The 54,251-nt window shown below is 43.4% G+C and carries 44 protein-coding genes, 2 tRNA genes and 2 pseudogenes; 27 read left to right on the forward strand and 21 right to left on the reverse strand.

The annotated features are described in order from the left end of the window. A pseudogene (locus F6J94_RS02975) lies at positions 1-195 on the reverse strand (hypothetical protein); the annotation flags it as partial. Between the two features lie 31 nt (positions 196-226). On the opposite strand from F6J94_RS02975, the gene F6J94_RS02980 reads away from it, so the two are divergent. Beyond that, positions 227-358: a hypothetical protein gene (locus tag F6J94_RS02980; protein WP_293020135.1), complete on the forward strand. Its 132-nt coding sequence runs from the start codon at positions 227-229 to the stop codon at positions 356-358. Between the two features lie 9 nt (positions 359-367). On the opposite strand, the gene F6J94_RS02985 is transcribed toward F6J94_RS02980, so the two are convergent. Next, entirely contained in the window at positions 368-973 is a 606-nt protein-coding gene (locus F6J94_RS02985; RefSeq protein WP_293036733.1) for a hypothetical protein, read from the reverse strand. A 411-nt stretch (positions 974-1,384) separates the two neighbouring features. On the opposite strand from F6J94_RS02985, the gene psb28 reads away from it, so the two are divergent. Further along, on the forward strand, positions 1,385-1,771 hold the full coding sequence (gene psb28 / locus F6J94_RS02990) for a photosystem II reaction center protein Psb28 (protein ID WP_293036735.1): 387 nt from the start codon (positions 1,385-1,387) through the stop codon (positions 1,769-1,771). Positions 1,772-1,873: 102 nt separating this feature from the next. Next, complete coding sequence (locus F6J94_RS02995; protein WP_293036737.1) at positions 1,874-2,788, forward strand: TIGR01777 family oxidoreductase; 915 nt, start codon at positions 1,874-1,876, stop codon at positions 2,786-2,788. A gap of 75 nt (positions 2,789-2,863) precedes the next feature. Here F6J94_RS02995 and murA read toward each other — a convergent pair whose 3' ends face one another. Continuing rightward, complete coding sequence (gene murA / locus F6J94_RS03000; protein ID WP_293036739.1) at positions 2,864-4,261, reverse strand: UDP-N-acetylglucosamine 1-carboxyvinyltransferase; 1,398 nt, start codon at positions 4,259-4,261, stop codon at positions 2,864-2,866. A 320-nt stretch (positions 4,262-4,581) separates the two neighbouring features. Here murA and F6J94_RS03005 point away from each other — a divergent pair. The 8 genes from F6J94_RS03005 (at position 4,582) to F6J94_RS03040 (ending at position 11,540) form a co-directional block, all read left to right on the forward strand. Then, positions 4,582-4,665, forward strand: a tRNA-Leu gene (locus tag F6J94_RS03005). A gap of 17 nt (positions 4,666-4,682) precedes the next feature. Further along, on the forward strand, positions 4,683-5,462 hold the full coding sequence (locus F6J94_RS03010; protein ID WP_293036741.1) for an RNA methyltransferase: 780 nt from the start codon (positions 4,683-4,685) through the stop codon (positions 5,460-5,462). A 255-nt stretch (positions 5,463-5,717) separates the two neighbouring features. Further along, positions 5,718-5,870 carry a hypothetical protein gene (locus tag F6J94_RS03015; protein WP_293036743.1) on the forward strand — a complete coding sequence of 51 codons (153 nt, stop codon included), beginning with the start codon at positions 5,718-5,720 and terminating at the stop codon, positions 5,868-5,870. A gap of 23 nt (positions 5,871-5,893) precedes the next feature. Then, positions 5,894-7,324: a dihydrolipoyl dehydrogenase gene (gene lpdA / locus F6J94_RS03020; protein ID WP_293036745.1), complete on the forward strand. Its 1,431-nt coding sequence runs from the start codon at positions 5,894-5,896 to the stop codon at positions 7,322-7,324. A gap of 100 nt (positions 7,325-7,424) precedes the next feature. Further along, positions 7,425-8,315, forward strand: coding sequence for an indole-3-glycerol phosphate synthase TrpC (gene trpC, locus F6J94_RS03025; RefSeq protein WP_366510656.1), 891 nt, complete (start codon positions 7,425-7,427; stop codon positions 8,313-8,315). A gap of 66 nt (positions 8,316-8,381) precedes the next feature. Further along, positions 8,382-8,666, forward strand: coding sequence for a DUF5340 domain-containing protein (locus F6J94_RS03030; RefSeq protein ID WP_293020122.1), 285 nt, complete (start codon positions 8,382-8,384; stop codon positions 8,664-8,666). 404 nt (positions 8,667-9,070) lie between these two features. After that, on the forward strand, positions 9,071-10,225 hold the full coding sequence (locus F6J94_RS03035) for an alanine--glyoxylate aminotransferase family protein (protein WP_293036750.1): 1,155 nt from the start codon (positions 9,071-9,073) through the stop codon (positions 10,223-10,225). 535 nt (positions 10,226-10,760) lie between these two features. Then, complete coding sequence (locus F6J94_RS03040) at positions 10,761-11,540, forward strand: WecB/TagA/CpsF family glycosyltransferase (protein ID WP_293036752.1); 780 nt, start codon at positions 10,761-10,763, stop codon at positions 11,538-11,540. Between the two features lie 98 nt (positions 11,541-11,638). Here F6J94_RS03040 and F6J94_RS03045 read toward each other — a convergent pair whose 3' ends face one another. Beyond that, entirely contained in the window at positions 11,639-11,830 is a 192-nt protein-coding gene (locus F6J94_RS03045; protein WP_293020117.1) for a hypothetical protein, read from the reverse strand. Between the two features lie 58 nt (positions 11,831-11,888). Here F6J94_RS03045 and ftsE point away from each other — a divergent pair, with 58 nt between their 5' ends. Next, positions 11,889-12,560: a cell division ATP-binding protein FtsE gene (ftsE, locus tag F6J94_RS03050; RefSeq protein ID WP_293036754.1), complete on the forward strand. Its 672-nt coding sequence runs from the start codon at positions 11,889-11,891 to the stop codon at positions 12,558-12,560. Between the two features lie 20 nt (positions 12,561-12,580). Here the strand turns inward: ftsE and F6J94_RS03055 are convergent, their stop codons facing one another. The 4 genes from F6J94_RS03055 to F6J94_RS03070 all read right to left on the reverse strand — a co-directional run bounded on the left by F6J94_RS03055 (position 12,581) and on the right by F6J94_RS03070 (position 22,006). After that, entirely contained in the window at positions 12,581-17,833 is a 5,253-nt protein-coding gene (locus F6J94_RS03055) for a PAS domain S-box protein (protein WP_293036756.1), read from the reverse strand. 238 nt (positions 17,834-18,071) lie between these two features. Next, complete coding sequence (locus F6J94_RS03060) at positions 18,072-19,625, reverse strand: B12-binding domain-containing radical SAM protein (RefSeq protein WP_293036758.1); 1,554 nt, start codon at positions 19,623-19,625, stop codon at positions 18,072-18,074. Between the two features lie 416 nt (positions 19,626-20,041). Next, positions 20,042-20,875 (reverse strand): hypothetical protein, encoded by an 834-nt coding sequence (locus tag F6J94_RS03065; protein ID WP_293036760.1) that lies wholly within the window; start codon positions 20,873-20,875, stop codon positions 20,042-20,044. Between the two features lie 318 nt (positions 20,876-21,193). Then, positions 21,194-22,006: a hypothetical protein gene (locus tag F6J94_RS03070; RefSeq protein WP_293036762.1), complete on the reverse strand. Its 813-nt coding sequence runs from the start codon at positions 22,004-22,006 to the stop codon at positions 21,194-21,196. A gap of 467 nt (positions 22,007-22,473) precedes the next feature. Between F6J94_RS03070 and F6J94_RS03075 the strand changes: the two genes are divergently transcribed. The 5 genes and pseudogenes from F6J94_RS03075 to F6J94_RS03095 all read left to right on the forward strand — a co-directional run bounded on the left by F6J94_RS03075 (position 22,474) and on the right by F6J94_RS03095 (position 27,349). Further along, the gene (locus F6J94_RS03075; protein ID WP_293036764.1) at positions 22,474-23,967 is read left to right on the forward strand and encodes an FHA domain-containing protein; all 1,494 of its coding nucleotides are present in this window, start codon (positions 22,474-22,476) and stop codon (positions 23,965-23,967) included. Between the two features lie 298 nt (positions 23,968-24,265). Then, positions 24,266-25,081 (forward strand): annotated as a pseudogene (locus F6J94_RS03080) (SDR family oxidoreductase). Between the two features lie 605 nt (positions 25,082-25,686). Further along, complete coding sequence (locus F6J94_RS03085; protein ID WP_293036767.1) at positions 25,687-25,932, forward strand: hypothetical protein; 246 nt, start codon at positions 25,687-25,689, stop codon at positions 25,930-25,932. A 68-nt stretch (positions 25,933-26,000) separates the two neighbouring features. Further along, positions 26,001-26,339: a hypothetical protein gene (locus tag F6J94_RS03090; RefSeq protein ID WP_293036770.1), complete on the forward strand. Its 339-nt coding sequence runs from the start codon at positions 26,001-26,003 to the stop codon at positions 26,337-26,339. 533 nt (positions 26,340-26,872) lie between these two features. After that, entirely contained in the window at positions 26,873-27,349 is a 477-nt protein-coding gene (locus tag F6J94_RS03095; protein WP_293017570.1) for a hypothetical protein, read from the forward strand. Positions 27,350-27,666: 317 nt separating this feature from the next. Here F6J94_RS03095 and gltX read toward each other — a convergent pair whose 3' ends face one another. The 4 genes from gltX to F6J94_RS03115 all read right to left on the reverse strand — a co-directional run bounded on the left by gltX (position 27,667) and on the right by F6J94_RS03115 (position 31,641). After that, positions 27,667-29,115, reverse strand: coding sequence for a glutamate--tRNA ligase (gene gltX, locus F6J94_RS03100; RefSeq protein ID WP_293036773.1), 1,449 nt, complete (start codon positions 29,113-29,115; stop codon positions 27,667-27,669). Between the two features lie 131 nt (positions 29,116-29,246). Then, positions 29,247-29,320, reverse strand: a tRNA-Asp gene (locus tag F6J94_RS03105). Between the two features lie 288 nt (positions 29,321-29,608). Beyond that, positions 29,609-29,872, reverse strand: coding sequence for a hypothetical protein (locus F6J94_RS03110; protein ID WP_070393170.1), 264 nt, complete (start codon positions 29,870-29,872; stop codon positions 29,609-29,611). Between the two features lie 203 nt (positions 29,873-30,075). Further along, positions 30,076-31,641: a TM0106 family RecB-like putative nuclease gene (locus F6J94_RS03115; protein WP_367142150.1), complete on the reverse strand. Its 1,566-nt coding sequence runs from the start codon at positions 31,639-31,641 to the stop codon at positions 30,076-30,078. A 784-nt stretch (positions 31,642-32,425) separates the two neighbouring features. Here F6J94_RS03115 and psaK point away from each other — a divergent pair. Further along, positions 32,426-32,695 (forward strand): photosystem I reaction center subunit PsaK, encoded by a 270-nt coding sequence (gene psaK, locus F6J94_RS03120; protein ID WP_293036778.1) that lies wholly within the window; start codon positions 32,426-32,428, stop codon positions 32,693-32,695. 128 nt (positions 32,696-32,823) lie between these two features. Here psaK and F6J94_RS03125 read toward each other — a convergent pair whose 3' ends face one another. Then, positions 32,824-34,116 (reverse strand): FGGY-family carbohydrate kinase, encoded by a 1,293-nt coding sequence (locus tag F6J94_RS03125; protein WP_293036781.1) that lies wholly within the window; start codon positions 34,114-34,116, stop codon positions 32,824-32,826. A gap of 300 nt (positions 34,117-34,416) precedes the next feature. Then, entirely contained in the window at positions 34,417-37,401 is a 2,985-nt protein-coding gene (uvrA, locus tag F6J94_RS03130; protein ID WP_293036783.1) for an excinuclease ABC subunit UvrA, read from the reverse strand. A 431-nt stretch (positions 37,402-37,832) separates the two neighbouring features. On the opposite strand from uvrA, the gene F6J94_RS03135 reads away from it, so the two are divergent. Together F6J94_RS03135 and F6J94_RS03140 are read left to right on the forward strand one after the other, a co-directional pair. Beyond that, positions 37,833-38,864 (forward strand): TrkA family potassium uptake protein, encoded by a 1,032-nt coding sequence (locus F6J94_RS03135; RefSeq protein ID WP_293036784.1) that lies wholly within the window; start codon positions 37,833-37,835, stop codon positions 38,862-38,864. Between the two features lie 445 nt (positions 38,865-39,309). Then, positions 39,310-40,122, forward strand: coding sequence for a spondin domain-containing protein (locus tag F6J94_RS03140; protein ID WP_293036786.1), 813 nt, complete (start codon positions 39,310-39,312; stop codon positions 40,120-40,122). A 1,105-nt stretch (positions 40,123-41,227) separates the two neighbouring features. Here F6J94_RS03140 and F6J94_RS03145 read toward each other — a convergent pair. The 3 genes from F6J94_RS03145 to F6J94_RS03155 form a co-directional block, all read right to left on the reverse strand. Then, positions 41,228-41,818: a hypothetical protein gene (locus F6J94_RS03145; protein WP_293036788.1), complete on the reverse strand. Its 591-nt coding sequence runs from the start codon at positions 41,816-41,818 to the stop codon at positions 41,228-41,230. A gap of 297 nt (positions 41,819-42,115) precedes the next feature. Next, the gene (locus tag F6J94_RS03150) at positions 42,116-43,387 is read right to left on the reverse strand and encodes a hypothetical protein (protein ID WP_293036790.1); all 1,272 of its coding nucleotides are present in this window, start codon (positions 43,385-43,387) and stop codon (positions 42,116-42,118) included. Positions 43,388-43,418: 31 nt separating this feature from the next. Continuing rightward, a complete protein-coding gene (locus tag F6J94_RS03155) occupies positions 43,419-45,482 on the reverse strand; it encodes a pentapeptide repeat-containing protein (RefSeq protein WP_293036792.1) in 2,064 nt (687 codons plus the stop codon). 455 nt (positions 45,483-45,937) lie between these two features. On the opposite strand from F6J94_RS03155, the gene F6J94_RS03160 reads away from it, so the two are divergent. The 3 genes from F6J94_RS03160 (at position 45,938) to F6J94_RS03170 (ending at position 47,064) form a co-directional block, all read left to right on the forward strand. Then, positions 45,938-46,069, forward strand: coding sequence for a hypothetical protein (locus F6J94_RS03160; RefSeq protein WP_293036793.1), 132 nt, complete (start codon positions 45,938-45,940; stop codon positions 46,067-46,069). A 469-nt stretch (positions 46,070-46,538) separates the two neighbouring features. Continuing rightward, positions 46,539-46,811 (forward strand): type II toxin-antitoxin system Phd/YefM family antitoxin, encoded by a 273-nt coding sequence (locus tag F6J94_RS03165; protein WP_293036794.1) that lies wholly within the window; start codon positions 46,539-46,541, stop codon positions 46,809-46,811. Further along, a complete protein-coding gene (locus tag F6J94_RS03170; protein ID WP_293036796.1) occupies positions 46,792-47,064 on the forward strand; it encodes a Txe/YoeB family addiction module toxin in 273 nt (90 codons plus the stop codon). Before F6J94_RS03165 ends, F6J94_RS03170 begins: the two co-directional genes overlap by 20 nt. 481 nt (positions 47,065-47,545) lie before the next feature. Here the strand turns inward: F6J94_RS03170 and F6J94_RS03175 are convergent, their stop codons facing one another. After that, a complete protein-coding gene (locus F6J94_RS03175) occupies positions 47,546-47,755 on the reverse strand; it encodes a hypothetical protein (RefSeq protein ID WP_293020603.1) in 210 nt (69 codons plus the stop codon). A gap of 280 nt (positions 47,756-48,035) precedes the next feature. Here F6J94_RS03175 and F6J94_RS03180 point away from each other — a divergent pair, with 280 nt between their 5' ends. From F6J94_RS03180 to F6J94_RS03190, 3 genes are all read left to right on the forward strand, one after another. Next, positions 48,036-48,188 carry a hypothetical protein gene (locus F6J94_RS03180; RefSeq protein ID WP_293036798.1) on the forward strand — a complete coding sequence of 51 codons (153 nt, stop codon included), beginning with the start codon at positions 48,036-48,038 and terminating at the stop codon, positions 48,186-48,188. Between the two features lie 157 nt (positions 48,189-48,345). Beyond that, the gene (locus F6J94_RS03185; RefSeq protein WP_293036813.1) at positions 48,346-49,077 is read left to right on the forward strand and encodes a Uma2 family endonuclease; all 732 of its coding nucleotides are present in this window, start codon (positions 48,346-48,348) and stop codon (positions 49,075-49,077) included. Between the two features lie 19 nt (positions 49,078-49,096). Beyond that, positions 49,097-49,240, forward strand: coding sequence for a hypothetical protein (locus F6J94_RS03190; RefSeq protein WP_293036800.1), 144 nt, complete (start codon positions 49,097-49,099; stop codon positions 49,238-49,240). On the opposite strand, the gene F6J94_RS03195 is transcribed toward F6J94_RS03190, so the two are convergent. Together F6J94_RS03195 and F6J94_RS03200 are read right to left on the reverse strand one after the other, a co-directional pair. Beyond that, a complete protein-coding gene (locus F6J94_RS03195; protein ID WP_293036802.1) occupies positions 49,210-51,015 on the reverse strand; it encodes an ABC transporter ATP-binding protein in 1,806 nt (601 codons plus the stop codon). The genes F6J94_RS03190 and F6J94_RS03195 overlap by 31 nt on opposite strands. 667 nt (positions 51,016-51,682) lie before the next feature. Beyond that, positions 51,683-52,753: an ABC transporter permease gene (locus F6J94_RS03200; protein WP_293036804.1), complete on the reverse strand. Its 1,071-nt coding sequence runs from the start codon at positions 52,751-52,753 to the stop codon at positions 51,683-51,685. A gap of 253 nt (positions 52,754-53,006) precedes the next feature. On the opposite strand from F6J94_RS03200, the gene F6J94_RS03205 reads away from it, so the two are divergent. Next, positions 53,007-53,162: a hypothetical protein gene (locus F6J94_RS03205; protein ID WP_293036806.1), complete on the forward strand. Its 156-nt coding sequence runs from the start codon at positions 53,007-53,009 to the stop codon at positions 53,160-53,162. Here F6J94_RS03205 and F6J94_RS03210 read toward each other — a convergent pair. Beyond that, a complete protein-coding gene (locus F6J94_RS03210) occupies positions 53,120-53,995 on the reverse strand; it encodes an Npun_R2479 family HD domain-containing metalloprotein (RefSeq protein WP_293036808.1) in 876 nt (291 codons plus the stop codon). The two genes, F6J94_RS03205 and F6J94_RS03210, sit on opposite strands and share 43 nt — an antisense overlap. Between the last annotated feature and the right edge of the window lie 256 nt (positions 53,996-54,251).

Raw genomic sequence — 54,251 nt, forward strand, 5'->3', positions numbered from 1 at the left:
TATAAAGGGAGTAGGGAGTAGGGAGTAGGGAGTAGGGAGTAGGGAGTAGGGAGTAGGGAGTAGGGGAAAGAGTGTGGGGAGTGTGGGTAGAGAGGATACTGAAGAAGTAATTTTCGATAATTGGGTATAGTTAAAGACATTGTATTGATGCAGTCGATCATCGATATCTGATGATATTATCGCCTCCTTAATCAAAACTCGTTGATCATACTTTTAAATAAAAGTAATGGTTGAGAGCAAGGATAAATTTAAACTAAAAATTGCGATCAGCGCGTTTTTCATACTTATATTCCTATTCTCTATTCCCGATTCCCGATTCCCGATTCCCGACTCCCTAATTAAAAACCACTATAATTAATTAACCGTTTCAATTCATAATCCCCACTAAAATTTCCAGCAACTCGGTTAGCTCTTCTGGGACGAGGTAGCGCTTGGGGTCTTGTTGTATAGAACGTTCTTGGCGATTAAAAGTACCGAAACGCCAGTCTTCTCCGGTGGTAACAATGCCATACAAAATTCTCTGGTCAGACTGGAGCCACTGATCAAGGGCAACCAACTCCACCGCCAGTTGAGTGAAGCCCCGTACCAGATCAGATTGTTTGGCTTCTATCACAATCACGTTATGGTTAGCAATATAATAATCTAAGGTTCCCCGCAGGTGTTCGCTAACGGCGATGGAATATTCAATGTAAATGCGGTGATTAGTTAGATCGACTACTTCAAACAGAATTGGTGCGATCAGGGCTTCCCGACGGGCAGTTTCGTTGATCAGCTCAATGCGCTTGCGGTTACGCTCGATTTGGTGCAGCAGGGGTTCAATAGCAGCAGTGAAGGGTTGACGAGGTAGATCGATATGCGATCGCACAAAGGTACAGTCAAATTCAGCCAAGATATCTTCTAGGGTAAAGGGAAGGTCAAAATATTGGCTAAAGCTGTAAGGTTGTCCAGTTTTAAGAATGCGGCGGCGGTTCATTTGTGGTTAGTCTTCCTTGGTTTTGAGGAAATTCGGAGCAGGGACTTAATAGCAATAGTAAAGAAAGCTACTTTTTTATGTTATGATAAATTACCAAAATTGCTCATAAACTTTTTATCAAAAATATACCTATATTTTATCCTTAAATATCCTCAATTAACTGGAAATAATAGCAAAAATAATTGCTTAGCAAAAGTGTTGTAAATCATAGGAAGTAAATCCAAAAAATACCAATTAAAGTAGGCTGAGCAAAGTCATCTAATCTAGTTCCCTACTCTCTACTCCCCACTCCCTACTCCCCACTCCCCACTCCCTACTCCCTACTCCCTACTCCCTGTTACCTATAAAAATAATTTTGTCAACCCCTCCCAAGGCGATATACTAAAATTTAACGATGTTTTTATATTTCAAATGAACTCCTCAACACCATCCATCCAATTCTTTGACGGTATTTATGAACAGCTGAGTGACGTCAGCCTCAGAAAAAACCGAAGCTCAGGAGCCCGCATCGTCTTAATGACCTTTGAAAGCTTAAAGGCTATTGAACAATTCAACAGTTATAGAAACCGATTTTCTCAATCAATGGTCTTAACAGACGAAGAAGGGGTCATTAATATGACTCCATCCTCAATAAAATTTCGCTTCGGTGGTCCAGAAGGAGATGAGCTAGCAGGAGTGGAGTGTAAAGTTGAAATTGATCAAGACGACCATTGGGAACGCTTCATGCGCTTCATGAATCGGTACGCTGAAGCCAACGGCATGGCTTACGGTGAAAGCAAACCACCAACTGAAGGATAATTACCCATCCTACACATTTCCCCCGGTCTTTGGGTTCCGTCCCAGGTTAACCTAAGCCATAAGTGTGCTATCAGACACGATATCAAGTATCAAGGATGAAGTATGAAAGTCGCAATTACTGGAGCAACAGGATTTGTCGGTAGCCGCTTAGTCGAGCGTCTACAAGAAGAAGGACATCAACCCTTAATCTTAACCCGTGACTCAGCTAAAGCTAAGGCGAAATTTCCCAATATAGAAACTATTACCTACACTCCCACCGAATCAGGGGATTGGCAAAATGCGATCGCAGGCTGTGATGGTGTAGTCAATTTAGCCGGAGCCCCCATTGCTGAAGAGCGCTGGACAGCAGCCCGTAAGCAAGAAATCCTCAATAGCCGCCAATTAGGTACCCAAAAAATAGTGGAAGCGATCGCTCTTGCTGACCCTAAACCCACGGTATTAGTAAACGCTTCTGCCATTGGTTACTACGGCACTAGTGAAACAGTAACCTTTGATGAAACAAGTCCTGCTGGAGACGACTTTCTGGCAGAGGTTTGTCAAGCCTGGGAAGGGGAAGCCCAGAAAGTCAAAGAAGCTGATGTACGACTAGTGATTCTGCGCCTCGGTATAGTTTTGGGCAATGGCGGTGCCTTAGCCAAAATGATACCCCCCTTTCAAATGTTTGCTGGAGGGCCAATCGGTACCGGTCGCCAATGGTTTTCTTGGATTCACCGAGACGATGTAGTGAACTTAATCATAGCTGCCCTAACCAGACCAGACATGGAAGGGATTTTTAATGCCACAGCCCCCAATCCTGTCTTGATGTCCGAACTATGTAACGCCATTGGAGAGGTTCTCAATCGTCCCTCCTGGTTACCAGTTCCCAGTGTTGCCCTAGAAGCCCTGCTGGGAGAAGGAGCCACAGTAGTCTTGGAAGGTCAACAGGTGCTACCCAAACGAACCACTAGTTATGGATGGGAATATCAGTATTCCACAGTAAAGCAAGCTCTAGTAGAGATATTGAAAACTGAAAATTGAAAATTGAAAATTGATCAGAATTAACAATTAACAATTAACAATTTCTCAATGACTAATGACTAATGACTATAACTACTAAGGTGTTGCAGTCATGGCATTAGTGGGAGTCGGAGGAAGTTCCTCTTCCTCTATCTGAGCCGGAACCCGTTCTACTCTAGCACCAAGTTGTCGGAGTTTACCCTCCAAATCGTCATAACCCCGGTCTAAATGACGGAGTCCCTGAATCGTAGTTATTCCTTCTGCCCCTAACCCAGCGACCACAAGTGCAGCAGATGCTCGTAAATCCGTACCCACTACTGGTGCTCCCGACAACATTGGCACACCTCGGATAATCGCATTATTCCCTTTAACCCGGATATCCGCCCCCATACGATTCAATTCGGCAACATGACGCAGCCGATTTTCAAAAACCGTTTCGCTAACCACACAGTTTCCTTCACTCAGAGCCAGCAAGGCCGTAAACTGGGCTTGCATATCCGTAGGAAATCCAGGATAAGGCAAAGTTTCAATATCCGTTGCCCTTAGTTTATTGGGAATAATTCGTAAGCGATTGGGTTCTTCCACCATCACCTCACTACCAATTGCCCGTAGCTTAGCAATCACAGCAGTTAAATGTTCCGGTATTACTGGGTAAAGGCTCAGTTCAGAGTGGGTAATTGCCCCAGCTACCAAGAAAGTGCCAGCCTCAATCCGGTCAGGAATAATCGGGTAATCCACCGAATGTAAACTAGAAACCCCAGAGATACTAATAGTTTTAGTACCAGCACCACTAATTTGAGCTCCCATTGCTCGGCAGAAATTCGCCAAATCCACCACTTCTGGCTCTTGAGCAGCATTTTCAAGGGTGGTTTCCCCTTCTGCCAGAGTGGCTGCCATCAGCAGAGTTTCCGTTGCGCCGACACTGGGGTAATCCAGGTAGATTTTTGCCCCCTTTAGCTTGTTGTTACCTGTTCCTTTCACATAAGCATTGACAATCCCATGCTCAATATGAACCTGAGCGCCCATCGCTTGTAGACCCCTGACATGGAGGTCTACAGGTCTAGCACCAATCGCACAGCCACCAGGCAGTGGTATCCGTGCCACTCCCAATCGCGCTAGCATCGGACCGAGGATAAAAAAGCTAGCTCGCAGCTGGCTAACCAACTCATAGGGAGCTTTTGATTGTCCGATATGGCTGACATCTAAATCTAAGATGTCACCACTGCGTTTGAGCTTCACTCCCACAGCAGCAAGAATCTGGCTCATCCGCTCGATATCTACTAGGGAAGGCACATTACGCAGTCGGCAATCTTGAGAACACAGTAAAGCCCCTGCCATAATTGCCAAGGCAGAATTTTTAGCTCCACTAATTTTTACCTGTCCGTGGAGAGACGCTCTACCCCAAATCTTGAGAACCGATTCGTTTTCCTGGGACAGAGATTGGGGATTTATCGGGCTTTGAGAGTGATTAATGGGTCTATCCTCCAAAATCATTGCAATTTCTGGCGAAATGTTAAATTTGGTTTTGATTTTACCTGAAAGTTTTTAAATGTCTAGTTTTCCACGTATCTTGATCGAATGTCAGGTTTTCCACTATACTCAGTAGTTGGCAATGTAAACCGGGAAATTTGCAGGCGTTGCGGCTATCGACAAGTTTCTTGTCCAAAATCCCAGTAAATGCTGTATACTAAAAAACCGGTGAGCTAATAGAGCAAACCCTATAGCAACCCTAAGTTTAATCCTCAACCGTGACAGTTCTGAATCAGAACTGACCACTATCGGAATCACCAAAGATTGCTATAGCGCCAACAAACGCGGAACTGGCGGAATTGGTAGACGCGCTAGATTCAGGTTCTAGTGTTCGCAAGGACTTCCGGGTTCAAGTCCCGGGTTCCGCATAATTAGCCAGACTTGTATGCTGACAAGCACTAAGAATCCCCTAGTCAAGGAAATTCGGAAGCTGCACAGAGTAAAAGGACGTCGGCAGCAAGACCTATTTCTGTTGGAGGGAACCAACCTGTTGGCAGAAGCCTGTGCGGTAGATTATCCCCTAGTCACCCTCTGCTATACACCAGAATGGCTTGAAGCTCATCCACAACTATCCCAAGATGCTTCGGTTCGGTCCCAAAGAGTGGAAGTGGTAAGTCAGTCTGTACTAAAAGCGATCGCTACTACAGTTGAGCCAGATGGAGTGATAGCCACAGCAACCCGTCTTCCCCTTTCCCCGAAACCCCTCAATTCCCTCTCCCTAGGGCTAGCCCTAGAAACTATACAAGACCCAGGAAATCTTGGAACAATCATTAGAACTGCGGTAGCCGCTGGTGCAGAAGGATTGTGGCTCAGTTCCGATAGTGTAGAGCTAGATAATCCTAAAGTGTTGCGAGCCTCAGTCGGTCAGTGGTTCCGTCTGCCCATAGCAGTTACCCCGGATTTGCCCACCCTCGTAGCTCAAGCTCAAGCTCAAGGCATACAAGTAGTGGCCACAGTACCAGATGCTAAGGTCAGTTACTGGGACATAGATTGGCGCTGTCCTAGCTTAATACTCCTGGGCAATGAAGCAGCTGGACTTAGAGAAGACTTAGTAAACACCGCAGATCAGCAAGTTAAGATTCCCCTGATGCCAGGGGTAGAATCATTAAACGTAGCGATTGCTGCTGCCTTGATGTTGTACGAAGCTAAACGGCAGCGTTTCTGAATTAATCAGCAACATCTGGCGTTGCTTAATAATGGAATGTTTTTAAGAGTTTTCTGGAATGGGCATCTTGCGTGGAATGGGCATCTTGCGTGGAACTGGCATCTTGCGTAGAACTGGCATCTTGCGTAGAACTGGCATCTTGCCAGTTTCCTCCTTATTTTCGAGCGGGCAGGATGCCCACTCTACTCTTATTCATTCCTAAATTCAGCAACGCCCTTAATCTAGGGATCCTAAAGGAATGAATTGTGATAATTTTTGATGCCATATTCCCTGTTCCCTGTTCCCTGCTCCCTGTTCCCTGTTCCCAATGCTCTGCTAGATACTTCATACTTCACCCTCCCAATCTTAATGGTTGAGCACTTGCAATCCTGGATTGGTCAAGTTGAAAATAATAAGGACGAAGCATAGCCAATGTAACTCAGGAGATAGATGTGAGTCAAGACTTTGATTACGATTTATTGATTATCGGTGCTGGTGTGGGGGGTCATGGTGCTGCCTTACACGCAGTTAGCTGTGGTCTGAAAACCGCTATTATTGAAGCCGCTGACATGGGCGGAACTTGTGTCAACCGGGGCTGCATCCCTTCTAAAGCTCTATTAGCCGCATCAGGTAGAGTGCGAGAGCTACAGGACGCTCATCATCTCAATGCCCTTGGGATTAAAGTAGCAGGGGTTGAGTTTGACCGAAATGCGATCGCAAATCATGCCAGCAATCTAGTCAGTAAAATTCGTGGTGACCTGACCAACAGCCTAAAACGCCTGGGTGTGGATATTATCAAAGGCTGGGGTAAAGTAGCTGCACCTCAAAAAGTAACCGTTGCTACAGACAATGGCGAAAAAACTATCACTGGCAAAGATATTATGATATCCGCTGGTTCAATTCCCTTTGTACCCCCAGGAATTGAGATTGATGGCAAAACCGTGTTTACCAGCGATGACGCCATAAAACTAGAATGGCTGCCAGATTGGGTAGCAATCGTGGGCAGTGGTTACATTGGTCTAGAGTTTGCTGATGTCTACACAGCACTAGGGTCTGAAATCACCATGATCGAAGCCCTAGATGACCTGATGCCAACCTTTGACCCTGATATTGCCAAACTAGCCACACGCATCCTGATCAAACCTCGGGACATTGAAACTCACACTGGGGTGCTAGCGATGAAAGTAACTCCCGGTTCCCCGGTAGTAATTGAACTAGCAGATACCAAAACCAAGGAAGTAGTCGATGTGCTCGAAGTCGATGCTTGCCTGGTCGCTACAGGTCGGATTCCCGCCACCAAAGACCTAGGACTAGATGCCGTAGGAGTGGAAACAGACCGGCGCGGTTTTATTCCCGTAGATGACACCATGGCAGTACTTTCAGCAGGGGAACCCGTGCCCCATCTTTGGGCAATTGGTGATGCCACTGGGAAAATGATGTTAGCCCATGCCGCATCCGCTCAAGGTATTGTCGCAGTAGAGAATATCTGTGGACGTCAGCGCACCATAGACTACCGCAGCATACCCGCAGCCGCCTTTACCCATCCAGAAATCAGCTACGTCGGCCTAAGCGAACCACAAGCCAAAAAATTGGCCTCCGAAGAAGGCTTTGAAGTATCCATTGTAAAATCATACTTTAAGGGGAATTCTAAAGCGATCGCAGAAGGAGAAGCAGATGGGGTAGCGAAAGTAATCTACCGTAAAGATACCGGGGAAGTCCTAGGAGTCCACATCCTAGGTATCCACGCCTCCGACTTAATTCACGAAGCCTCAAATGCGATCGCAAACAGACAATCGGTCAACTCCCTCGCCTACTTAGTCCATGCTCACCCCACTCTGTCAGAAGTACTCGACGAAGCTTACAAACGAGCTGTAACTCATTAGTCAAAATCCTTTGTTAATTGCTAATTAACAAAGGATTTTGGAACTGACGCACTGAGAAACTGACGCACTGAGGGACTGACGCACTCACTATATAAAACTACTGATGCAAATTCGCCGACGCCCACCTAATCCAGCAGTTAAAATCCAAACCCTGCACTATCAAGTTGCACTACCAGACGATAAACCCCACCATATTCTCGAAGAAATTGTCTGGCACAAAGAGAAAGAAATTGACCAGATGCGGGAAAGTCTGCCCCTAGTGGAGTTGCGTAAGCGAGTACAAACAGCACCACCCCCCCGAGACTTTCTAGCAGCCCTAAAATCAGGAAAGACTAGCCCTGCCCTGATTGCAGAAATCAAAAAAGCATCTCCTAGCAAAGGGGTTATTCGAGAAGATTTTGACCCAGTAGCCATTGCTCAGTCATACAGCCAGGGTGGTGCTAGTGCGATCTCAGTGCTGACAGATCAAAAATTCTTTCAGGGTAGTTGGGAAAACCTGGCAAAAGTTCGTGCTGCTGTAGACCTGCCTTTGCTGTGTAAGGAGTTCATCATCTATCCCTACCAAATGTACATGGCTCGTAGTCACGGAGCAGATGCAGTTTTACTAATTGCAGCCATCCTTTCCGATCAAGACCTGCAATACTTTATCAAAATTGCTAAGACTCTGTCGATCACCCCCTTGATCGAAGTCCATACCCAATCTGAATTAGATCGAGTATTATCTCTCGATGGAGTTACCCTAGTAGGTATAAACAATCGTAACTTGGAAGATTTTTCCGTCGATTTACAAACAACCTGTCAATTACTAGCAGCAAGGGCTAACCAACTACTCGAACGTGGCATTCTGGTAGTCAGTGAATCAGGGCTTCATACCAACGCTCACCTTGATCAGGTAGCATCTGCCGGAGCCACAGCCGTCCTCATTGGTGAGTCATTGGTAAAACAGCCAGACCCAGCAGTTGCTATTGCCAGCTTGTTTAGCCATCAGTGACCCATAGCCCAAAAAAATAGTCAATTTTGATGGCAGACTCCGACTCACCGAGGTACAGCAAATTTCATGGATCCAATTCCCCTTCCATCTTATATTCACTACGAACTGCTGCTCCAACTGCTAGAGCGCCAAACCGCATTTGCTACCAGTCAAAACCCCCAATTGCGAGAGCAGGTTCATGAATTGATCAGTACTCTGCGTAAAGCCCTAGCTCAACAGAAGCAATTAGAACAAAGCTGTCAGCGAGCCAACTTGCCAATGGAGTATCGCTGGTCTCTCAACAGCGTCAAATTGGATGCCCATGACTCAAAAAATGGTTTACCGGATTCAGCAGGAAGACTTCCTAATTAAATTGTCAACTTCATAAATAAAAAACTAAGAAATTTAGTCACAGTATCCAGTTTGAGCCAATATATTTTGAGATTGTTACCTACTCCTGAGGAGCGTCACTCCCACTGTCGGCATCAATAACACATGCTCGCTATGGCTCCGAACTAAAGAGTGTCCTAACTTCAGGATGTCAATATACAAAGACTTTAAGGCAAGTTTAAATCTAGCGTGGCTGGGTCAGTCTTCGTGTAAGCATGGGTGGGGATAACCGCTCCCATGGTCCGGTGGTGAAACGCCAAAGTAACCGCTAAATTAACCTTGAATTTCCGGTTTTGTCCGGTAACATCCAAGACTTAATCGGTCAGTTCAGAGTAACTAACCAATCATCAGATCACAACAACCCTAGATACCAAGACTAACTACAGATGGAAGACAAGCTCAAACTAATGATTCCTGGCCCGACGCCAGTACCAGAACAAGTATTACTGGCCATGGCCAAACACCCGATCGGACACCGTAGTCCCGAATTTAGCGAAATCATGGCAGAGGTCAATGAAAACCTCAAATGGCTACACCAGACCAAAAATGATGTCTTGACTGTAACCGCTAGCGGTACCGGAGTCATGGAAGCTGGCATTATTAACTTCCTCAGTGCAGGCGATCGCGTTTTAGTTGGTTCTAATGGTAAATTTGGCGACCGTTGGGGCAAAATCAGTACTGCTTTTGGTCTGGAAGTGGACACCATTACCGCCGAGTGGGGTAAGCCCCTAGATCCGGAGCAGTTTCGTGAAAAGCTAGAAGCTGATACCGAAAAGCAAATCAAAGCCGTAATCGTTACCCACTCTGAAACCTCTACTGGCGTTCTTAACGACTTAGAAACCATAAATCGTTACGTCAAAGACCACGGCGAAGCCCTAATTATTGTTGATGCCGTTACCAGCCTCGGAGCAGTCAATGTACCCATTGATGACTGGGGTCTCGATGTAGTAGGCTCTGGTTCCCAGAAGGGATACATGATTCCCCCAGGACTCGGATTTGTCAGTGTTAGTCCTAAAGCTTGGGAAGCCTACAAAACTGCTACCCTGCCCAAGTTTTACCTAGATTTAGGGACTTACAAGAAATCTACTGCTAAAAACAGCAATCCCTTTACCCCGCCAGTGAACCTAGTTATTGCCCTACAAGCTTCACTGGGCATGATGAAAAGAGAAGGGTTAGAATCAATATTTTCCCGTCACCAGCTTCTGATGCAAGCAACCCGCGCCGCCGTCAAAGCCCTATCATTACCTTTGTTTGGTTCTGATGAGTATGCTAGCCCAGCCGCAACGGCAGTGATTCCCACATCAGTAGAGTCCGAACAAATCCGTTCTGTGATGAAAAAACGCTATAACATTGCTCTAGCTGGGGGACAAGACCACTATAAGGGAAAAATATTCCGCATTGGTCACTTAGGTTTTGTCTGTGAGCAAGATATTCTTGCTGTCATTGGTGCTCTCGAAGCCACCCTTCAGGAATTAGGACACCCATCCATGACACCAGGAGCAGGTATTGCTGCTGCTGCTAGTGTCTTTGCTAACAACTGATTAACAGTTGACGGTTGACGATTGATAGTTGACGGTTGACTTTGCTCTGGGCTAAATGGTCAACCGTCAACTCCTAATAGTGTTTTTAATTTTCAATCAAACTTGCCCCAACTAACTTCGCTGTTCACGTAGTGTCGGCTTAGCCGAGGATGGGGGAATAAGTCCTAATAGAGTTCAACACCACCATCAAATCCCAATTCCCAATTCCGACCCAATCACATACCCAATTCCCAACCCAACAACATACCCAATTCCCAAGTTTTCCTGATCAGTGCCAAATCCTGAGGAGTTAATTAAAGAAGTTTTGCCTCTGCCATAACAGATCATCCTAAATAACCGCCCAAATCTGTCATCCCCTTACTAGGAAAAAAGATTGGAATTGAGCAAAATATTTTTAAATCTCAAAGCCATGCCCAGTAAAGCTTTTAGCATAAGTTAAATGCCAATTCCCCGAACAAGTTCCCAAGAGCCGAAGGGTTTAAGTGGTCTTACGTAGAATAAAATACATGGGTGATGTGAGGGTATGCAAAAGCCAATGTTTGAAACAGCTGAACAATTTCCTGTCTTGGGGTTACCCGTTCACCTTTTAGAGAACTACAGTCAATTCTTAGACGATCGTCTCACCAAAGGTCTAGGTAGTCATGTGGTAACTCTAAATGCCGAAATGGCAATCCAGGGAGAGCGCAACCTTGAGCTAGCTGCCGTTATCAAGCAGGCAGAATTGGTGATTCCTGATGGGGCAGGTATTATATTTTACTTACGACTTCACGGTAAAAAAAAGCAGCGCTGTCCAGGAATTGAACTAGCTGAGTCTTTACTGGTCAAGGCTGGACAATACGGAGAATCTTGCCCAGTATTTTTCTATGGGGCAGCCCCTCATGTAGTCCAAAAAACAGCTAGGGTTTGGCAGAAGAGAGTTCCAAAATTAGCGATCGCTGGAATTAGTGATGGCTACCTCAGTGCAGAAGCAGAGGAAGACTTAAAGCTCACCTTAAAAGAACAACAGCCTAAAATCATACTAGTCGGCTTAGGTGTACCACGTCAAGAATTTTGGATTGCCCAGAATCGCCACCTGTGTCCCCAATCCACTTGGATTGGTGTTGGTGGTAGCTTTGATATCTGGTCAGGGGCTAAAACCCGTGCGCCAGCCTGGTTCCGGAAGAATAATCTCGAATGGTTATATCGGTTGTATCAAGAACCCCACCGTTGGCGGCGAATGATGGTTCTGCCTCAGTTTGCTCTCAAAGCTTTAGGTCAAAGAATGATGGTTCTGCCTCAGTTTGCTCTCAAAGCCTTAGGTCAAAGATTGGCATAACCTAATCCCTAATCAATAGACCTGAATCAATACACCTGACAACATGAGTATTGTCGAGTATTATCTTGATGCGATCGCATAAGCGCGGAAGCTTTGCTTCATCGCCTTTGGCGATTGGCCGTAGGCCACGCTACGCGAACGCTCGTTGGGGAGCGGCTGTGTGCTAAGGCTTGCCTCAGCACCTTCTCAGCCTCGTGGAATACCAGTCCCTCATCTGACTCCCCATTTCCCCATTTCCCCATCTCCCCATCTCCCCATCTCCCCATCTCCCCATCTCCCCATCTCCCCATCTCCCCATCTCCCCATCTCCCCATCTCCCCACACTTCCCTATCTTTCCCTAATCCCTAATGACCCAGAAAGCGATAATCAAATTACAAGGAGTGACAACAACCTATCCCAACAACCGAGGTTTGTTTAACGTCAATCTAGAAGTCAAGTCAGGAGACTTTTTATTTATCACAGGGCCTTCTGGTGCTGGTAAATCCACATTGCTAAAGTTACTCTATGGTGAACAGCGTCCCACCCAAGGGAAAGTATTTGTGGATCAAATCAATGTTGGGCAATTACGAGGCGATCGCTTGTCATTCCTACGCCGTCGCCTAGGGATTGTTTTTCAGGACTACAAACTAATTCCCAAGCGAACTGTGTCAGAGAATATCGCTTTTGTTCTGTGGGCACAGAGTTTCACTCGCAAAGAAATTAAGCGACGCCTAACACCAACCCTTAAATTAGTGGGTTTGCAAGACAAAGCCAACTGTTTTCCAGAGCAACTTTCAGGAGGAGAACAACAACGGGTAAGTCTAGCTCGTGCCATTGTTAGTACACCGCCCTTGATATTAGCTGATGAGCCAACAGGTAACCTCGATCCCGACAATTCGTGGCAGGTATTAAACATTCTCAGGAAACTTAATCACCTAGGCACTACAGTTATTGTCACAACTCATAATGAAAACTTAGTCAGAATCTCCAATCAGCCAGTAGTACAGCTGCGCGAAGGTCGTTTATATTCGCCTTTTTAGAGGCAATAGTTTACGAAAAATCAAACATTATGGGTGAGCACTGGGCTCAAGGATTGTTGTTGAATTTTCTTAGCACTCTCGGTCAGTCCTGCTCTGACTTTTTGGTATTCAGACTCAAGCTGGGCAAAAATTTCCGCTGCTCCAGTGATAGTGTCCGACCTCCCCAGACTTTCCAGTTTCTGACACAGTTTGGAGAGATTTATCCCCCCTAGGGTAGCGCTACTAGACTTTAATGTGTGAGCCGCAATTTCCATGGCTTTTGGATCTTCTTCAATAATTGCTTGAGCCATGTTTTTTACTAACCTCGGAGTATCTTTTAAGTAAATTTCAATCAAACCAAGCAAGCATTCCGCCCCCCCTTTTCCGATACTGTCGAGCAAGGATTGCAAAACCGAAAAGTCAACAGCTTGATCAGCTACTACTGGCTTGGTAAGTTCACGATGGTGCCGACCTTGACTCAAGGCACGGACTAACTCTGGTACCTGGATCGGCTTACTAATGTAATCATCCATTCCTGCACTCAGGCACATTTGTCGATCCCCTTCCATGGCATTAGCAGTCATGGCAATAATCCAGGGGCGTGAATGAGCTGGCCATTGTTCACAAATCCGTTGCGTCGCAGTTAAGCCATCCATTTCCGGCATCTGGACATCCATCAAAACCAGGTCATAGGGCTGACGACTAAGAGCTTGGAGTACTTCTAATCCATTACCCGCGACATCAGCCCGGTACCCCATCCGTTTCAACAATTGCAGGGCTAACTGCTGGTTAACGATATTATCTTCAGCCAACAAAATCCGCAAAGGATGCTTTTGCGCCATTTCGGTGTCAAGTTTTAGGTGTTGAGCAGGTGTGCGCTTAATCTTGATCGGCTGTCCGCTCATCACCTGGGTCAAAACATCGTAAAGCTGAGATTGCTTAATAGGCTTGTTTAAAACAGCTGCAATATCTAGCTGACTCTGATGATGCTTTGTATCTGATTGACTCATTGAGCTGAGCATTACCAAGGGCAAGGCTTGACCCTCAGACTGCTGGCGGATTTTCGTTGCTAGGGTAAAACCATCCATCTCAGGCATAAACCCATCCAGAATGGCAATGTCAAATTTATCCCCCTGACTGAGCCAATCGAGAGCTTCTCTACCTGATGCTGCTGTCTGGGTAAACATACCCCAAGACTTGGCTTGCTCGGAGATAATCGTGCGGTTGGTCGCACTATCATCCACAATCAGCAGCCGCTTTCCTTCTAACAATGGCTGAGATACTGGCAGGTTAGGTTCCTCGAGCGGATCAGGCTGTTTAGCCAATACAGTGAAATAAAATTTAGAGCCTTGACCAACTTGACTCTCTACCCAAATCTTGCCACCCATCATGGTGGTGAGCCGTTGACAAATGGCCAGACCAAGACCTGTGCCTCCATATTGGCGAGATGTGGAGGAATCCACCTGAGAGAAGGACTGGAACAGGCGGTCGATCCGATCCTCAGGAATGCCGATGCCAGTATCCTTGACCACAAATTGGATTTCGTAGATTGAAGATTGGGTGGAAGGAGGACAAAATCTGGTGGTGTTAGGGTTGCGGGAAGAAATCTGGGGCTGAGGCGGTAAAAATACTCTGGTGTTGTCTCTCGTATTGTTCTGTGTTCCGTTCGCTCCCCTGACCCCGTTAATATAGCCGTTAATATAGCCCGTCTGGTCAAATCCTCCTTGTAGAGTGTAGTAGTTTCCATTGGGTAGAGTAGGGAAACTCAAAGAGTAATGTTTTCCGTAGTCAGAACCAGACGCCAACGGGTAGGAGTGGCTAGCAGTAATGCTTTGTTCTGTTTCTTTGCTATCAACCGATTCCCCTATGCTAAGTTCTCGGGCAGTTACAGAAACTAACACTTCCCCGATATGGGTAAATTTAATCGCATTCCCCAACAAATTGACTAGAATTTGGCGCAGCCGAGTCACATCTCCCACAATCATGGGTGGAGTGTTGGGATGGAATAGATAGGCTAACTCCAATTTTTTCTCAGCTGCTTTTGCCGCCAACAAATCTAGGGATTCCTCAATGCAAGTGATCAAATTAAACGGTTGTTCTTCTAACTCCAGCTTTCCAGACTCAATTTTGGAAAAATCCAAAATATCATTAATGATGGTGAGTAAACTATCCCCACTATTGCGGATCGTTTCCACAAAGTCTCTTTGTTGGGAGGTTAGGTCTGTATCCAGTAGCAAACCCGTCATGCCAATCACAGCATTCATAGGAGTGCGGATTTCATGGCTCATGGTTGCCAGAAATTCGCTTTTTGCCTGAGTGGCCGCTTCGGCAGTTCTTCTAGCTTGCTCTAGGGCAAAATTTTGCTCAGTCAATTGCTCTCGTTGGCGGGTTTCTTGCTCAAGCAGGTGAGCCTGAGCAATAGCAATCCCTACTTGGTCAGCCACGGCTTCGAGTAACTCAATTTCATCCAGACTCCACTGACGAAATTCATCACACTGATGTATTCCAATCACACCATTCGGTTCCCCCTGATAGGAAGTACGAATTACCAACATGGATTTGACTCCAATCTGCCGACATATTGGGATCATCGGTTTCAGAAGGGGGTCTTCGTAAACATTAGGGGAACTGATGGCTCGGTCTTGGACTAACAACTGCTCTAAATAAGGATTCCCCAGAATCGGAATTTCTAAATCCAGTATGGATAGATAACCCTTTTCTAAATACTCAGCAACTGTAGGAATGCGAGGATAGGGTTGGGAAACATAGGTATGAATGGTGCAACGATTGACCTGAAACACTTGACCAATTTGTGTGGCGGTGGTCTGAAAAATTTGTTTAGTTTTTAAACTTTGGCGGATTTCTTGGGTCACCTGTTTGAGTAGCATTACACGAGTCAGTTGCTGGTGTAATGCTTGCTCGGCTTGCTTTTGCTCAGATATATCAATCGATACACTTAATACCGCTGGCATGTGGGAAATTGCTAAGGAGAAGGGAATTTTGGTAGTTTGGATGATACGCTTTTCTCCATCGGGATAGATGATCGTCTCTTCTGGAAGGTGTGTCGGTTCTCCACTTTCCAATACCTGCAAATCCGCCTCTCTAAACTCGAAGGATTTTAGGAACGATTGAGCAAAATCTTCGTCCCGATGGTATAGTAACTCATCTACTGTCGTACCATAAGCTTCCGCAACTGCTTTGTTGGCTAGAAAAAACTCTCCATCTCGGTTCTTGGCGTAAATGAAATGAGGCACTAAATCAATAACTTGACGCAGTTGTTTTTCACTTTCTTTCAGATGTGACTCGGTTAATTTACGATTTGTAATATCTTGGATAGTGCCAGAAGTCCCTGTGATACTATTGTCAGGATCTAGGGTTAATTGGGCATGAATTTCGAGCCAGCCTGAGCCCCCATCCTTGGTAATATACCTTAGTTCCTGCTGATAATACTCCTGTTTGTGGGTAATTAGGGATTGAAACAGTTCTATGTTAGTTTGACGATCATCAGGATGGAGATAATCAATAAAGTTAGTACCAATGCTATCTGCTACAGAAAAGCCCGTCATTTCTGTCCAAGTTGGATTGAGAAAGGTCAACACCCCAAGCCCATCGGTTTGGAAAATAACCTCTTGCACATTTTCCACCACTGACCGATACTGCTCCTCTCTCTCCAGCAAGGCCAGTTCAACTCGCTTGCGTTCGGTAATGTCTTCAACAGAGCCTTCGTAGTAGAGCAAATTTCCATTAGTGTCTCGGACAGGGCGCACATTTTCCAAAATCGAGATTACACTACCATCTTTGCGATAAGCCTGAGCCTCAATGGATGATACAGCACCATTTTCCGCGATTCTGTTAGTAAACTCGTTACGAGCCTCAGTGTCCAGATAAATTTGTTTTGAGACGTTCGTAATCGACTCCACTAGTTCTTCTGGGGAAGAATAGCCATAGATTCGCGCTAAGGCTGGATTGGCACTAATAAAGCGCCCATCGGGTGTAATCTGATAGATGCCCTCTACTGAATTCTCAAAAATGCTACGGTAATTCGCTTCAGCTTGCCGCAGCGCTTCCTCGGCTCGCTTGCGATTGGTGATATCACTAAAGGTACAAATGACTTGCTCTACTAACCCATCCACCCCCACCTGGGGATCTGCATTCACTAGTAACCATACCCAATCTTTAGTCGCTTGATTGTGGACACCCATAACCACATTTCTTACCAGTTTATGGGTGCTAATTGCCTGTTGGATAGGACGACTTTCAGTAGGGAATGGAGTGGTGTCTTCGTGAATGATAGTCCAATCCGAACCAAAAGGACTTTTATCCAACAATTCACTTTCGGTGAAGCCCAGTATATCCAGAGCCGCTTGATTAAAGAGCATGAATTCGGTTTTTGCCTCGAATAGCAATACCCCGACCTGCATTTCTCGAATCACGGTTCGGAATAGCCTTTCGCTCTCTTGCAATGCTTCTTGTCTAAGAGCTTGCAGTGCTTTACTCGTTTTCTGCTCGTAATATGAGGCAAGTAAGGTGAGGCTGAAGATGATTAGGTTAGTTATCCCGATTGTGCTTGTTACTACCGAAGTATTTAATGTTGGAGAAAACCCAGTGTCTAATGGTGGAGTAACGGGGAACTTGGCTGCCATCATGGTTGTATAGTGTACAGAGGTAATGGCTAATCCCAGGATCACTGCCCAGCAAAGCTTCCACCAATTAAGGACTTTTCTAGTTCCTACCCCCAAATCAAAGGATAGCCACAAGATGAAAAAGGATGTCAAGCTGGCTATAACAACGGATAGGGCAACTAAAAGGAGGTTGTAGTGAATCAGCCTTGGTATTCCCATGGCAGCGATCAGCAGGTAGGGTACGGATGCGATCGCTAATCCCATTACCACACTGCCCACCATTAAATGTCTGAGGTTGGTGATGCGGCTGACACTATAGAGTACGGCACCAGATATTAGCACTGCTACCCAGTAAGAAAGCAGTACCATCGGCATATCATAAGTGATGGGGATTGGGAACCGGAATGCTAGCATTCCCAAAAAGTGTATTGACCAAATCCCAACTCCCATGATCATTGCCCCACCAATCAGCCAACCTTTACGGTTACTCTTTTGTGAGGTTTTTACTTGTCTAGCTAGAATGAGCACCGTATAGGTCACAATCGAGGCGATAGCAATGGATAGAACAACTAACTGTAGGTCATAGGTACCACTCATTGCTCTATCTGTATCGCTAATTGGGACAGTTTCTATGAGAAAATTGAGCCAGACCAAAACCATTGAGTAGGGCATACCGAGATCTTATCTCCCAGACCCTCTAGGGGTCTTGTTGATATATTTAGACGCGAAAATTGTCTTGTAATTCTGAATAGATGTCTTGACTTTACACAATTTTGATAAATTANTCTTTTAAGGGAAAAGGCATGCAAAAGGGAATAGCGATACAACGCTACTCCCTATTCCCTTTTGCATGCCTTTTCCCTTAAAAGGATAACTAATTTCCCTAAAAAGTTGCTGATAATTGCTAGATTTATATTAATTCTTTATCCATCAACTTAGGATTAGTATCAACTAACTGTCTTTCAATTTCATCCCGGACAATTTGACGATATTCAAGAAAGTGTTCGTTGTGAGCGCATAGAGTAAGGTAATGTTCCCACACACCTGGATTATGCCTGAAAATACCAAATAAATGATGCCAGAATTTCCAGCGAGTACTGCGCTTAAACCCTTGCCGCCAAATTACAGTCCCCAGAGCTTTCAAATCTACTAAATCCGGCATTTTGAATGGGGCTTTGCATTTAGGGGGGCCAAGCTTTAAAAAACATTGATAGGCACGGTCTATATAGCGCTCAGGTTCGTATAGCGTCCAGAATGCTTCGATGTATTCTTGAGCAATCTCCTCAATGGGACGAGTAGGAACAAAGTTCATTAGGGTGGTTTGATTGATATCTTTTTTTGTGTTATCTCGCAAACGCCCTTCTTTTTCTAAACGATTCCATAGAGCAGTATTGGGTAACGCTTGTAACATACCAAACATGGCTGTAGGGATAGCAGCCTGTTCAACAAAACTAATAATACGGGAACCGGCTCCTTGTTTCTCTCCATCAAAACCAATAATAAACCCTGCCATTGGTCGTAATCCCGCACGGATTATTTTATCTACATCATCCGTTAGAGAGCTGCGAGTGTTTTGGAATTTTTTGGTTAGTTTAAGGCTTTCTTCGTCCGGTGTTTCAATTCCTAAAAAGACAGCATCAAAGTTAGACTCTACCATCAAGTCCATCAATTCTGAATCCGCAGCTAGGTCTACAGATGCCTCAGTATTAAATCGGAAGGGATAGTGATGGTCTTTTTGCCATACTTTTAGCTCTTTCAGAAGTAGTTTAACGTTACGCTTATTCCCAATAAAGTTGTCATCCACCATAAAGATACCACGCCGCCAGCCTAATTCATAGAGATAATCCAATTCCTTGAGAAGCTGGGCTGGTTCCTTTGTTCTAGATTTGCGGCCATAGAGAACAATGATGTCACAGAACTCGCACTGAAAAGGACATCCCCGCGAAAACTGTACTGACATTGAATCATAGGCATCAAGCTCTAACAAATCATAGCGGGGAATCGGGGTTTGAGTGACATCGGGTTTCTCTGTAGTGCGAAACGTTCCACTAGTTTCCCCTCGCTTTAAAGCTTCTACAAACATAGGTAGGGTGATTTCTCCTTCATCTAGGATTAGAAAATCCACCCCTGCCTTCTTTGCTTCTTCGGGTAAAGAGGTAGGATAAGGTCCCCCAAATGCCACTAATTTACCACGTCGTTTGGCTTCCTTAATTTGGTTTAGGGCATCGGTTTTTTGGACAATCATCGCTGAGATTATCACCAGCTCTGCCCATTCAAATTCTGCTTCGGTTACGTCTCGGATATTGCGGTCAACCAGTTTAAATTCCCAGTCTTGAGGTAATAATGCAGCAACAGTAATTAGACCTAAGGGTGGCAATAAAACTTTGCGATTAACTAATTCAAGGATTTTGTCATAAGACCAAAACGTTTTGGGAAATAAGGGATACAGTAATAAAACTCGCATTTAGAGAAATCCTCACACACATGGCCATAGAGCCTATAGCGATCTTACATCTTAATTAAGTAAGCTATCAGCTATCAGCCATCAGCTATCAGTCATTAGCTATCAGCTATCAGTCATCAGCTATCAGTTATCAGCTATAAGCTATCAGCTATCAGCTATCAGCTTATGCGCTACGGGCACGCGTGCGCGTTCAGCTTATGGGTTAGGTCACAGGCTAGAAGCCTGTGCCACGCTACTAGATCGGTGTTTTTGAATAAAATGACCATGATAGCTGACCACTGACTGCTGACTGCTGACCGCTGACCTAGGGTTTTAATTACGGGTGCAATTATTCACTACACCCCAGACCAAGTAACAAGGTCGGTCCCGACACCCTTAGGAGCTAAAAAGGCTGCTTGTTACCCCCTGAGGTTCACTTACTTACTCTGGTTAGTCTGCTGGTAAGTCTGCCAAGAAAGTTTTACGATTGCCAGATTCCGCCATAAAGTGCTTCTGCGGTTTCGGTTAGAGCGATTCTGGTCAAAGCGGTTGATGTATGTGAGGATGCGATCGCATTCTTTGCTGCTAACTATACTACAAGCCTGGCTCAGTAAACTATCTACTGAAGTAGTTCTACCCTTAGGAGTATACCAATTTGACGCCCATTTGGCATCCTGACCGTTGGGATAATCCCAATCTGACCCCGATTTGGCAGTCTTTCCGTCGGGATAATAATACCAATGTGACCATTTGAGCTGCTGACCGTTGGGATAATACCAATTTGACGCCCATTTGGCTGTTTCGCCATTTGGCCAGTATAACGAAGACCTCTGACCTTGCCTAGAACGTTTACAGGTAACTTGCTGTAAACCTCTAATTGTACTCACAAACTTTCTTCCCTTTTCTGTCATGCTGGCTAGTTCGGCCATGACGGTCAGGTCGAAGCAATCTTGAGAAGAATTTAGTAGTGACTCAATACTTGATGAACGTCTATTACGTCGATTACGTTGATTACTCTGTCTACTTGATGAACGTCGGTTACTCTGTCTACAGTATTTATATTCTAGGGTAGCCAGATTATCGCTATCTAAATTTTCGCGAATCGCCAAGCGACGGACAGCACGAATCTCGCTACATTGATTAGATTTAGAGGTAGCGCTGTCTTGGGGTTTTTCCTCATAAGCGCCTACTGGTGCAGATAGGTTATTGGTTCCTAAGCCAATAGTACATAGGGTTAAGAGTGATAATAACACTCGAATCGGATATTTCATGGAGATGAATCTTCCTCAACATATCAATAGTCTGAACAGCCAAGATTATCAAAGACCCTGACTTCTCACTGACTACTACAGACGTTGGATGATATCAAAAGTTTCACCATTGAAATAATCTTGGTCGCGATTCAATTTTAAGGATTGAGCTGTCAGTTATTAGCTATCAAAAGTTATGTTTAGGGACTTATAGCAGTTCTCAATAAATCTAGTCTAGGGTTTTAAGTAGGTGGGCTTAATTATTCAGTAAACCCTACACCCAGTGGCTAGGAACTCAAACCCTTAGGAGCTAAAAAGCTGCTTGTTACCCCCTGAGGCTTAATCAGCTACTCTAGTCAGCCTGTCAAGAATTTGCATGATTGACAAATCCCGCAAGAAATTGTCTCTGCTCTCGGTTTCATAGCGGTTCGGGTCATAGCGGTTCAGGCTATAGCTGTTCCGGTCAGAGCGGTTGATGTGTGTGAGGATGCGATCGCATTCTGTGGTGCCAACTATACTACAACCCTGGCTCAGTAAACTATCCACTGAAGTAGTCCTACCCTTAGGGGTATACCAACGTGACCCCAATTGGGCAGTCTGACCGTTAGGATACTTCCACGAACCTGATGACCCGAATTTGGCAGTCTTTCCGTTGGGATACTTCCATTGTGACCCGACTTTAGCAGTCGTTCCGTTAGTATACTTCCATTTTGACCCGAATTTGGCAGTCGTTCCGTTGGGATACTTCCATTTTGACCCTGATTTGGCAGTTTCCCCATTTGGCCACTCTAACGAAGACCTCTGACCTTGGCTAGGACCATTGCATATAACTTGCTGTAAACTTTCAATCGTACCCAAAAAGCTTCTTCCCTCTTGTGTCATGCTGGCTAGTTTTGCCATGACAGTCAGGTCGAAGCAATCTTGAGAGGAATTTCGTGGTGACTGAATACTTGATGAACGTCGGTTACTCTGTCCACAGTACTTATATTCTAGGGTAGCCAGATTATCGCTATCTAAGTTTTCGCTAATCGCCAAGCGACGCACAGCACGAATCTGGCCACATCGATTCGATTGAGCAGATACGTTATCGGTTCCTAAGCCAATAGTACATAGGGTTAAGAGTGATAATAACACTCGCATCGGATATTTCATGGAGATCAATCTTCCTCAACACATCAATAGTCTGAACAGCTAGGATGATCAAATGCCCTAGCTTCTGGCTGACTACTACAGACGTTATATGATATCAAAAGTTTCAGCGGCGAAATAATCTTGATCGCGATGCCAAGGTAAGCATGGAGCTGTCATAAAATGCTGTTGCATAAAAAATTACCAAAAGCCTGAGAAGTATATAGCTATGTGTCCAACAGTGAACTTTTGGGAGAGGTCAAGGTACTAAGTATGATGCTGGAATAAAGTGTTAATTCAAGTGTCAAGTTAGCATACATCATCCTCTGATAGTTCATTACCAGGACTTATGCCAAATTGGGTAACAAACGCAAACGCACTTATATAGTATGGTGTGTTATCAACGCACCCTAGCGGCAGAGTTTATGGGTAAGTCCTGAGTAATTGACACAATTGACCGATGATTGCGGTAATCTGGAGTAACACGAAACATGCTAAAAACTATACTTATCAACTCTCAAACCAACGAGTTACAGGAAAAAACCCTGAAACCGAAAACTGGGATTCAAGGTGAGTATATGATTGGTCGTCACCCGAGTTGTGACCTACTTCTGGATAGTCCTCTAGTGAGTCGTGTACATGCCAGAATCCTATGCCTTGGGGGACAGTATTACTTTGCTGACCTCGGTAGCACCGATGGCTCTCGGATCAATAATGAGGAGATAGATGTTAACCAGAACTGGCTCCTGAGGGAACAGGATATTATCCGCATCGGTGACTTTGTCCTGCTGGTCAAAGAACTACAGCAGTATGATTCTAACCAGGAACAGAACCTAGTGGTAGATGACAATAGCACTGGGATGAAGCGGTGGACTAAGGGTGAGATTACTGTCCGCTGTGTGCAGATCATTGATCAGACCCATGATGTCAAGACCTTTCGCTTTGTCGCCGACCCGCCAATGTTGTTCAGCTACAAGCCAGGTCAGTTTGTCACTCTGGATTTGGAGATTGATGGCAAACCAGTGAAGCGTTCCTACTCCATCTCTTCGGCCCCCTCACGTCCTTATACTTTGGAAATTACTGTCAAGCGAGTTCCAGCACCAGCCGATACTCCTGATGTTCCAGCGGGTTTGGTGTCTAACTGGTTGCACGACAACATCAAAGTTGGGTCCGAGGTGAGATTAAATGGCCCAATGGGGAAATTTACCTGTGCTGACCATTCTGCTAATAAACTGCTGTTCATCTCAGCAGGTAGCGGGATGACTCCGATGATGTCCATGTCTGAGTGGCTTTGTGACATTGGGGCTGATGTGGATGTGGTCTTTGTCCACAGCGCTCGTAGCCCAAAAGATATCATCTTCCGTCAGAAATTAGAGTTGATGGCGGCTTTGTACCCTAACTTTAAGCCTGCTATTACCACGACTCGTCCAGAACTCGACCAAGCTTGGTGGGGTTATACCGGAAGACTTAATCAAACCATGGTGCAAGAGATGGCTCCTGATTTTCGCGATCGCATTGTTTATGTCTGTGGTCCGAATCCCTTTATGGCAGGGGTGAAAGCCATGCTAGCCGGTCTAGACTTCCCGATGGAGAACTACTATGAAGAGAGTTTTGGTGGCAAAAAGCCCTCAAAACCCAAAGCAGTAGAACAGACTACTGAACCAGTCAAAGCAGAAGATCGTCCTAAACTGCAATTAGTTAAATCACCGTCAACCTCTAATGAACCGACTATAGTCTTTGCTAAGTCTGGGAAAAAAGTCACCTGTGATCCAGAGGATGTGATCCTAGATGTGGCGGAACAAGAAGGATTGGCATTACCCAGCGGTTGCCGCATGGGAGCCTGTGGTGCTTGTAAGCAAAAGCTTTTAAAAGGGAAAGTAGAGTATGACGAGGAACCTGATGCTCTCGAAGAGGATGAACGGAACGAAGGTATGATTTTGACTTGTGTGGCTCATCCTGTAGGAGAAGTAGTAGTTAGCGCGTGAGCTAGAGCAGTTTTCAAGTGGGTGAGGTACTTTCGTTCTAGGTTTTAGGGAGTCGGGAGTCGGGAGTCGGGAGTCGGGAGTCGGGAGTCGGGAGTACCTTATACATTATCTGTTTTTTTACAACAGTCATCTTTTCCCTTTTTGTTACATAAGGTTAATTCTTTATTGGCGCACTTTGCATCTAGTTTTGCGTAACTTGCTAGTGAAATTTACCGCTTCTTTAGTAGAAAATGAAACTGAATCGACATTCAAGCTTGAATTGTCATAGTCAAATCATCAAAATTAGTTTTAATCCAAAATGAGTAAGACAATTTTAATCACAGGAGCAAGCAGCGGTATTGGAAAAGCAACTGCAAAATTGTTCCAGGAAAAGGGTTGGAACGTGGTTGCGACCATGAGAACTCCAGAAAAGGAAACAGAACTAACCACCCTTGATAATGTGTTGGTGACAAGACTAGATGTTTTAGACCAAGATTCAATTACAAAAGCCGTTCAGCTAGGCATTGAAAAATTCGGCAAAATAGATGTTTTGGTCAACAATGCTGGTTATGGTGCTTTTGGCCCTTTAGAAGCAACCCCCAGGGAAAATATAATAAGACAATTTGATGTTAATGTTATTGGTCTATTGGATGTAACAAAATAAATTATCCCCCATTTCATACAAAATAAAGATGGTATTTTGATTAATATTTCATCGATTGGTGGCAAAATGACCTTTCCATTATTTTCATTATATAACGGGACTAAATTTGCTGTTGAGGGGATTTCCGAAGGTCTGAGTTTTGAAATGGAGGCAATTGGCTGCAAAGTTAAAATTGTTGAACCAGGAGTGATTAACACGGATTTTGCTGGTCGCTCTCTTGATATGAGCAACGATGAAAGCCTAACTGAGTATCAAGAATTAATTGGTAAGCTGTTCAATTCGATGGAATCTTTGGCTGAGCAGGCTTCTGAGCCTATTGTTGTCGCTAACGTGATTTATAAAGCAGCAACAGACGGCACTGATAAATTGCGATATACTGCTGGCGAAGATGCCAGGATGATGGTAGCTAATCGAAAAGAATTGGATGATAAGACCTTTATCCAAGGTATTAAAGAGCAATTTGGCATCTAGTTCAAATAGAGCGTTTCTCCTGAAGGGGCGAGGAAATAGCCTGGAATTATTGGTATGTAAAGCTAGTATAATTTTGTGCTATAAAAAGGGGCGTTGCTGCTTCAAGGAATGGTATAATAAAAAGAAAACCATTCCTTGGATAAGCAACGCCCCAGAGGTAACCAAAGTCCCTTCAGCCATAAAAAAATAAAGCACAGTCTATACAAGGGTTTAGAGTGCAGTGCTTTCAGCCAGTATTAGGTATATTGCTCATCTGCGGGAAAACCAGACCAGTTCCCCTGTGAGCTACTCCCTCTCCCCTTTTAGCAGTTCGCCCTTATTAATCAAATTCAGCAGCAGTTAGGGAACAATCTCCCCATAGCCACCTTATTCCAAAGCCGAAGGATTGAAGAGTTAGCAACTATTCTCCGCCAGTCGGAAAATTATTCTATCATCTGTGATTAAAAGATGTCGAATATTGGCTTTGCGTTAAAATGACAATACCCGGTTTTGATGAAAAAGGAAACCTACCACCTGGCATACATTGGACTACATGGCTATAATTTCAAGAGCGTTTTGGTACTAACGTAACGCGGTTACGCCAGATAGAAGGACTCAAAAAAGCAATGGAGCAATTAAAGGCAGCGGGATGTAGAACCATTTATATCAATGGCAGTTTTGTCACAAGTAAGCCCAGACCAAATGATTATGATGCATGTTGGGATACAGAAGATGTGGATGTAAATTATCTCCTTACTCATGCACCCAGATTACTCAATCCTATCGACCGCGATGCACAAAAAGCTATCTATAAAGGTGAGATTTTTCCTTCAGAGCAGCCAGTGGGCATTTACGAAATGAACTCCCTATAATTTTTTCAAAAGGATACGGATAAAAACGCCAAAGGAATTATTGCTATAGATTTATTGAGGTGGGAAGCATGATTAAAAATCAAAGACAGTATGACTACAGCCAAGAATTAGTTCGTCAATTTGAATCTGACTTATCTGTTTATGACGCTCAAGATGAAGATATCAAAAAAAATGATTGTTGGTGGAAGATTAAGCGCGATTCATTACAAAGTCATCTTAATGCTTTAAAAGCCGAAGTTGCTGAATACGAAACCCTCATCAACCATGACGATCGTACTCCAATTGTTCTGAAGCTTGATGATATTAACAATTTACCACAACTTATTATCAAAGCTCGAATAGCTGCTAATATAAGCCAAAAACAACTGGCGTATATCGCTGGTTTAACCGAGGGAAAAATTATATAATATGAAGATAAAGACTACCAAACAGCGAGCCTTATAGATTTTTGGTTTGTCCTTGATGCCCTGAATATTAAGCTCCAAAAAGGTGAGTTTTTAGTTCCTTTAGATACTCTCAGAATAACCCCAATCACCGCAGGATAATTGATGGGTAATACGTCTAGTGAAACCTCTCAATCAATTGGGTGCATTCTGACAGGGAACGAGGCATGGGAGTCTTATGTAGTCACCCCGTGAGGTAAAACATACATCTTCTAAGCGTGAACTAATTTTTTTTACCCAAACTATAGGGAATACAGAGAATGTTTAAAGGTATTTGATTAGTTGTCTCTAGCTATGATAAAAAACGGCCTATAATCCCCTAACCACAATCACTTCAGCCGTTTCTTATCACCGCCACTTTTTTTGGTGCAACATCTGAGTTTTACCCAATTAGTATAACAGTAGCGCTAGATACACATAAGTTTTACTGTGCTGCAACTAAGGCAAACGGTTGTGATAAAATCATATTGGCTTAATAAAAAAAAAGGAAGTATTTGATGAAACGTCTTTTTTCCTTGCTGCTGTCAGGAATCCTGATGGTCTCTAGCACGCTATTGTTGGGTATCGCCGTCGCTGAGGGCGTTGCCCCCGGTCAAGCACAAGCACTGGTTGAAGAAAGTTTGCCTGAAGTAAGTCTGGCTGAAGAAAGTCAGACTGAAGAAAGTCAGACTGAAGAAAGTCTGGCTCAGTGTTTTTACAGTCGAGTGAGTCAGGGTAAAGATGTGAAAGAATGTGACTCGGTTTTAGAAAAAGAGCGGAACGCACTCAAATCTGTTGAACTTAAAACAGCTGCTCGCTGTTTTAAACTCCAAAATATGGTGGAAACAAACAAGCCTGAATATCTGAGGCTTTATGACGTGAGGAATTGCCATTTATTCATAGAAGACAGTCCGTTTTGGACTAGTGTTTACTATGGCGATGATGACTCTCCTTGTAAATACAATTCGCTTTATAAGGAGTACGTCTGCGAATAATTGTTCGTCCGATCGCACTACTGTCTGTGTATCATATCAAACCTAATTTGTGGGCAGATTATCTCAGTCAAGAGCTTAAATATATCTCGTTAAATCTAAAATTAATTTAGCTTTTTAATTCATTAGATTTTTCGACCTCAGAGTTAGAATAAGTTTGGCTTACTCCCTTGAAAGTTTTCATGGAACAGCCAAAATTTATTAGTGGGTTGTCGGGAACTTTGGACAAGGTAACTTCGGCTCAGGGTAAAAGAATTGACCCAAACAGGATCAGAAACGGGTTACCAATCGGTAACCCATCAGTTACCTATCGGTTGGGATCATGCCACCTGAAGCAATGACTCCTTCAAGCGAGTTTGGTCAAACCCCCGCTGATGAAGCAGTACCCAGGATTCGATCAAATCAGGACCATTGACATCCCCAGTTAGTGCAGCACGAAGCGATCGCATAACCAATCCTTTCTTGACCTTTTGCGCTTTTGTGACTTGGTTAATAATCTGCTTAGCTTCCTCTGGACTCAGCTGTTGGTAATTACCGAGTTGGTCAAGAATAGCTTGCACCACCTCACTAGCACCAGCTTTTTTGAGCTGCTCTACTGCCTGCTCAGTGTACTCAACTGACTCAGTAAAGAACATCCGAGTCATATCTACGGCTTCTGGCAAGCGAGTCAAACTTGGCCCAATCATGGCAGTCAACCGTTCCAACCAAGGGCGATTTTCCACAGAATCACAGTTGTAGCCAGCACTTTCCCAGTAGGGGATTAGCAAGTCCACTAACTCAGATGCACTCATCTGGTGGATATATTGACTATTAATCCAATCCAGCTTAGCCCAGTCAAACTTTGCCCCAGCTGGGTTCACCCGTTCAAAACCGAACTTTTGAGCGGCTTGAGCCAAAGTAAAGATTTCCTGAGTAGAGTCAGGGGGAGACCATCCCAGCAATGTCATATAATTAACCATCGCCTCAGGGGTAAAGCCCATGGCTTTGAAGTCAAAAATAGAGGTTACACCATCGCGCTTGGATAGCTTCCGTCCCTCATGGTTAAGAATCAGAGGTGTATGGGAAAATTCTGGGACTACACTCCCTAGGGCTTCATAGAGCAAAATCTGTTTAGCAGTATTAGCAATATGGTCTTCACCGCGAATGACATGGGTAATATGCATATCAATGTCATCCACCACCACAGCTAGGTTGTACAGAGGCTGACCGATCTCATTCTCTTGAGATGCCCTAGCAATCACCATATCACCCCCAAGGTCACTGCCTTTCCAGGTGACTTTACCTCGGACTAGATCATTCCAGACAATCTCGCGGTCATTATCAATCATAAAGCGGATCACCGGCTTGCGCCCTTCCGCCTCAAATGCTGCTTGTTGTTCTGGTGTCAAATTGCGATGGCGATTGTCATAGCGGGGGGCTTCTTTTCTAGCCTTTTGAGCTTCCCGCAGTTGTTCTAGTTCCTCAGCTGTGGTGTAGCAGCGATAAGCCAATCCCTGGTCTAAGAGTTGTTGAATAGCAGCACTATAAAGGTCAAGACGTTGGGATTGGAAAAATGGTCCTTCGTCCCACTCCAGTCCCAGCCAACTTAAACCATCGAGGATGTTTTGGGTATATTCCTCTCGCGATCGCGTTTGATCGGTGTCTTCAATGCGCAGAATAAACTTACCGCTGTGGCGACGGGCAAATAGCCAGTTAAATACAGCGGTTCTAGCGGTACCAATGTGTAAATTTCCGGTTGGACTTGGGGCAATACGGACTCTAACTGTCACAGCTGATTGCTAAGAACCTAATTACTATTGTCTTTTCGTCTCTATTGTACCTGCAACAATCAACTACTCTTAGCTAGATCATGTTTAGGATCATCTTTAGGAGGAGTCGATAGTATCCTACATTTTTTCTACGGGACTGACGGGGCTCGAACCCGCAACTTCCGCCGTGACAGGGCGGTGCTCTAACCAATTGAACTACAGTCCCAATCTCCGAGCCATTTACTATTATTATGTATGACTGGTGTATTTGTCAAGGCTTTTTTTTAAAAAAACCGAAAAATACTTTGAGCAGTCACCTTAGACTCTGAGCTCTCAGCCGATTTGCCTTGAGCTTACCCTCGACCAATGACCGAAGGCTCAGTTTATGGCTGGAACCAGTATAACCTATCCCAGCGCTAACGCAATAGGGTGGGCTAATCACGCACCCTAGGGCTCACTATTGTTTTTTCAAGACCAAAAAAAAACCTTATTTACTGCTATTGCTATGGCAGAATCACCGTTCTGTGTTGGTATTGGAGACTTTTGAGATTAAGATTGCCTCTGAAGCTGTTCTGCTGAATGGATAAAATCGTTCCAGGCTAAGAATTAATAGGAGCATCAAAACCTGTACTGGCCAAGGTGCCATAGCAAAACCAAATATTAGACAGACAATGGTACTGCCTACTCCCAATAGGCGAGGGATTTCGTGAGAGACTCTCCAAGATATCAAGATGCTCCCTAGGGCAGTTACCAGAAGAATTAGAAAAAGTGGAAGCATATTAATCACCTGTTATAAAAGAAATTCTAGACTTCAATAATTTCCAGACCTCTCAATACCAGACCTCTAAAAATTATAGAGAGGGCTCCCCTCCATCCAATGATGGCGAAAGCCCCCTTTAGATTTAATTTAGCATCTAGCTATACATTGTGTGTGTAAGCTAGAGCACAAAAGCTAATAACTTAAGAAATTGTTGCATAACTTCATGCTAAGTTTTGAAAGTTAATAGTATTGGGCAAAGTGTTGGGCAAAGTGTTGGACAAAAAGTTGACTAGCCACTGCTTGAGGTGATATGTAGCGCGGCAGTCATCTTCATTGTAGCGCTGGATAATTTCGAGAATAGAGTGATTGCCTGTTTTTAACCACTGGTCATACAAACACACACATTCGGAGCCAGTCATATCCGGATCGCGCCACTCAAACCCCAACCATCTAGCCAGATTTTTCAGAGAATAACTCTCCACTGGCATGGTCACAGTATCAATAACTATTTGATGAACATCCACGAAACGATCTAGCAGGGGTCTAACTATATGTCGTGGAGTTTGGTAAAGGGTTGCTAAGCGCTTGACCGTATCAACTTCATACTTGGAAAAATGGAAGATTGGGGCATCTGGATAACGCTCAACTAAGTCTAGAAATTGTAGCCAGATGAATCCTTCTTGCCAAGAATGTTCTGCGAATAGGTTATGGAAGGTCTCAGTTTCAGTGCGTCGATCAATCACCAACACCCCTAGCAAATACTCCAGGGGCAAATCAGGCTGTGCTTCAATATCAAAATAAAGCTCAACAGATGCTGTTGGTAAAGAGTCTTGATGCGGGAGGTCTGCCGAGATTTTGGCATTACCATTCCCTCGCTCTAGTTGTTCGTATTGAAGTATACTAAAGTAGTGTTTGGGATAGAGCAGCACCCGGTTTTGTACCTGAGATTGGGCTTGCTGCACCAGCTGGAAAGCTACTAAGCTACCAAAGCTTGGCTCTAATTCACTAATTGTGGACGTGGCTAAGGATTCGATTGTGGTTACTCCCAAAGCCTTCAAATCCCGATAGCGGCTGGGTGTTACTCCAGGCAATAGGGAAATGTGCTCTACAGATTTAGCGATCGCATAACAACTGTGATACCAACAGCAAAGACTACACCGCTGACGGGAAATGAACACCTCTGGTTCTTGTCGCTGCAATAGAGTCTCAATACATTCCGATAGCAGTTGTTCCATCAGTGGTACCCATCGTTCTATTACCACGGTGTAGGACTTTTGGTTACGCAAAATTAATGAGGCAGTGGTCGGCCACTGTCCTTGTACTGCTGCTAACAGCTGAGCACGAAAAGCGGTAAGGATTTTATACTCTGGCTTGGGCCGTTTGCTGAGCTTAATGGTGGTGGGAACATAGATCCAATCACCAAAATTAGAACGTCCCGGCTGTTTGACCAGCAAATCAGGAAAACATAGCAATGTCACCCCGTCACCAGTTGGCATCAACAGTACCCCTCCAGAAATGTACTCTGTCCCTTGTTGCATTAGTTTCAAGGTGGCCTGTGCAGCAGCGTGCCAATCTGTTCTGGGGTAGCGGGGTGAGTGGTGGGGCACAGTAGCCAGAATCTGTTGTTTATGGTCTCGGCTTTTCTGTTGCAGTTTCAGCCGAAAATCTGAGGGTGGGTCTTGCTCTGTGGGATCTCCATAAATGTCCAAAAAAGCCCGACGCCGACAGCGTTTGTAATCTAAAAGTAATGCGTCCGTCAGCAGCATAATTATAGTTTCAGGTGACATACTCCCACACTCACCTTGTCAGGTTGATTGTGGGCTTCTTACCAACACCAGCCATCGCTTCGGTTACTCGGTAAGCTTTATTAACGATACGGGATGCCCCTCCGCACCGGAACAATTAAAAAAAGTTCTTTTTTTTACTTAGCAGGTGGCGGTTAGCTCTTAATTTGTTTTCCCTACTATTTATAGTATAACGTTTTTCAGGCTGTTTATCAGAGTTCCTGTCCGCGATTCATCCCTGGAGACGAAACCTTAGGATAGTGGAGCCTTAATCAAAAAGTTTTAACCCTTTTCGCATAACCGACTAACCATAAAGGCGACCCTATCCTTACGGTAACTTTAAACACTCATGGCGTAGCATTGAGGTGTGGGGCATAAGAGCGGAGGAAGCTAACCCCTCATGGCTAGTGATACTCGCCGCTCCGGTAAGATGTCACCAGCCATGCAGGATGAATCAATCCGGTCAACCCGGATTGATTGATCAATCCAGGGTTTATCCCGCTTTTATTAATTTATGTAAATTTACCGAAACATTGACTGAGCAACCAGGGATTACTTAACAATTATTTACATAAAGGCTTGATTTAATTTTACCGAATCCCACCGCCCAAAAGTCTAGTAATCACGGGCTTTGGCTTTCTAATCAAGGGGAATCAAAGCAAGACTGGCAACGGAATCGACTCTGGCAAAAAAAACTAATTATGACACCGCGCTGGTAAAATCTTTATAAAAGATTAAATCTTTAAGAGATCACTGTAAGAGTCTATCAAAAACAGGAGAACACAAATTGACTTACTCAATCTTGCTTGCTGCTGCATCTGCCGTTCCCAACACCCTGGAATGGAGTCCGACAGTCGGAATCATCATGATTATCTGCAATGTACTAGCGATTGCCATCGGAAAAGCTACTATGCAGAATCCTAGCGAAGGTCCCGCGTTGCCTATGCCTGAGTTCTTCGGTGGCATGGGTTTTCCCGCATTACTAGCAACCACCAGCTTAGGTCACATCATCGGACTAGGCACTATCTTAGGATTGGCTAACATGGGGATTATCTAGAAGTTAGTAGCTGTGGGGTATAGGGCGAACGGGGGTAGTGATGATGGTCAGGTTGATCCAGGGCTGATAATTCACAGCAAATTCTCACCCAGTCACTCGGTCATACAGTAATCCTAGACACGATTACCCTATACCCGATCTGCTAACAGGCATCCCTGCTTGGCCAATAGTGCTGTACCATAAGCAGCCGCTGTGTGAAGGGATGTCAACATCGGTACCATGAGCTGACGCTCTCGAATCCTTGTCCAAGTAAGATTTTTGGCACCACCACCAGCTGTATAGACACCGGTTAACGGACTTGCTCCGAGCTGTTGCAACAAGCTATATCCCCTAGCTTCAATTCGGGCTATGCTTTCGAGGATTCCTTGGAGAAATTCCACGGAATTATCGGGTTTCGGTTCCAATCTTGGGGGGAGCTCCGGGTCATTAATGGGAAAGCGATCGCCTGGTCTAAGTAAGGGATAATAATCCAGGGGACTTTCTTGCTCGGGGTCGATTTGAGAGCTGAGACTTTCTAATTCTGTGTCAGTGAAAAAGTGGCGTAGTACTGCTCCGCCCGTGTTGGATGCGCCACCGGTAAGCCATAAATTTCCCAATCGATGACTGTAAATCCCAAATTTGGCGTCTTCTAGACGAGTGGTACTCAATAGTTTCAATACCAAGGTAGACCCAAGGGAGGTTACGGCTTCACCTGGTTGTTTGGCACCACTAGCGATAAATGCGGCAATACTATCGGTGGTACCTGTACAGACTAGACAATCTGGTGATAATCCCAAGGAGTGAGCTACCTCAGGGGTTAAAACTCCTACTGGTGTACCGGGAGCCAAGACGTTGGGTAGCATGGGTGACACCGGTAGCTGCTTGATCCAGTCAGGATAGCACAAGTTTTCAGGATTATAACCGAGCTTTAAGGCATTGTGATAGTCACTAATGCCTAATTTGCCATGCAATAGAAAGGCTAACCAGTCCGCTTGATGGAGGAAGTATAGGGGATTAGTTTCAGCACAGATGTTGCTGATCACATCTGTACAGTCATACCACCAGAGAAGTTTGGCAAGGCTGGAGGTAGCACTTAAAACGACATGGTTGGGAGGAGCAATGGTTCTAAGTTGTTCCATCACAGCTACTCCTCGTGGATCGTTGTAAAGGATGGGTGCATCTACAGGTTGACCGATGCGATCGCATAACAAAACTGTTGCGGAGGTGCCATTAATTGCGATCGCATTAATTTCACCCTTGATTGACTGGGGAATTTGCTCAATCAGGGAAAATAATACCTTCTGCCACTGTGTTGCGGTATCAATGGTGATGGCTTGGAGTGGAAACGGATATTGAGTCTCGGCAAAGATAGTACCAACAGAGTCTATCACTACTGCCCGTGCGCCAGAGGTTCCGAAATCGATGCCTAGATAGACAGTCATTAGGGATTAGAATTTAGAATTTAGAATTTAGAATTTAGAATTTAGAATTTAGAATTTAGAATTTAACTTAATTATCCATTTTACATTTTACATTTTACATTTTACATTCTCCATTCTTTATTCTTTATTCTCCATTCTTCATTCTTCATTCTTCATTCTCCATTCTTCATTCTTCATTCTTCATTCTCCATTCTTCATTCTCCATTCTGCTTAAGCGATCGCATCAAAAAAGCCATTGCTCAAACATCCCCTATAACTGACCCACTGAACAATAACCCACTGAACACTAAGCAATAAGCACTAAGCACTTAGCAGTCCTTCCTGTCGGGGGTACTCCTGGAGAACCTCCTTCAAATACTTCCCCGTATAGGACTTAGGATTTTCTGCTACCTCCTCCGGTGTTCCTGAGGCAATTACTTCTCCCCCTTTATCGCCACCTTCTGGTCCTAAGTCTATTACCCAATCAGCACAGCGAATCACATCTAAATTGTGTTCAATCACCAAAACAGAATTTCCTTTATCTACCAACCGCTGCAATACATTTAATAAGTGATGAACATCATAAAATGACAATCCTGTTGTCGGTTCATCGATTAAATACAATGTCTTTCCCGTTGCCCGACGTGACAATTCTGTTGCCAACTTCACCCGTTGTGCTTCTCCACCAGATAATGTCGGTGCTGGTTGCCCTAAGTGGATATATCCTAACCCTACATCTACTAAAGTTTGTAACCGAGATGCTGCTCTTGGAATATTCTTAAATACCTCCAATGCTTCTGCCACTGGCATATTTAAAATATCAGCAATGGAATATCCTTTATACTTCACTTGCAACGTTTCTCGATTATATCGCGCTCCCTTACAAACGTCACATTGTACATAGACATCTGGCAAAAAATTCATCTCAATGATATTCACCCCCTGTCCCGAACAAGCTTCGCAACGTCCCCCTTTGACATTAAACGAAAATTGCCCTGGCTTGTAACCTCTAGCTTTAGCTTCAATAGTTTTAGAAAATACCTCTCGAATTGCATCAAACACTCCTGTATAGGTAGCAGGATTAGACCGGGGAGTGCGACCAATGGGAGATTGATCGATTACGATTGCTTTATTAATAGCGTTGAGTCCCTCAACTTGATCCAATTCTTTGGGAAAGGGTACTTTACGAGTCATATGATGTTGTAATGCCGGGTAAAGTAATTCATTGACTAAGGTAGATTTCCCAGACCCAGAGACACCTGTAATGCTAACTAATTTCCCTAGTGGTATCTCTACCTCAATGTTTTTAAGATTGTTACGATGAGCATTTTTAATCACAAAAGAACGACCATTACCCTCTCGACGTTTACTAGGGGTTTCAATTACTTGCCGTTTTGATAAATACGCTCCCGTCAGGGAATTATCACTTTTGATTATAGTCTCTAAATCCCCTTGAGCAACAATTTCTCCCCCATGAATTCCAGCTTTCGGACCAATATCGACAATATGATCGGCAGTACGAATGGTTTCTTCATCATGTTCTACAACAATCAAGGTATTGCCCAAATCCCGCAATTTGATTAGGGTAGTCAGTAACCGTCCATTATCTCTTTGGTGCAATCCAATACTCGGTTCATCTAATACATACAAAACTCCAGTCAAGCCTGCTCCAATCTGAGTTGCTAGGCGAATCCGCTGAGCTTCTCCACCGGAAAGGGTCATGGCTGGACGGTCAAGGGTAAGATAATCTAATCCTACATCAAGCAGAAATTGTAATCGGGCTTTAATTTCTTTGAGGGCAAGGTCACCAATTTGAGCTTGGCGGGGGGAGAGTTGTAAGTTATCAATCCGTTGACGACATTGGCGAATTGATACACTAGTTAAATCATCAATATGATATTGTCCTAACCGCACCGATAGTGCTTCTGGTTTAAGCCGTTTACCATGACACTCTGGACAAGGTTGATAAATTAAATACTGCTCTAGTTTGTGTTTTGATGCTTCCGAGTTAGTGTCTTTATACTGTTTTTCTAGAATCGGGATAATGCCAGGATAGCGCTTGTAGTATCCTTTTTCTTTGCCATAAGCAGAATCATTTTGAATGTAAATTTTTTCGTCGGTGCCGTAGAGCAGAATGTCTTGTTGTTCAGAGGTTAGCTGATTCCAGGGAGTTTGGATTTCAAAACCATAGGCTTCTCCTACGCTATAGAGTAGGGAAATGTAGTAGGTGTTGTCTTTTTCTGACCACGGGGCAATAGCACTATATAAGGGTTGAGTAGGATCAGGTACTACTAGTTCTGGAGAAAAGGTTTGTAAATTACCGATACCGTGACAAACTGGACAAGCACCATAGGGGGAATTAAAGGAAAATAATCGGGGAGATAATTCTTCCATTACTGCCCCATGTTCTGGGCAAGCAAAGTTTTCTGAAAATACGATTTCTTGGGGAATGTCTTGGTCAGATGAACTGCCATTTTTTGGAGGAGTACGTCTATAATTATGATCAGATTTGACTTCTGCTGACTGTGCTGATGTATTATCTAAAACTTGGATAACTGCAATTCCAGTAGAACGTTTTAGGCAAGTAGCAAGGGAATCGGTAATTCGTTCTTGAATACTAGGCTTTTTGATGAGACGGTCAACCACCACTTCAATGTTGTGGGTATAATTTTTATCCAATTCGATGGTATCGGAGAGGTCAAAGGTTTCACCATCGACTCTGACGCGCACAAATCCTTCGGTGGCTAAGCTGGATAATAGTTTCTTGTGAGTGCCTTTTTTGCCTCGGATAACCGGAGCCAGGATATGGAAGCGAGTCCGGTCAGGGAGTTCCATAATGCGATCGCACATCTGGTCGATGGTCTGGGGCGCAATATTGCGATCGCATTTGGGACAATAGGGTTCACCAGCCCGTCCAAACAGTAATCGCAGGTAATCGTAAATCTCTGTAACTGTACCAACGGTGGAACGGGGGTTATGGGATGTAGATTTCTGGTCAATGGAGATAGCGGGGCTTAAGCCTTCGATGGCATCCACATCCGGTTTATCCAGTTGTCCCAGGAATTGACGAGCATAGGCACTCAGGGATTCTACATAACGGCGTTGTCCTTCCGCAAAGATAGTGTCGAATGCCAGGGAGGATTTGCCGGAACCGGAAACACCAGTAAAGACAATAATGCGATCGCGTGGCAGTTCCAGATCAATGTTTTTCAGGTTATGCTGTCTAGCCCCCCGAATCCGAATGGTGTTTTGAGCAGAGTTAGGGGTGTGGTCCTGGGTGTGGTTGAGGTTAGAGGATTTTGGCATGACCGACAGCGGCTTTAAACTCCTTAACAATAGTAGCGCTATCCGTTCCCATAGTAATGTTCAATAAGCATTCAGCCGTTTGCCGGACACCCTCTAGCTTTCAGCTTGAGCGATCGCAGACTTAAATTGTATAGTTTTTGTATAGTTTTCAGTAAGCTCGCGCACACTCCAAAGCCCACTCCCGAGCTCCTGAGCCCCCCTGCCGATTCAATCTATAAATTATAGAGAATAGATACAGCGTTTTTCATAACTATGAGCTACACAGGTTTTTTGCCCTGTTCCGAAGTCCCTGTTCCCTGTTCCGAAGTCCCTGCTCCCTGCTCCGAAGTCCCTGCTCCCTAAAATCTATAACGAAAGTACCTCACCCAATTCAAAACCGCTGTATTATAGTTACTTAAACCGACATGAACTGACCATTACGTCTAACTCAAATGATATTACTATGGAATCGAAAATTCTGGAACTTTTTGCGCAGTGAAAACCTTGATAAAGTAATGTTTATTATTATAATAATCATTACCATTAACACCATCACTATATCATGGCTGGAACCAGATATCTCAAAAGCAGATGCTTTCTGGTGGAGCATCGTCACCCTAACAACTGTTGGCTATGGTGATATCACCCCTGTCACAGTTGGTGGTCGCGTTATTGCTATTCTCGATATGTTTGTGGGGATTGGATTCTTAGCCATCTTCACCGCTAGCCTCGCTGGTATTTTTGTCGATCAAAAACTCAAAAATGATCTAGGTATGGGATCTTATAATTTTAACAATCACTTGATTATTTGCGAATGGAATTCTAGAGCAAGATTTATCATCAATGAGTTGCGAAGGTTTCCTAAAACTCAAGATGAGAAAATTATTTTAATTGCTAATATAGACCGGAAGCCTATCGAAGACAATAATTTGTTTTTTCTTAAAGGTAATGTAAGTGATGAAACCTTGATTCGAGCCAACTTGATCCAGGCTAGAACTGTTATAATTTTAGGGGATGACAGTATAGATGACACAGCTCGCGACGCAAAAGTTATACTATCTACCCTGACAGTAGAAAGTATTAATCCCAAGGCTTACACAGTTGTGGAGCTGGTAGATGAAACTCATGTTAAATCCTGTCAGCGGGCTAAGGTTGACGAAATAATCGTTAGTAGTGAGTTAAGTAGTATGCTCATTTCCCAAGCTGCTCTTAACCATGGAATTACCAAAGTTGTCTCTGAAATATTAAGTACTCAAACTGGGAACAAGCTTTATAAAATTGCGATTCCTGACTCTCGGGTTGGTAGTTCCTTTATGGAAGTATTTACGTATATGAAGCAAGCCTATCAAAGTATTGTCTTAGCGGTACAAAAAGGAATTGAAGGAGACGTTATCTCCAATCCACCGACAGATTATAAACTTGAGAATGGTGACTATTTAATTGTCGTTTCTCAACACGAACCACGACTGCTAAAGAAATCTTAAACGAGAAATCTTAAACGTAAGTGTGACCTGTGAACTGTGACCTGTGATGTGTTAAGTAACAATTTGAAATTTGAAATTTGAAATTTTCAATTGACGAATACCCTTCCAGGATAAGTAGTCAACCGCAACTAATATCACGTCGTCATTCCAGGCTGATAGAGGCTGGAAATTATCAGTAAATTATCAGCAAATTTTCAGCCTCTGTTCAGCAACAACTAAACCAAGAAACCAATAATCCTAGTCAAGCTACTAACCTAAAATTATCCACTTGATGGGGTGCCAGCAAAATCCGTTTTGAACACTAAGTTTTGAACACTAAGTTTTGAATACTAAGTTTTAAACACTTAGCTGATTAACTCTACGGATAATGATGTAGCTACATAGATAGTTGAGCAACACACTCATTGACAAATCTACCATATTGATATCTTTGATCAGGATCACCATGAAGCATTCAATTATTAAATCACTCAAAATCGTCACCATGGTTACCGTAACCTCTACACTAGCCATGGCATCTAGCGCAACAGCAGCTACCCTCAAGGTGACAATTCAAAGCCTGGCACCGGACAACGGCACGTTATTGACTCCAGTCTGGGTAGGTTTTCATAATGGTCTTTTTGATATTTATGATCGGGGTGAGGCAGCTTCACCAGGACTGGAGCGTATTGCTGAGGATGGCAATGCAGCAGTGCTTAGTGAAGAGTTTTTTGCTAGTGGTGCGGGTTCAGTTGATGGGGTAATTCCTGGTCCAAATGGTCCAGTTGCTTTTGGGGATATTGCCCAAGCCACATTTACTGTAGATTCTACTAGCCGTTACTTCAGCTACGCGGCCATGATTCTCCCCAGTAATGATGCTTTCATTGCTAATGGCAACCCCTTGGCTATTGAGATTTTTGATGAAGATGGTAATTTCACTGGAGCTGACTTTACCGTTCTCGGTTCTCAAGTTCTGGATGCAGGTACGGAAGTTAACGACGAGCAGGAGACCACTACTGCCTTCTTCGGTCAAACTATTCCTGATACTGGTACACCAGAAAACGGAGTTGTCACCCTGCATCCAGGTTTGATCCCAGGTGGACCGATTTTATCAACTCCGGCGTTTGCTCAAGCTGACTTCACAGTGGATGGCTACCAGATAGCACGTATCAAAGTCGAGAAAGTGCCAGAATCGTCTACTACTGGAGCATTACTTGCTATCGGTGGGTTGTTATGGCTGGGTAGCCGCTGGCGTCAGAGTCTTAACAGATTCGCCTAAATCCCTTTGGCAATTGACCATTGACAATTTTAAATTGTTTTCCCTTCTTGATTAACAACACTACATAACTAGTCAACATAAGTAGTGCAACATTTAACCTGTACAAACCTACTCACAAGCAGATAGGACGATGGTATAGCATTAGTTTTAACTAATGGTTGTTGCCGACAAAGCAATGCCAAAAGCATTGCGCTATTTTTATTAATGGAGGCTCTTCTGCCTACTCTCAAACCGCACTGTAACTTCACTCAGTCCATTATTTTACGTCGCTTAACTTACGACCAGCTGCCAAAGCTTTTAGTTCTTCGTTGGGCGGTAGTCTTCCGAAGTTAAACAAGTTACTAACTTATTTGATTATAAAACAGTAGATAATGTTTGACAAGGTTTAGAGAGCTATAAGGCTAATAGTTGCACCTCAACTAGACTCAAGTTGACACTCCCCGGTCATTAGACGCGGGGATTCTTGCTTGGCCGTAGGCCACGCTACGCGAACAATGAGTCAACTTAACTTGCTCAACCAGACCGGAGCCAGGAAGAGTAGAGATCGATTCTCCACAAGCGTTTAGATCTTTCACGTTCGCGTAGCGTGACCTACGGTCAATCCAGGTTCCAGTGTGCCGGAAACGAAACCTTAGTAGAGGGTCGCCTTAGTTAATAAGTTTTGACCCTTTTTCTCATAGCCAGTCCCCTGTAAAGGCGACCCTCTACTTACGGTAACTTCAAACCCCACCGTACCCAAGGCTGTTACGGTCGATGCCTGGTATTATCCAGGGCACCTCCGCTTTCGGCTAAGGCCGACGCTGCGCGAACAGAACTGGACGTGAGACTTTCACCTCATCCAGCTCCTAAGTAGACCTCTCCAAAAACTTGAAAGGGGAGCATGTCACTTATGCAGCAACATTAGTACGCTTATCTGGGGAATGGGGAATGGGGAATGGGGAATAGGTAATAGGGGGAGCATGGCGAGCAGGTCAATTTGGTGAGAACGCTTGAACTAGAGTGTTTTCAGGGTTTGAATAGCGTACATGAGTTATTTTAGTACTAATGTTGCTGCGAATAAGACATGCTCCCCAATGATCCAATCTCCGCGTCCCCGTGTAAAATCTTATTTGTTTGACAATAAAAAACTTATCGTTCCGAAAATTTTATCTAAATCGGTAATAGTAATTCTCAACTTGCTTTTGGTGAATTCATCGGATACTAATTTTCCAAATTGCCATAATTCTCCATCCGTTACGATCCCATACACGGGAAGTTCCTCAGCTTTATTTAATTTTTGCACAGCAATCAACTCAGCTAGACATTGCCCCCATCCCTCACTAAAATCATTCTTTTTTGCTTCAACAACAATGACGATTGGAAAACCCAAGACGGTCTTACCTAATTCTGATTTTATTGAGAACAAGTAATCAGGCGTTCCATTTAGTTTAGCATCGTATGTTATGGACTTGTGGCTCCAAAGAGTATATTTATCAATAAAATCTTTATAAACTTCTCTTAAAATTGGATAAATAATATTTTCGCATCTTGATGATTCAGATGTGTATATATCCATGTTCTGTTCGCTGAATTCAAATTCCTTAACAAACAGATCGGAAGGTTTTAGATCTGTAATTTCAATAAAGTCTTTTTCCAAATACTTGATATTATACTCTTCTTGAACTTGAGCAATAGTTTTATAATCACTAAAAGCCATTAATAACTCCTATTTTATTTTCAATCTAACAATCGAGTTTTGAAGCCCGCTAATTATGCCCACTTTACAAGCAATTGTACTAGATCCGATCGCTCCATAACTACACTCCTACAATAAAAACTACTAGCGTTCTGCATTTTACATTGAGAGGCGGCTGTTGTCTTAAGCAGTGCCTCAGAAGTACATACCAACCTCCCTTCGCTGCTGATAAACAGGCAGCTGCCTCTACCCAAGAGGATATCAACGATCAGCGATTGGCCGTAGGCCAATCGCACTACAAAAGAGCGATCGTGCTCATTATACTTTCAGAACCTTCAGTATTTCATCATTTGCCTGGTACTCATATTTATTTCTGATGAAATTTTCATCTGCATTCGACAGGCCATCCGTCTTGCGGGCATAAACAGAACCACCCACAGCTGACTGCGTGCTGCCCAGCACGGCCAGAACACTATCGCCTTTTCTCAGCGAGCTACCCGTAACATGGTCGGCATCGCCAATGATGCCCATTCCGGAAATCAAAATCGTCACCGGGATCGACACCGGCCCATCTTCGGTTTCAAAGTAGTTGTAGAACGAGTCTTTGCCGGAATAAGAACTCTCCAAATAGGATTTAAATTGCAGCATATCTATCTGGTTGACTTCTAGTGGAACTCCACCAAAATCAATAATGGCTTCTATCGGTACATCCTTAATCAAGCTGTTTTTTACATAACCACTACGCTTACTACTGAATGTACCCAATTTAACTTTTGTAGCTACATATTCTTTCCCTTGCTGAAATAGTCTACTTCTTGCAGAAGCATTGCGATTAGAATATAAACGCAACTGAACATCTTCTTTGGTACTTGTAATTAATATAGCACAACTTATTGATTGAGTACTTGAATTTATATTGGGAGATTTTTGGCAATTTTTAAATTTATAAATAATACCTTTACGTTCAAATAGTTTAGGTTTCTCTGGAGGAGTTATAATGGGTGGATCTGTCGGAGGTTGTGGATTTTTTGGAGAAGTATCAACAGGAGTAGTAAGGGTTGCGATTTTATCATTTAATTCTTGATTTATCTTCTCTAGTTTATCATTTTGTATTTCTCTTTTTTTTAGTTCATATTGGAGATTTTTTAATTGTATATTAATCTCATCATCCTTAGTGATTTTAATTCCTACTAATTCGGGAAACTTTGTCACAAGAAATTTTCGGAGTTTATACCCTCCAAAGGCAAATAATGGTGCTGTAACAATGATTAGGATTAAGGCAAACTTAAAAGAGTTTTGCCATTGTCGCATTTTCGATTCTCTATTCATTTGTTTACAAACCTCATCAATATCATTTTCAAGAAGTAGATCAGATAGTTCTAACTCCCTTAAACTATCCATCACCGCTGTAATGGGGATTCTTCCATGCAGCTCATTTTTACGTTGGGAAAGCCGTTTTACTAATTCGTCTAATTGCTCTTGGGTTAAGCTATTATTTTTGGTAATTCTTCCATCTAGCTTATCTTTCCGTTTGGAAAGCAGTTGTATTAATTCTTGGCATTGCTCTTGGGTTAAGCTATTTTTGCTCATCTGATTGACCTTAACTTTAGTTTTTTTATAGCTAAGCCTCTATCCATCCCTCAATGCTAGCCATCAAAATGTTAACTAGGGGATGGTTTATGGCTTCTTTAAATGCTTCTACTCCTCCAGCTTGCAGAGCATGGATAACCTTAGCTTTTAGGGTTGTATTATTCTCAATTTTGTCAACAACTTCACTGACAACTATCATCTTATCTTTGGTTGTTGTAGTGGGATTATTATGAGATAGTTGGTTTAGTAGTTGCTGGATTTCTTCTGCTGCCTCCGTTAGAGTTTTGTCAGGTGCTTCGTAGATATTTTGGTTACCATAGTTTTGCATATAACTACCAGACTGGGCTGTTTCAGCATAGTTTCCAGCAGCAATATTAATCTTGGAATCACGCATGTCACGCCTGTCAATTTTATCAATTCTAATAGTTTCTTTTTCTGCCATTGTTTCAACAACTCCCATTAATCTAGTATTGTCTGTACGTATAAATTCTATTTGTTGGTTATAAATTTCTGTTTGTTTATATAAAAACTTGATCTCTATATCTTTAGCCTCTAATTTTGCATTGTAGTCTGCGCGAAATTTTCGCTCGTATTCTGCTTCATCAACCTTGTCAGGGACTTTGACACGAATAACAAAAGCACCATCGCCTTTATTTTCCATTGTCTGTATGACTGGTAGCTCTTCTGTATCCCTTGTATCGCTTTCCACTCGAAGCTCCTGAAAAGTTTTCAGAAAAGTCTGCCAGTCGATACCATCTTTAAAAACTAAATCGACAGTATGAGGAATTTTTTGGGCTAATTTAGCAAATTCCCCTGGTTCAAAATTTCTATCTTGGTCAGCAGGACGACGTTTAGGGTCTGGATCATTTTGAGTAGGTAGTTTTAGGAAAATATAATCGCATTGAATTTCAATGAGTTGAGTAGTATTGCTGATTCCCCAATCTTCGATATATGCTCCCGTTAAGGTGGCTCCGGTTAAATCTGCTCCTTCTAGTAACGTTTGAACTAACTTAGCTCTCGATAACTTAGCATTTTCTAAGTTAGCTCGGTTTAAGTCTGTTCCAATGAAGCTAGCATCTTGTAGATTAGCTCCCTTTAAATTAATACCTCTTAAGTCAAGGCGATCAAAGTTTTTATCTTGTCCCTCTCCAGTTATGAGTAATTGTCTAACGTTTTTATCTTGAAGGTAGCTCGTTCCTAGTCTAGCTCGGTCAAGCTTAGCAGTATTTTGCCAACAACTACGAGTGAGAGTAGCTTTTGTTAAATCTGTACTGTTGAGGATAGCTCCCGTAAAATCGGCATCGGTTAGGTTAGCTTCGTAAAAACTGGTTCCTGCTGTAGCAACAAAACCAATCACAAGATTACGAATCCAAGCATTCTTGGGATCGTCCTTTAGAGCACGCCAGCCCAAGTACATGCTAAGTAAAACGAAGGCTAAAGCTAAAGCTAAGGCTAAGGCTTCAGCTATGTCGAATGCTACAGCTGCAGCTTCCGCTCCAGCTACCGCTACCGCTTCGGCTACGGCTACCGCTATGGCTAGGGCTACGGATCCACCTAGAGCTTCGGCCATGGCGAAGGATCCAACTACCGCTACAACTTCGACTACGGCCAAGGTTCCGGCTACAGCGAATGCTACAGCTACGCCTCCGGCAAAGGGTACGGCTATAGCTGCGGCTACCGCTACCGCTACGGCTAGGGCTACTGCTCCTTTGATATTTTGACGAATGATAACAGCAAATAAGACAACTATTACAATCAAAGCTATCCAGCTGTAGACTTGCTCTACTACGCCGCTAGAGCGAACTATTAATACTACTAACGCCCCACCAAAGAAGGAGCACATTCCAGATAGTCCTGATGTGATCCATGAAAGCAACAGAAGAACAATTACCAATCGTCTTTGTAATCCTGCCTTCGCTTTACAGAACTTAGTTCCTGTTAAATTAGCATTCTTAAAATTTGCCCCTCTAATATCAGCTTCACTAAAATCTGCTCCTGAAAGGTTTTCCCCCTGAAACGATTGACCTCTAAGATTTGCCCTGCGGAAATCCCTTTCTCCTGCTGAATACTTTTCCATAAATTCATTAGCTTTCATCAGCCAGAATTATATATAGCGGTTTTCAATTATGTTAGGTACTTTCGTTATGGATTAATGGCAACAGAGAGCAGGAAACAGGAAATCTATAAAAAACCTGAAGTCCTATCAGTGGCACATTTAATCTGCTAATTTTCTAACGAAAAGGGTACCTATGTACCTGATAGTTATGAAAAACGCTGTATATAGGAAATGTAACTGGAAGTATAAAACAAAAATTATCACAATTCATTGGATTTTAAGGTAAATGCTGCCTCGCTTCTTATTTAAACTATTTAGATCGGGGATGTCAACACACTTATTCTGGGAAAAGTCATGCAGGCAATATGCAGAATGGAATAGAGAAAAAAGAGCCATATTTTTTTTTAATAATAGAAAAAACTCCTAATTTTCTTTGATAATAAAAAAACTCCTAGGTTTACATCATAGTAGGTACATAGCCTCTACTGATAACCTTGCCGCCGTGCCACCGTTGCGATGCTCTTTTGGAGCCCCTAAAAGCGATTCGCCGTAGGCCACGCTACGCGATGAAGCAAAGCTTCCGCGCTTGTGCGATCGCATGTATAGCAATTCTAAATCATTTGTAAAATCAGCCAAATCTGGAATCGTTGCTGGGAAAAGGTTATAGCGATCACTTTAGCCAATATATTTCACGAATCATTTAGGACTGCTATATACTATAAAAGTTTAGTTATAGTGGTTTACTATAATAAATAATCATTATTAATTTTTATAAATATTTATTAATAAATCTTGCCTTATTGTGTTTATTAAGCTAAAGACTGTTTCGGACAGAAATCCAGGGATAGGTTGTTGTAGCTGAAACCGACTTCTACCGTTGCTATGCTCCGTTCGCGAAAGGTGACCTAAGGTCAATCGCCTTTGGCTGCCCGTAGCCCATCGCACCATTCCCTTGAAACCTTATTCTTTTACTTCAGCAAAGCTGCCTTCGATAAACTTTTATTATCGGTATTCAACCAGACTTAAGATGAATGCTTACAAGCAACTCAAGGAAATATTAACCTGCTATACTTAAGTATAAATGAGTAAAAAACCGTGAACTCTATTCCTATCAAGCAATTTAAGACTAACATCCAAGACTTTATTAAACAAGTCATTAATCAACATACTCCCATCAAAATCACCGATCCCAATCAGGGAGACTTTATTATTATTAGTGCCGAAGATTGGGAACAACAACAAGAAACCTTGTATGTATTACAAAATAGCCATTTAATGGAACAGATTAACCATTCTCAAGCTACCCATACCCAAAATCAAGGCTACTCTCCCAATCAGCAAGAACTAGATGAGATACTTAGTATTTGAGGGCAAAACTTGGGAAATTTACGAAGAACTTCGTAAAAAAGACAAAAAACTCCATCAAACCCTTTGTAAAATCATCAAAGAAATGCTGAGAGACGATCCCGCTAAAGGAATGGGAAAACCTGAACCGTTAAAACATAATTTATCGGGGTTGTGGTCAAGAAGAATGTCTCAAAAAGATCGTCTTATTTACAAATTTGATGATAACTATGTTTATATTTTTGCAATAGGTGGTCATTACGATCAATTTAATTGATTTTAGCTGATCTAGGGTGGGCAGTGCTTGATACAGATCAGCTGACAAAGCCCGTTGCTAGGCACTGCCCACCATAGGTGTAGCCCCAATCATACAGCCGTTTTCAGATGAATTGACCTCACTACCTTTAGCTGCAAGCCCCCTAAATCCCCGACTATCAAAAAGCGAAGCATCCGCTAATTCCCCCCAAAATTGGGGGGTTAGGGGGGCGGGGGACTTTAACTCAATTTCCCCCCAAATTTGGGGGGCTAGGGGGGCAAAATTTGCTGTAAGCCGATAGCTGTTCGCGTAGCGCATTAGCTGATAGCTGATAGCTGATAGCTGATAACTGAATACTTACAAAAAAAATAGCCGTAGAAATACTATCCACGGCTATATCAATGCTGTAAACGTTATGTCATGTCTATCAGTTTCCGAATCAATCCGGATGTGATCCTAGCGGACCAGACCGGGGGGGAAACCCCCCCATAAATTTAACCTATTAACGCCAAGTTTGATACTTGGTTGCAAAACTAATTACTTGCCCCGGAATGCCGGTTGCTTGCAAAGGGCTCCAGTCGGAAACCGACCCATACCCCAGTGCAGAAAGACCGTAAATAGTCTTGGTAACTGCTTCAGGAGAGCCCTTAATGGACTTAATACGTTGTTTCTTAGGATTATTGTCGTGATTCGGAATAAAGTCTGTAGACATGAGTAAAAAACTAAATTTCGGGTACAATGATTATTGTAATGATTATAGTTATAATTTTCAAGGGTTTTTATAAATTTTTTTTCCGGGGGTAATTTTAGGATAAAAAAAAAGCGAATGCTAAATTATCAGCATTCAGCATTCAGCTATAGCAAAGGAAACAGGGGCACCTGATAGTTATGAAAAACGCTGTGATAATTTATTATCTGAATGGTTGCGATCAGAGATTGATAATTTTGAAAATTTGTTCAGATATTACGTGAATATAGCGTTTTTTATAGCTATGATGTATACATTATTTTTTCCCTATTGCCTCTTGCATCTTCCCTGCTCCCTGCTCCCTGCTCCCTGCTCCCTGCTCCCTAAAAAAACAAAGTTTTTACCTGACAAATCGTCTAATTGCTATAGACTAATAAGTACCACCTATTTATTGTAGCCGGGTGCATCTCATTTTTGCTGTTTGATTCGGTGGTGCGTTACGGGGCGGACTTTCCCAAAGCTGGCTACGAGCTGGAAAATGACGGCGAGCCGCCCCTAACGCACCCTACGTAATATTTTCAAATATGAGATGCACCCATTGTAGCCTAGCTGCCATGTCTTTGACTCAAGAATTAAAAACGCCAACAGAAACTGCAACAGAAACTGCAACAACTGTACCGGAAGATGTTATATTACCCCCTAGGGATTTACTCAGTGACGAACCACCTTTGGAAACTGATCTACATCGACTACAAATGACCCTACTCATCCAATGCCTAGAGTGGTTGTGGGATGAGCGTGATGATTTCTATGTCTCGGGAAATCTGACTATTTATTACAGTCCTCGACAACGTAAGTCTGAAGAATTCCGTGGGCCTGACTTTTTTGTGGTGCTGGGAACTGAGCGCAAACCTCGGAACAGTTGGGTAGTGTGGCAAGAAGAGGGGAAGTATCCGAATGTGATTGTAGAAATTATTTCCCCTACCACGGCAGATACGGACCGAGGATTAAAGAAGCAAATCTACCAGGATACATTCCGTACTCCCGACTATTTCTGGTTTGACCCCAACACCCTGGAATTGAAGGGCTTCCACTTGGTAGATGGTTGTTATCTCGAACTTGAGCCTAATCAAGAAGGTTGGTTGTGGAGTCAACAGTTGGCACTATATTTGGGAATTTATGACTCAAAATTACGTTGGTTTACCGCAGAAGGACAACTAGTTCCCACCCCTACTGAAGCAGCCGAACAAGAATGTCAGCAAAAGGAACAAGCTCAGGAGCAATTAGCTCAAATGGAGTCATTGTTAGCTCGTTATCGAGAAGAGTTCGGTGATTTGCCTGAGTGATATAGCATTTCTCATAGCTATGAGATACACAGGATTTTTTACCTGTTCCCTGTTCCCTTTTCCTTGTACCCTTTTCACTGTTCCCTGTTCCCTAAAACCCGTAATGAAAGTACCTCACCCCATTGATAACTGCTATATCTGTAATGAATGTAATTGTGTATAAGTTCCATCTTTTTCCAGCAGTTGAGCGTGATTGCCAACTTCTACAATATGCCCTCGTTCCATAACTACAATCCGGTCAGCTTTCCGAATCGTTGACAGGCGATGAGCTACCACAAACGTTGTGCGGTTTTCCATCAAGTGTTCCAAAGCGTCCTGAATCAAAGCTTCCGAAGCAGTATCTAGAGACGATGTTGCTTCATCGAGAACTAACACCCGTGGATTACGAATTAAAGCACGAGCAATCGCTAATCGTTGCCGTTGACCACCAGAAAGTTTTGCCCCATTTTCCCCAATTAGAGTATCAAGTCCCGAGGGCAATTCCTGAATAAATTCTAAAGCATTGGCATCCTGAATCGCCTTGATTAACTGTTCTTCATCCAATTGTTTACTGCCATACACAATATTCTCTCGTACCGTACCTTCAAATAAGATAGTCTCCTGGGAAACCACTGATAGGAATTTCCGATAGGTCTGTAGGTCGAGGCTACTCATATCTGTACCATCTAGTAAAACTCTTCCGGTCGTGGGAGCCATGAAACCAATAATTAAACTTAATAAGGTCGATTTTCCGGCTCCGGATGGTCCGACGATGGCAATGGTTTCCCCAGGATTGACCTGTAGACAAAAGTCTTGAATGGCAAACTGTTCCGTATCGGGATACTTATAACTAACCGACTCAAAGGTGAATTCACCACGCACCTGTTGCAGAGCTATCTTACCAGGATTGCGCTCTAGGTCAGGACACTCGATAATTTCACCCACTGAGCGAATGGATTCAAAACCTTTGCCAATCTGTGGCAATACAGCTAAAATTTGCACTATCGAGCTAGTCAGGGAATCAAAATAACCAGTCAGTAACACCACATCCCCCACTGTGATTGCCCATTGCTTGGTATAGACTAACCAGGCTGAGGTGATCAAGCAAACCAGACTGAATAACCGTAGGGTTACCCAAGAAGAAGAATCGGTGATGGCGTTAATCGAGTCAAGTCGCACCGCTGCCTGTTTGACCGTCACTAGCTTGCCATCAATCCTTTCTATCTCAGTCTGTTGAGCACCATGAGCTCGTGTGACTGGGATTAGCTGAATCATCTCGATTAAGCTAGCTGCCATTTCTTCTAGTTGTTGTCGGAAAGCAGAATTGCGATCGCGAATCGGTCCTCTGAGTACCGAGATCAGAATCACAGCCGCTGGGACAGTTCCCAGGAAGAACAGCAGGAACCAAGGAGCACGAATAGCAGTAGCGACAATTGCTACTAAGATAGTTAGCACAGCAGAAGGGACAAACTGGAACAGGGTTGTCGCCAACCCTTGAATTTGTTCCACATCCCGCAAGAGTTTGGTTTGTAGTGCTCCCTTGCTGTTATTTTTGTAGAACCCAATCGAAAGCAGTTGCAGCTGCTGGGTGATTAGTGAGCGCAGATTCGACTCCATGTTGCGAGTCGCCAGACTCATAAACCGGATGTGTAAGTAATGGGTGGGGATATTTTGCACTACAGAAATCCCTAAGATAGCCCCATTAATCCATAACTCCGACAGTGGGTGAGTGCTTGGGTTGGCAATAATATCAATTACATTAGCAATCACCAATGGTCTGATCCATTCCGGACTGTGTTTGATCACATACACCGCCATCGACAGTCCGATTTTACCTAGGTCTTGGCGGTAGAGATAAAGTAGTGTCCGGAAGGGATACTCACTCCGATACTCTTGAGGAGGTGACTCCTTGGGTAGATTAGATGGTGCCGTAACACTTGCCACTGATAATGCTTTCATGTCCCCAGTCCGTATGTCTCTTCTAACTGCTACTGTCTTGCCACATGGACTGTAAAGAAACAGACAAGGAATTGTCGATGATTATAAAGAAACAAAAAATATTTTTTTTATCGAAACTAGGTCTTTTTTACAGTATTTATCGTTGCCACAAATAGTACTATGTTAAAATTAATTGGAGCGCAAAATGATAACAGCAACTAGCCAGATTTACTATTGTTTAATTGCCGTGATATTCTTCTTTGCTCTGGATTGGGTTTGTATTTTAGGTTCTTCAGTACCTTTTATGCTAAATTTCAACTTAAAAAACTCATAAAGCTTACTGTATAAGGAAAATGATGCTATTTAACTAACAAAATTTTATGAATACGGCCTCTTTACACTACTCCCTGCTCCCTTAGCTAAAGTGTTTATTTAGCATAACAAGTACGGAAGAGCCGTATTTTATATATTATTGTCTGAGCCAGTAAGTATTTGATAATGGGTAAACACAGCCACAAAACATTCTATTTATAATATTATTGTTCCCTGAGATTTTTTGTTAAAACTGAAGTCTGTGGACTATTGTGGTAAGGGCTAGCGCTCAAGGAGAGCAAGGCTGATGATTGAACCCAGAAAAAAAGGCTTTTTCCAAACTCGACCCATCCTTCCCCCTTGAGTATTAAAATAGCTAGCGCTGTAAACTTCTAGGATCGAGAGCATCCCGCAACCCATCCCCAAGTAAATTAAATGCCAACACCGTCAGAATAATTAGCAGTGCTGGGGGCCAAATCAACCAAGGCTGTAGCACGATGATTGAGGCATTGGTTGCCAAAGACAACAAATTTCCCCAGGACGGGTCAGGTTGCTGAATTCCCAACCCAATCAAACTCAGCACCGACTCGGCCACAATGAAACCAGGAACTGCCAAGGTTGCTGATATAATCACATAGGAAGCTGTCTGGGGCAGAACGTGCCGTACAATTATATAAAAGGGATTGGCTCCCATAGTTTTGGCAGCTTGGACAAATTCCCGCTCCTTAATCGATAACACCTGTCCTCGGATCACTCGTGCTAAGCCAGACCAGCTAATAAACGAGGTAATCACAACAATTAGCGAAAACCGTTGCGTATTAGTTAGACCAGGTGGTAGCACAGCTGCTAAGGCAACGAGTAGGTAAATACCAGGAATAGTCATCAAAACTTCTACCAGACGCATGATGACAGCATCTACCCAGCCACCGAAATAGCCGGAAATTCCCCCAACGATTAGACCAATGGGAAAGGATATGGCAATTCCGAAGAGACCAATTCTAAGACTAATCCGACCCCCATATACCAAGCGACTAAACTGATCACGTGCTTGCTCATCGGTACCTAATAGATTAATCTTACCCTCACCCACTGTACCGAACAGGTGACGGTTGAAGGGAATCACTCCAAACAACTTATATTCTCGACCTGGAACAAATAAACCCACTGGGGAAGGCTTTTGCCAGTCTACATTTAGTTTGCGATCGCCTGTCTCTAAATCCGTTGGTCCTTGGGTTGTGGGATAGACATGGGGACCAATAAACTTTTTGGTTTGCTGGTTACGCCAGTAGATCTTGGTAGGTGGTAGCAGGGAACCATCTGGCTGAGACACATAAGGATCATAGGGAGCAACAACATCTGCTGCAATGACAATTAGATAAAACGTCAATAATAGCAATGCCCCAAAACGGGCGAGAGGGTTCTTGGTAAGTTTTTGCCACCAGTTCATAGGATTCTGACTAGGATTCTGACTCCGGAAGGGCGAAAAGCACCTCGCGTTTACTTAGTATGGGTCTTATTAGTATGGGTCTTATTAGTATGGGCGTGTCTTGGATTAGCTATGTTTTACCCATACCCCATACTAATAAGATGGTATCGAAATCTGGTGCAACCATCCTTGAGCCAACACCCTTGACCCAACACCGTTCACCCTTAAGCCTTCACCTTTAATAGCTTCTGGTTATATAGCGCTTATCATATTAATGAGGTACACAGGATTTTTTCCCTATTCCCTATTCCCTATTCCCTATTCCCTATTCCCTATTCCCTATTACCTAAAACCCGGGATTAAAGTACCTCAACAGATTGGTAACTGCTATACATTAACCTTTTGTGTCATTTTCACCATTCCATTTTGATTTTCTGAGTGTTCAACCACAAACACATTGGAGAAGAGATTAGCCGTAATGTGTTTACCTTCCTGAGTTAAGGATAGGTAACGCAAGGCATCCTGAATATAAGGATATACCCCATTCCAGTAAAACTTAGAGTAGCCTTCCCGCAGATCTCCAGGATGGCGGTAGCCAATGGCTTTGTTAAATCCAGTTTCTTCAAACTCGTAGAACAAAGCACTAGTTTTTTTGAGATAGCGTGGGTCACTCAGTTGACCAATCAAGTCAGAGGCGCGAATTAATCCAGGATAGTTACCTGTATCTTGATGATCCCCTTGCTTCGGCACAGGGAAACGAGTCAGTTCAATGTTGCGCTTGATAAACTCGGCATCAATCAGGTTGTGACCACCAAAGCGCTCATCAATAAATAATTTTGCCCGATCGACATGATAAGGAGTCAGAGCAGCATCGGTAGACCCTTGGCGTAAAGGAACCATCTTCCCATTTTGACCAGTAGCGTAGAGTCGTTCATTTTCTCGGTCTTGGCGACATACTCCTTTAACATAGCCAATATCATGACATGCCAAAGAAATGATAAAGTGTAACCAATCATGAGGAGTTACACCACCTTCACGGATATGTTTGCCTCGCAAAATCTCTTGTCCGACGAGGGTAACTAGGATGGAGTGTTCCACATTGTGATAGAGGGCATCACTGTTGGCAATATTTTCCATGGCCATGCTGCCAGCCCAAGCAATTATATCTTCGTTGTCAGGTTTGAGTCCCCCGTAAGTTCGGCGGTAGCCTTCCCGGAGTCTTATAACAAAGGCGTTAATTAGAATTTCAGTGGTGTTAAACATGATTTTTGATTGACTTAAATGCTAAGACAAAGTCCAGTATTCCCATGACACTGGCTTAGTTTTACTAGTTTGGTAGATTTAAATTTTTGGTAGTTTAACCTTTTGTATAGCGCCCAAGGATCACCCAGTTTAGCTTTGAGGTGTTAACCCTAAGGGAGCTATACAAAAGGTTAAACTACCAAAAATTTAAATCTACCAAACTAGTAAAACTAAGCCAGTGTCATGGGAATACTGGACTTTGTCTTAGCATTTAAGT

This window comes from Moorena sp. SIO1F2 (genome assembly GCF_010672755.1).
In the GTDB taxonomy this organism is placed as follows: Bacteria; Cyanobacteriota; Cyanobacteriia; order Cyanobacteriales; family Coleofasciculaceae; genus Moorena.

Bases quoted from the DNA above. Each gene is read 5' to 3' on its own strand.
- F6J94_RS02980 (WP_293020135.1), top strand. From the start codon at position 227: ATGGTTGAGAGCAAGGATAAATTTAAACTAAAAATTGCGATCAGCGCG.
- F6J94_RS02985 (WP_293036733.1), bottom strand. From the start codon at position 973: ATGAACCGCCGCCGCATTCTTAAAACTGGACAACCTTACAGCTTTAGC.
- psb28 (WP_293036735.1), top strand. From the start codon at position 1,385: ATGAACTCCTCAACACCATCCATCCAATTCTTTGACGGTATTTATGAA.
- F6J94_RS02995 (WP_293036737.1), top strand. From the start codon at position 1,874: ATGAAAGTCGCAATTACTGGAGCAACAGGATTTGTCGGTAGCCGCTTA.
- murA (WP_293036739.1), bottom strand. From the start codon at position 4,261: ATGATTTTGGAGGATAGACCCATTAATCACTCTCAAAGCCCGATAAAT.
- F6J94_RS03010 (WP_293036741.1), top strand. From the start codon at position 4,683: ATGCTGACAAGCACTAAGAATCCCCTAGTCAAGGAAATTCGGAAGCTG.
- F6J94_RS03030 (WP_293020122.1), top strand. From the start codon at position 8,382: ATGGATCCAATTCCCCTTCCATCTTATATTCACTACGAACTGCTGCTC.
- F6J94_RS03035 (WP_293036750.1), top strand. From the start codon at position 9,071: ATGGAAGACAAGCTCAAACTAATGATTCCTGGCCCGACGCCAGTACCA.
- F6J94_RS03040 (WP_293036752.1), top strand. From the start codon at position 10,761: ATGTTTGAAACAGCTGAACAATTTCCTGTCTTGGGGTTACCCGTTCAC.
- F6J94_RS03045 (WP_293020117.1), bottom strand. From the start codon at position 11,830: ATGGGGAGATGGGGAGATGGGGAGATGGGGAGATGGGGAGATGGGGAG.
- ftsE (WP_293036754.1), top strand. From the start codon at position 11,889: ATGACCCAGAAAGCGATAATCAAATTACAAGGAGTGACAACAACCTAT.
- F6J94_RS03055 (WP_293036756.1), bottom strand. From the start codon at position 17,833: ATGCCCTACTCAATGGTTTTGGTCTGGCTCAATTTTCTCATAGAAACT.
- F6J94_RS03060 (WP_293036758.1), bottom strand. From the start codon at position 19,625: ATGCGAGTTTTATTACTGTATCCCTTATTTCCCAAAACGTTTTGGTCT.
- F6J94_RS03065 (WP_293036760.1), bottom strand. From the start codon at position 20,875: ATGAAATATCCGATTCGAGTGTTATTATCACTCTTAACCCTATGTACT.
- F6J94_RS03070 (WP_293036762.1), bottom strand. From the start codon at position 22,006: ATGAAATATCCGATGCGAGTGTTATTATCACTCTTAACCCTATGTACT.
- F6J94_RS03075 (WP_293036764.1), top strand. From the start codon at position 22,474: ATGCTAAAAACTATACTTATCAACTCTCAAACCAACGAGTTACAGGAA.
- F6J94_RS03085 (WP_293036767.1), top strand. From the start codon at position 25,687: ATGGAGCAATTAAAGGCAGCGGGATGTAGAACCATTTATATCAATGGC.
- F6J94_RS03090 (WP_293036770.1), top strand. From the start codon at position 26,001: ATGATTAAAAATCAAAGACAGTATGACTACAGCCAAGAATTAGTTCGT.
- F6J94_RS03095 (WP_293017570.1), top strand. From the start codon at position 26,873: ATGAAACGTCTTTTTTCCTTGCTGCTGTCAGGAATCCTGATGGTCTCT.
- F6J94_RS03110 (WP_070393170.1), bottom strand. From the start codon at position 29,872: ATGCTTCCACTTTTTCTAATTCTTCTGGTAACTGCCCTAGGGAGCATC.
- F6J94_RS03115 (WP_367142150.1), bottom strand. From the start codon at position 31,641: ATGTCACCTGAAACTATAATTATGCTGCTGACGGACGCATTACTTTTA.
- F6J94_RS03125 (WP_293036781.1), bottom strand. From the start codon at position 34,116: ATGACTGTCTATCTAGGCATCGATTTCGGAACCTCTGGCGCACGGGCA.
- uvrA (WP_293036783.1), bottom strand. From the start codon at position 37,401: ATGCCAAAATCCTCTAACCTCAACCACACCCAGGACCACACCCCTAAC.
- F6J94_RS03135 (WP_293036784.1), top strand. From the start codon at position 37,833: ATGATATTACTATGGAATCGAAAATTCTGGAACTTTTTGCGCAGTGAA.
- F6J94_RS03140 (WP_293036786.1), top strand. From the start codon at position 39,310: ATGAAGCATTCAATTATTAAATCACTCAAAATCGTCACCATGGTTACC.
- F6J94_RS03145 (WP_293036788.1), bottom strand. From the start codon at position 41,818: ATGGCTTTTAGTGATTATAAAACTATTGCTCAAGTTCAAGAAGAGTAT.
- F6J94_RS03150 (WP_293036790.1), bottom strand. From the start codon at position 43,387: ATGAGCAAAAATAGCTTAACCCAAGAGCAATGCCAAGAATTAATACAA.
- F6J94_RS03155 (WP_293036792.1), bottom strand. From the start codon at position 45,482: ATGAAAGCTAATGAATTTATGGAAAAGTATTCAGCAGGAGAAAGGGAT.
- F6J94_RS03170 (WP_293036796.1), top strand. From the start codon at position 46,792: ATGAGATACTTAGTATTTGAGGGCAAAACTTGGGAAATTTACGAAGAA.
- F6J94_RS03175 (WP_293020603.1), bottom strand. From the start codon at position 47,755: ATGTCTACAGACTTTATTCCGAATCACGACAATAATCCTAAGAAACAA.
- F6J94_RS03180 (WP_293036798.1), top strand. From the start codon at position 48,036: ATGATGTATACATTATTTTTTCCCTATTGCCTCTTGCATCTTCCCTGC.
- F6J94_RS03185 (WP_293036813.1), top strand. From the start codon at position 48,346: ATGTCTTTGACTCAAGAATTAAAAACGCCAACAGAAACTGCAACAGAA.
- F6J94_RS03190 (WP_293036800.1), top strand. From the start codon at position 49,097: ATGAGATACACAGGATTTTTTACCTGTTCCCTGTTCCCTTTTCCTTGT.
- F6J94_RS03195 (WP_293036802.1), bottom strand. From the start codon at position 51,015: ATGAAAGCATTATCAGTGGCAAGTGTTACGGCACCATCTAATCTACCC.
- F6J94_RS03200 (WP_293036804.1), bottom strand. From the start codon at position 52,753: ATGAACTGGTGGCAAAAACTTACCAAGAACCCTCTCGCCCGTTTTGGG.
- F6J94_RS03205 (WP_293036806.1), top strand. From the start codon at position 53,007: ATGAGGTACACAGGATTTTTTCCCTATTCCCTATTCCCTATTCCCTAT.
- F6J94_RS03210 (WP_293036808.1), bottom strand. From the start codon at position 53,995: ATGTTTAACACCACTGAAATTCTAATTAACGCCTTTGTTATAAGACTC.